The following is a 55,965-nucleotide window of genomic DNA, read 5'->3' as shown; positions in this document are numbered from 1 at the left end:
CCTGACGACGCGCCGGCTGACCGAGGCCGAGATCAAGGAGTTGGAGAAGGCCGGAGCGTCGCCCGCCGTGCCCTCGGGACGGGCCGGCGAGGCCGCGGCGCCGAGCGGCCATGTCAAGGTCTTCAGGGGCGCCTGGACGGAAGGGGAGAAAGCGAAGGATCTCCTCCCGCTTTCCGAGGGCGTGGCTCTCGTCAAGGACTTCAAGGTCATGGCCGCTCCCTCGGGGACCGCTGCGCCCGGGGCTCCGGAGGCCGGGGCGGTGACCGTGACCTCCGAGGCCGCTCCCGAGAGGGTCGAGGGGGCCAAGAGGACCGAGAAGGTCGAGGGGGCCAAGAAGACCGAGGGGCCCGGAGATGTCGAGGTCCTGGTCATGAGCACGCCGTCCGGGGACGCGCACACCGCCACCTGCGCCAAGGCCCAGGAGTAGTCCCGCGGGGGTGATCCCAAAGACCTGCGAGCCGGCCGGGGAAACCCGTGCGGGAGTGACCCCGGCCGGTTCGCAGCCGACCGGGACGATCGGGAGGCGTCCTGGCGGACCGTGCCGCGTCGGGGGCCGGCGCGGTTCAGCCCTCGGGGAAGGTCGGGTGCGGGCCCAGGGCCCAGTACTCGTACAGGCCGTGACCGACGTGGCCGTCGTACTCGAAGCGGCCGACCGCGTCGACCAGGCCCCACATCGCGGCGGCGTCCTCCGGAAGGGTGTGGGTGACGCCCTGGACCACCGGTTCCGGCCCCTGGTACATGCCGTGCCTCCAGTCCGGTTCCAGGCCATATCCGGTGCCCACCATCAGGTGCACCGGGAGGATCGGAGTGCAGTGCACGTCGAAGGGCCTGCCGCCCGGCGGAGAGAAGGAGATCGTCGCCTCTCGTACGTCCCGGGTGCCCTCCGCGTACGTCGGGCGGTACTCGGGACGGCCGAGATACTCCTCCTCGCCCTGTCTCGGGGTGCCGAACCCCCACACCCGCACCGCCTCCTCCAGTACCCGGCGGCCCTTCTCGTCCTCTTGGACGATGCACAGGATGGCGTGGTCGTCGAACTGGATCGGGGTGTAGAGCCAGTAGAAGGTACCGGCGTTGCGGGCCTGGATGCCGGGCGGTTCGGGCTCGCCGACCGGACGGATGCCCCACGAGCGGTCACGGGTGCCCTGCCAGCGGTCGGGGGTGACCTCGACGCGCTCGTCGCCGATCAGTATGTGCCCACTCCACCTGCCGGTCTGGGCCAGCCGGGAGGAGTCGAACACCACGCGCTCCTGCCGGCGCAGGAAGTGCCGGGGCTCCAGCGTGGCCGGGATGGTGCCCTCCCAGGTGAGGTCGAAGGAGAGGCCGTGCTCGGTGGGGTCGAGTACCACCCGCAGCCGCCGGAGCCCCTCGATCACCTCGACCCGGAACGGGCCGACCCGCGTGTCCATCCGGTCGTCGCCGAGTTCCCGGGAGGCCCGGACCACGCGGTGCAGGTTCCGGTGGCGCACGCAGGCGAACGCGTCGGTGACCCCGAGGTTGGGATACTGCCCGAGGCCGACGATGAGCATCAGCTCGTCGGATCCGGCATGACAGTTGAAGTAGTACCGGTCGTAGAAGTTGCGGTCCGAGGTCGTGACGTGCCGCATCACCTCGGGTGACTGGTGTACGGGATGGTCGTCGAGGGGCGACAGCGTCATCGGGTGCTCCTTCTGTCCCAGGAACACGTTCTAACAAGCGCTTGGTGGATCGGTCAATGGCGTGCGATCCGCACAGCGGTATGGCCCGCGCCTCCGAAGGCGCGGGCCATACCGCTGACAGGTGACGTACACCGTGGTCGGCCGACCCGGGCACGTCGTACCGCTAGGGCAGTTTCTTGGACGCGTGCTCCGCCCTGGCGTCGGCTCTGTCACCGACCTCCTCGGCCTTCGACGTGACGTCGTTCGTCACGTCGGAGGTCTTGCCCACCACCGCCTCCATCTTGTGCCCCACCCATTGGGACGCGTCGGAGGTGCTTTCCTTCAGGGTGTCCGCCCACTGGTCGGCGTTCCTGCGGTACAGCGCGTAGCCCGCTGCTCCGATCGCGACGCCGGTGACCAGCAGAACCATCGGCCATCCGCGGGACTTGGTGGGCTTGGGATCAATCCTCGCGGCAGCCTGGGACAGCGCGGCGCTGAGTTTCGGCGCGAGCTGTTCCTCGATCGAGTGCGCGGCGGCGTCAAGCCTCGGTGCCGCCCACCCGCGCACGACGATGATCTTCTCACCGGCCACGTTGCGAGCATGATCGGCCATGTCAAGGGCCTGGCCAGCTACGTCGCGGGCCTGGCTGGCCAGCGGGCTGACCCGATCCGCGACGAGGACAGCCTGAGCCTTCGCGTGGCGCAGCCGCCTTTCCGGAGCCACGATCTTCATGTGGCGCTTTCCAAACAGTGCTAGAGGCACAACAACCTCCCCATTCGTTGGGGCCCCGTCGCCACCCCTTCCCGCTCGAAGGCGGCTCAATCATGACGGCCCGTGGGAGGATGCATGAGGGATCGGCTCCGGCCGAAATCGTCAAAGCGCCACAAAAGCAATACGTTGCATAGGCATTGCCACAACCTGAAGGGGGCAGTCCGATCATGGCTGAGAAGTTGATCGCGAACCTCAACACCAATCGCGGAAGCGTGAAGGTCCAGCTCTTCCCGGACCACGCGCCCAAGACCGTGCGCAACTTCGTCGAGCTCGCCGAGGGCACCCGCGAGTGGGTGCACCCGGAGACCGGCCAGAAGTCCACCGCCAAGCTGTACGACGGCACCATCTTCCACCGGGTCATCTCAGGCTTCATGATCCAGGGTGGCGACCCACTGGGTCAGGGTGTCGGCGGTCCCGGCTACAAGTTCGACGACGAGATCCACCCGGACCTCTACTTCAACCGTCCGTACCTGCTCGCCATGGCGAACGCGGGCATCCAGATGGGCCGCGGCACCAACGGCTCCCAGTTCTTCATCACCGTGGTGCCCACGCCGCACCTGAACGGCAAGCACACCATCTTCGGTGAGGTGATCGAGGGTCAGGACGTCGTGGACGCCATCGCCAAGACCGACACCGACGCCCGCGACCGCCCCACCGAGCCCGTGGTCCTGGAGTCGGTGACCATCGAACGCGTGCAGAGCTGATCTCTCGCCCGGCGGCCTCCCACGGAGGCCGCCGTTCGCGTTTCCGGCCGGTGTCGTTCAGTCGCCGTTTATGTGTGTACGGGTACTCGGGATCGTGAATAGGCTGGCAGTCTGGGGATAACAGAACGCGCGAAGGGGCCAGCCACAGACCATGACCACCCAGCCGTCCAGCGACCCCAACACCGTTGTTCCCAACTGCTACCGGCATCCAGGGCGGGAGACCTACGTCCGCTGCCAGCGCTGTGAGCGCCCCATCTGCCCCGACTGCATGCGCGAGGCCTCGGTGGGCTTCCAGTGCCCCGAGTGCGTGGCGGAGGGCAACAGGGGCATGCGGCAGGCACAGTCCGTGTTCGGCGGCCGGGCGGTCGTCACGCCCCGGGTCACCTGGGCGCTGCTGGTTCTCAACGTCCTGGCCTACTTCGCCGAGACCGTGCGCACCGACTGGGTGCTGGCCAACTTCACGATGAACTCCTTCGCCGTCGCCTACGACGGCGAGTGGTGGCGCCTGATCACCGGAGCCTTCCTGCACATGCCGCTCGGCGGTGGCGGCTGGGCCCTGACCCACATCGTGTTCAACATGTGGGCCCTCTACGCCATCGGCCCGGAACTGGAGCGGCGCCTCGGCTCGGCCAGGTTCCTGGCGCTCTATCTCCTCGCGGCGCTCGGCGGGTCCGTCGCGGTCTACCTGTTCGGCATCGCCGCGGTCGGCGCCTCGGGTGCGATCTACGGCATGTTCGGCGCGCTGTTCGTGCTCGGCAGGAAGCTCGGCTACAACGTCCAGGGTGTGCTCTGGCTGATCGGCATCAACGCGGTGATCACCTTCGTGATCCCCGGCATCAGTTGGCAGGGACACCTCGGCGGCCTGATCGCCGGCTCCCTGGTCGCGGCGGTGTTCGCCTTCGCCCCGGCCAGGAGCCGCGACGCCGTCCAGTGGGGAGGCTGTGCGGCGATGCTGGTCGTTCTGGTCGCGTTGGTGCTGGCGTTGCCGCCGTTCGCCGTCCAGGCCGAACTCGGCATCTACGGTTGATCCACACCCTGATGCTTCCCCAGGGTGTGGATAATGCCTGTGGAAAAGGCTAGCGCCAGCGGGTGGACAGGATCACACCGAGGATGATGAAGGCGAACCCGACCAGCAGGTTCCAGTTCTGGAGGGCGCCGAGAACGGGCGCGGTGGGCGCCACGTAGTAGACGGCGATCCACAGGATGCCGACGATCCAGCAGGTCACCATGACCGGCGCCAGCCAGCGCGGGCTGATCTTGATCTGCTGTGAGGTCTGCGGCGGGGTGTAGACCGGCTTCTTGCGAGTCTTGGGCTTGGGCACTGGGGTTCTTCTCCTGCGTCAACCCTGCGCGATCCGGACCGTGCGCAGGCCATGTCGATTAGCGTAGTCGCTGGTGGGTGAAGTCCCGTGTAAGGATAGTCCGCGCAGGTGGGCCATGGCGATTCCGTGAGGCACCATACTGCGGCAAATGTTCTGCCGGACCCGTGATCCGGTCCTGCCGGGCGAAGTGTCCCGTCACTAGCCTTGACCTTCGTGAGAGCGGCGTTGAAGGTCATGGGCGATCTGAGCATCACCGCGGGCCTGGTCATCCTGCTCTTCTGCGCCTACCTGTTGTGGGGCACCGGCTCCTACACCGCGGAGCAGCAGGTGCTGTTGCAAAGGCAGTTCATCGAGGGCGGGAAGGCCGACCGGGCGCACGGGCCCGGCCCGGTCCGGCTGGGCGGGGCGGTCGCGCTGCTGTCGATTCCCAGGCTCGGCGACGACTACCGGTACGCCGTCGTGGAGGGCGTCGACCAGGACCGGCTGCGGATGGGGCCGGGTCACTACCCCGGAAGCGCCATGCCAGGAAAAATCGGTAATTTCGTTCTTTCAGGCCATAGGACCACCTATGCCGCCCCCTTTGGTCGCATTGACGAACTCCAGCGGGGCGATCGCATCGTGGTCGACGCCCACGAGGCCCGCTACACCTACCGGGTCACCGGCAGGCGCGTCGTCGACCCCACCGAGCTCGGCGTCATCGCCCCGGTCCCCGACCAGCCGGGAAAGACACCGACCAGAGCGACGATCACCCTGTCCACCTGCCACCCGAAGTACTCGGCCGCCCAGCGGCTCGTCGTCTTCGGCGCACTGGACCGGAGCCAGGACCGCCTCGGACGACCCGAATAGTCTCGAAAACCAACCCCGACAGCCCGGAGAAGGAGTCTCGTGTACGGCTGGATCTGGCGGCTGCTTCCCGGAAACCTCGCGGTCAGGGTGTTCACCGCCGCCGTACTGGTCGGGCTGGTCGCGGCCGTACTCTGGTATGTCGTGTTCCCCTGGATCGAACCCCGCATCTCCCTCGACCTGGCCGGCGTGGGCCCGTGAGCCGCGTCCTGGTCGTGGACAACCACGACAGCTTCGTCCACACCATCGTCCAGTACCTCCGTGAACTCGGCGCCACCTGCGACGTGCGGCCACGTGACCAGGTCAGGGTCGAGGACGCCGCCGGCTTCGACGGGGTTCTGATCAGCCCCGGCCCCGGCACCCCGGAGAACGCGGGCGTGAGCGTCCCGCTCGTCGGCTACTGCGAGGCCCACGGCATCCCGCTGCTCGGCGTCTGCCTGGGGCACCAGGCCATCGCCATCGCCCACGGCGCGACCGTCTCGCGGGCCCCCGAACTGGTGCACGGCCGCACCAGTGCGATCACGCATGACGGGCGCGGCGTCTTCGCCGGCCTGCCGTCGCCGACGACCATGACGCGCTACCACTCGCTGGCCGTCCTGCCCGACACGGTTCCCGAGATCCTTGAGGTGACCGCGACCACCGGCGACGGCGTGATCATGGGCCTGCGCCACCGTACGGCCCCCGTCGAGGGTGTGCAGTTCCACCCCGAGTCGGTGATCTCCCAGCACGGCCATCGGCTGCTCGGAAACTGGCTGGAAAGGTTGGTGTAACGCGGCGCCCCTCCTGGGCGATTGACCAGTGAGAGTCCTTCCGCCATCGCCCCCGAGTGGCGGAAGGGCTCTTCCCCGTTTCCGGGCCTCCCGCATGGGCGGTGCGGGAAACGAGGAAGGCCCCCGCGATCGCGAGGGCCTTCTCATGTGTTCCGGATCAGTTCCCGTCGGGTGGCGACTCGTCGAAGATGGTGCCGTCGTCGGGCTCCGTGGGCATGTCGTCCGTCGGCTCGTCGGGAATGGTCGGCTCATCGGACGGGTAGGTCGGCTGCTCGGTCGGCTCGGGCGCCTGCCCGCTCGACACGATCAGCGTGATCGTCGTCCCCGGCTGGTACTTGCCGCCCGCCTCGGGAGACTGGCTCAGCACGGTGTCCTTGGGCAGGTCGCTCGGCTGCTCGACGACCTTCCACTTGAAGCCCGCCTCCTTGAGCATGTTCTTGGCGTCCCCGACGGTGAGGTTGACCACGCTCGGGACCTCCACCGCCTCCTTGGGCACGTAGATTCGAACGGTGCTGCCCTTGTTGGCCTTCTTGCCGGCCTCGGGCAGGGTCTCGAAGACGATGCCCTGCTTCCGGCTGGAGGGTTTGCTCTGCAGGCTGACCTCGAAGCCGGCCTCCTTGAGGGTCGCCTTGGCGTCCTCCACGGTCATGTTGAGCACGGAGGGCACCTCGACCTTCTCGATGCCCTTGGAGACCTTGAGGGTCACCTCGGTGTTCTCGTCGACCTCGGTGTCGGCCGCCGGTTCGGTGTCGATCACCGAACCCTTCGGGATCTCCTCGTCGAACGCCTGGACCGTCTTCACCTTCAGGCCGAGGTCCGTCAGCGCCTTGGTCGCCGCCTCCATGGTCTGCGAGGCCAGCGGAGGGATCTTCACCTTGTCCGAGGCGGTGGGAGTGCCCGGGGAGCTGAGGAACATGTAGCCCACGCCGATGAAGGCGCCGATGACCAGCAGGGGGATGAGGATCCACGCCGCGGTCTTGACCGCGGTGTTGCTGCTCTGCTGCCGGCGCCGGCCACGCTCGCCGGTGCGCCCGCCCCCCTCCTCGCCGTACTCGTAGGCCGGGACGGCGGTGGTGCGCTGGGTGGCCGGGCCGCCGGGCCCGGGAGCCTGCATCGTCCGGGTGGCCGAGCCGTAGTTGTTGGAAATGGCCATGGTCTGGGCGTCCGTCGGGATGCCGGACATCGCCCGCTGGATGTCGGCCCGCATCTCCCCGGCACTCTGGTAGCGGTGCGCCGGATCCTTGGCCATCGCCTTGAGCACGATGGCGTCGGCCCACTGGGGGATGTCGGGGTCGATCTGCGACGGAGGGATCGGCTCCTCGCGCACATGCTGGTAGGCGATCGCGACGGGCGAGTCGCCGGTGAACGGAGGCTGTCCGGTCAGCAGCTCGTACAGCACGCAACCGGTGGAGTAGAGGTCGCTGCGGGCGTCGACCCGCTCGCCCCTGGCCTGCTCCGGCGAGAGGTACTGGGCGGTGCCGATCACCTGGGCGGTCTGTGTCATGGTCGCGGCCGAGTCGGCCATCGCGCGGGCGATGCCGAAGTCCATGACCTTGACGTCGCCGTTGCGGGTGATCATGATGTTCGCCGGTTTGATGTCCCGGTGGACGATGCCGCCACGGTGGCTGTAGTCCAGCGCCCGAAGGATCCCGTCGACCAGTTCGGCGGCACGTTCGGGCAGCAACCGCCGGTCGGCCCGGAGCAGGTCGCGCAGCGTGCGGCCGTCGACGTACTCCATCACGATGTAGGGAACGGGTGCACCCTCTGAGACGTCCTCGCCGGTGTCGTAGACCGCGACGATGGACGGATGGTTCAGTGACGCGGCGGACTGAGCCTCCCGGCGAAACCGCGCCTGGAAGATGTGATCCCTGGCCAGGTCCGCGCGGAGGGTCTTGATGGCGACGATCCGATCCAGCCGGATGTCTCGGGCGCGATAGACCTCGGCCATGCCGCCACGCCCGACGACGCCGTCAAGCTCGTAGCGATCGCCGAGGCGTCGGGGCTGAGTCATTTCCTGCACTGTCCCTTACCGTTCATCTTGGGTGCCGGTGGGCTCTTGGGCCACCGGTGTCCATCATCGACCCGTTGCCGCATCACGTCTCCTCATTCGGCTGGTCTGTATCGCCGGGTTCGGGAGTCGTACTCGGTGTGGGGCTCGGTGTCACCGTCGGGGTGGTGGGCGTCGGGGTGGGAATCGTCGGGCTGGGGCTGGGGCTGGGTGGTGGCGACGTACTCGGCCTTGCGGTGGGCGTGGCCGATGTGCTTACCGTAGCCGACGGCGTGACCGAGGGGCGGGCCGTCTTCGTCGGCGAGACAGGTGGTCTGCTCGCCGGAGACGCGCTCCGGCTCGGTGTGGCCGTCGGCGACTCGGTAGCCTGGCTCGGCCGCACGACCGGCTTCTCCGGCTCGCTGCCGCCTGGCCGGCCGGTCAGCTCGTAGGCCGCCAGAGAGCCCAGCCCGACCGCGACGGCGCATCCCGCGACCGCGGCGACGATCACTGTTCTCCTGCGCGGGCGCCGGCGCCCATCAGGTGCCGGCCCGGTGCCCGGAGGCGTCCCGCCCGCTCCGGCACCCCCGCCGGCGCCGGCGCCCTCCACGGAACCTCCGCCCGCACCGCCGTGAGCGCCGGAACCCGCATCCGCACCGGCGGCGGGGCCGACGGGCGCGGCCATGGCCGAGGTGATCTCCTGCGGCCACTCGGTCGCGGGCTCGGCGCGCCAGCCCGAGGGGTCGGTGAGCATGCCGAGAGCGGTGGCGTCGGTGGCGGCCAGCGCGTCGAGCAGCACGTCCGCCCGTTCCGACAGCTCCCTGGCGCCGGCCGGGCGCCGCAGCGGGTCCTTGGACAGGCATGCCATGACCAGCTCACGGACCGCGGGCGGGATGCTCTCCGGGAGCGGCGGCGGGGGCTCGCCGATGTGCATGAGAGCGATCGCCACCTGCGTCTCGGCGCGGAACGGCGCCCGGCCGGCCAGGCACTCGTAGGCGACCACCCCGAGAGAGTAGATGTCGGTGGCGGGCGTCAGCGGTTCGCCGGAGGCCTGCTCGGGACTGACGTACTGGGCGGTGCCGAGCAGGACCCCCGTCTGGGTGACCGGCGCGGCCTCCAGCACCCTGGCGATGCCGAAGTCTGTAATCTTTATCACGCCCGCCTCGGTCACCAGCAGGTTGCCGGGCTTGATGTCCCGGTGGATGACCCCCGCGCGGTGCGCGGCCTGCAGGGCCCTGGCGGTCTGATGGACCACGTCGAGGGTGACCTTGGGGCTCAGCGCGCCGTCCCGGGCCAGGATGCCGGCCAGGGACTCGCCGGGCACCAGCTCCATCACCAGGTAGGCGACGCCGTCGGTCTCGGCGTAGTCGAAGACCTGCGCGATGCCCGGATCGGACAGCCCGGCCGCGATGCGGGCCTCGGAGCGGAAGCGCCGCCGGAAGGCGGGATCCTCCGCCACGTGCGCGCGGAGCAGCTTCACCGCGACCTCGCGGCCGAGCAACTCGTCCCTGGCCCGCCACACCTCGCCCATGCCGCCCGACGCGATACGCCCCAGCGGGCGGTATCGGCCCCCGAGCAACGCGGTCATCTACCCAGCACCGCTTCCATCACACTCTTGGCGATCGGGGCGGCGGTCTGCCCACCTGAGGCGTCGCTGCCGGCGCTGCCGGACTCGACGATCAACGCGACGGCGACCTTGGGGTCCTCCGCGGGGGCGAAGGAGATGAACCACGCGTGCGGATCGCGGCCCCTGGCGGTCTCGGCGGTGCCGGTCTTGCCGCCGACCGTCACGCCCGGAATCTGCGCCGCGCTCGCCGTGCCCTTGTTGACGACGTTGATCATCATTTCCTGGAGCTTGCGCGCGTTGTCCTCGCTCATCGCGGTGTCCAGCTCTTCGGGGTCGGCGGTCTCGATCTCGCCCCCCTCGGCATCCGCGATCTTGTTCACCAGGTACGGCTTCATGACCACACCGTTGTTGGCGATGCCGGCGGCGACCATGGCCATCTGCAGCGGGGTCATCTGGTTGCTGCGCTGGCCGATCGACGCCTGGGCGAGGGCCGCCTGGTCCTCCTCGGGGCCGATCCCGCTACCCGCGACCGGCAGCGGGATCGACAACGGCTCGCCGCCGATGCCGAACCTGGCGGCCTGGTCGCGCAGCACGTCGTAGCCGAGCTCCATGGCGATCTTGCCGAACGGGGTGTTGCAGGACTTCTCCAGCGCGAACGAGAGCGTCACGCGTCCGGCGCCGCAGGCCGCGCCACCGTAGTTGGGCAGGTCGGCGGTGGTGTTGGGCAGGTCGAGCACCTGCGGGGCGTCGACCTGGGTCTCCGGGCCGAGGGTGTCGTCGCTCTCCAGGTACGCCGCCATGGTGACCACCTTGAAGGTCGAGCCCGGCGGATAGGTGCGCTCGATGGCCCGGTTGACCAGCGGTTTGTCCTCGTCCTTGTCCAGCTTGTTGTACGCCGCGTTGACGTCGCCCTTGTCGGGCTTGGAGAGCGGGTTGGGGTCGTAGGTGGGGATCGAGACCATGGCAAGGATCGCCCCGGTCTTCGGTTCGATCGCGACCAGCGCGCCCTTCTTGCCGCTGGCGCCCAGCGCCTTGTAGGCGGCCTCCTGCGCCTTGGGGTTGATCGTCAGGTCGACGTTGGCGCCCTTGCTCCGCTTGGCGGTGAACAGGTCGATGCTCCGCCGGATCAGCAGGTCGGCGCTGGTGCCGTTGAGCAGGCGGTTCTCCGCCCGCTCCATGTCGCGTTCGCTCTCGGGCGCGAAGAACCCGGTGATGGGCGCGTAGAGCTTGCCCTCGGGATAGCGGCGCTGGAAGCGGAACTTGACGTCGCCGGTGTCGACGGACTCGGCGAGGACCTTGTCGCCCGCGGTGATCCGGCCGCGCTCGATCTCGTAGCGGGCGTAGAAGTTGCGGGTGTTGCGCGCATCGGCGCGCAGGTCCTCCGCCCGCACGGCCTGCAGGTAGTTCACGTTGATCATGAGCAGGCCGAACATGAGCAGGCAGGCCAGGGCCGCGCGCTTGAGGGGACCGTTCATCGCTGGAACACCTGCGTCATTCCTTCGTCCTGGATGGCCTGGGGCGGAGGCTTCCTCGCCGTATCCGACATGCGTACCAGCAGCGCGATAAGGATCCAGTTAGCCAGCAGTGCCGAGCCGCCCTGGGACATGAACGGGGTGACCAGGCCGGTCAGCGGGATCAGGTTGGTCACGCCGCCGACGATGATGAAGACCTGCCAGGCCAGGATGAACGACAGGCCGCCCGCCAGCAGCTTGGAGAACGGCTCGCGGGCCGCGATCGAGGTGCGCAGGCCACGCTCCACCAGCAGGGCGTAGACCATCAGCAGGGCCATCAGTCCGGTCAGGCCCAACTCCTCACCGGTGGCGGAGAAGATGAAGTCAGAGATGGCCAGCGGGATCTCCTTGGGGTGGCCCTGGCCAAGTCCGGTGCCGAGGATCCCGCCGGCGGCCAGGCTGAACAGGCCCTGCATGAGCTGGTAGCTGCCGCCGAGCTCGCGCTCGTACAGCTCCGGGTTCTCCGGGTCGAGGAAGACCTCGAAGCGAGCCGCGACGTGGTCGAAGACGAGCCCCGCCAGCACCGCCCCGCCGACGAAGAGCAGGATGCCGATGAGCACCCACGAGGTGCGCTGGGTGGCGATGTAGAGCATCGCGATGAAGGTGCCGAAGATCAGCAGCGAGGAGCCGAGGTCCTTCTGCAGGATCAGCACGCCCAGGCTGAGGCCCCAGGTGATGAGCACCGGGCCGAGGTCGCGGGCCCGGGGCAGGTCGATGAAGAGCAGCCGCCGCCCGGCCAGGGCCAGCACGTCGCGCTTGGCGACCAGGTAGCCGGCGAAGAAGACGATCAGGGCGAGCTTGGCGAACTCGGCGGGCTGGAGTTGGCCCAGGCCGGGGATGCCGATCCAGATGCGGGCGCCGTTGACCTCCTGACCGAGGAACGGCAGCAGCGGCGAGACCAGCAGGGCCAGGCCGGCGGCGCCCGCGGTGTAGGTCAGACGCTGCAGCGCGCGGTGGTCGCGCAGCACGATCAGTGTCACGGAGAACATGACGACCCCGACGGCTGTCCACAACAGCTGGGTGGTGGCCGACGCACCGAACGCCCCGGCCTGTTCGAGACGGTAGATCATCACCAGCCCGAGGCCGTTGATCAGTGTCACCAGCGGCAGGATCAGCGGGTCGGCCCAGGGCGCGAACTTGGCCAGCACCAGGTAGGCGGCCAGCATCAGACCGCCCAGGCCGAGACCGTAGGTGAGCATGCCCGCGGGGATCTGGTTGTCGAGCGCCAGCCCCACATTGGCGTACGCCAGCATCACGATGGCGACCGCGAATGCGAGCATCGCCAGCTGGGCCAACCGCCGTTTGGCGGGAAGCGGGACAGGCTCGGCGCTAGGGGTGCTCATGTGTTCACTGTGACCTTGTGGGTTCGGGGGCCCTGGGGACGGGGGGCTTGGCGGACGCGGAGGCGCTCGGCGACGTGGTCGGCTCGGCCTTGTCGTCAGTCTTGTCGTCGGCCTTGGCCGCGGACGACTTCAGCTCTTCGATCTTTTTCAGGCCCGCCTCGACGGTGGGGACGGGGATGCCGTCGCGGACCTGGCCCTGCTGGAACGCGCCAAGGGTCGTGATCGATTCTGCGGTGCCCTGGGCGACCTCGAAAAGCTCAAAGGGGCCGAGGTTGGTCTTCACGCCCTGGAAAACCACGATTTCGTTACCTCTGGCCCCTACGAAGTATTGATCGTCCAGCCATTGCCCGCCGAAGTACCAGCCTAGGCCGCTTCCGATGACGACGACACCGCCCGCCACGGCCACCAGGGGCCACAGTCGGCGACGTTTGGCCGGCTTGGCGGCGGCGGCCCTGATGATCGGCTCGTCGGGCTCGTCGTCGGCGATGACCGGTTGCGGCATGGTGACCGCGCTGGCACGTCCCGCCGAGGTGTCCGGCGGCTGCGACCGCGGCATGCCGGAGCCGGCGGCACCGACCACGGCCGCCTCGGTGCGCGGCGCGAAGCTCTCGTCCACCTCCAGCACGTCCGCCAGGACGCAGGTGATGTTGTCCGGACCACCGCCCCGGTTGGCCAGGTCGATGAGGGTGCGGACCACCCCGTCGGGATCCTCGATCGTGGAGAGCGTGTGGTGCAGGGTCTCCGCGCTCACCACCCCGGACAGGCCGTCGGAGCAGAGCAGGTAGCGGTCGCCGACCTGGGCCTCGCGCAGGGACAGGTCGGGGTCGACCTCACCGCTGCCGTCGAGCGCCCGGAGCAGGATCGACCGCTGGGGATGGGTGGCGGCCTCCTCCGCGGTGATCCGGCCGTCGTCCACCAGTGACTGCACCAGCGTGTGGTCATGCGTGATCTGGTAGAGCTCTCCCGCGCGCAGCAGGTAGGCCCGGGAGTCGCCGACGTGGACCAGGGCGACCCTCGTCCCGGACCAGAGCATGGCGGTGAGGGTGGTGCCCATGCCCTTGAGGCTGGGATCGCGGCCCACCATCTCGTGCAGCTTGCGGTTGGCGTCGCGTACCGCTGCCTCGATGGTGCTGAGCAGGTCACCTCCCTGGGCGTCCGCGTCGAGTGAGGACATCGCGGCGATGGCGACCGAACTGGCCACCTCACCGTGTGCGTGGCCGCCCATGCCGTCCGCGACGGCGAGCAGGCGGCCGCTGGCGTAGGCGGAGTCCTCGTTGCCCTCGCGGAGGAGGCCGACGTCAGAGCGGGCGGCGTAACGGAGTGCGATGGTCATTTGCGCAATTCGATGACGGTCTTACCGATGCGGATCGGAACACCGAGCGGCACCGGAGTCGGACGGGTGACTTTTGAGCGTTCGAGATAAGTGCCGTTGGTCGAGCCGAGATCTTCCACGATCCACTGACCGTCCTGGGGGAAGAGCCGGGCATGCCGACTGGAGGCGTAGTCGTCGCTGACTACCAGCGTCGAGTCGTTCGCCCGGCCGATGGTGATGGGCGTCTCCGAGAGGGTAATGGTGGTGCCTTGCAGGGGGCCACCGGTGACGACCATCTGCCGTGGTTCCCCCTTCTTGGATTTGGCCGCGGGCTTCACCGGCTTGGGAACCTTGCGCGCGGGGACGACGGCGGCCGTGCGTGATCCGAACAAGTCCGTCCGGATCACGCCGACCGCGGCAATCACGAAGAACCACAGCACCGCGAGGAAAGCGAGCCGGATCAGCAGCAGCGTGAGCTCGGACATGGACCGTCTATTTACCTTTAATCGCGCCGGAAAACCAGAGTCGTTCGCCCCAGCGTCACGCGAGTGCCGTTCTGGAGCTCGACCCGGCGAACCGGCTGGCCGTTGACGAAGGTGCCATTCGTGGAGCCGAGGTCGACGAGCGCGACCTGGGGGCCCTCCACGCGTAGCTCGGCGTGGTGCCGGGACACACCCGGGTCGACCAGCCGTAGATCACAGTCGGTGCCCCTGCCGAGCAGGGTCACCGGGGTTGTCAGGTCGAAGGACCGCTGGCCCTGCGGGTCGTCCTGGGTGGACACCAGCAGGCGGGGGCGGCCTCCGAACGCGTGAGGTTTGGCGGTGGGCACGTCGCTCACCGGCTGGCGGATCTCGTCCTGTTCGACCGTCGCGCCACGGATCACGCCCGAGCGGATGCGGAACAGGCCGACCGCGAGGTCGTCTGCCGTCTCGAAGCGGACCCTGACCGGTCCCACGAAGGAGTAGCCCTGTTCCTTGGCGTACTCCCTGGCGAGGTTGGCCAGCTCGTGACCGATGCTGTCCGCGTAGACCTCCAGCCGCTCGCTGTCGGTCGTGGACAGCTCGACCACGAAGTCGTTGGGCACGAGAGTGCGTCCCTGGGCGACGATCGCCGCCCGCTCGTCCATCTCTCGTTGGACCGCACTGGCGACCTCTACCGGCTGAAGGTCAGATTTGAACGCCCGCGCAAAGGCCCCTTCAACCAAGCCTTCGAGCCTCCGCTCGAAACGCTGAAGGACTCCCACCGGGTACCTCCCCTCCTCCGTCTGTGTGGTCGCGGCCGCTTGGGGGCTCGTTGGCTCGGTCCTCGCTCTCTCGCACCCAGCTGCTCCGCTTTCGCATCTAGGAGGATCGTATCCGGGTTCGTGGGTACCGGCTGATACGTGCTAATGTTTCGACCGCACCCAACAAGGGCGGGTGGCGGAACGGCAGACGCGCACGGTTCAGGTCCGTGTGTCCGAAAGGACGTGAGGGTTCAAATCCCTCCTCGCCCACAAGATCATGACCCCGGTCACGCGGATACCGCGACCGGGGTCTTGCTGTATCCGGGGAAACCGCGCATTCATCTGAGTCATCCATGAGGTCTCGTGACGGACCGGGTCGATTATCGATCAAGGTAGCCGTTCGCTCCGTTGTAGAGAAGCCTCGGGGCTTACATGTGGGTCTTGTGGTTTCCGGGGTGCTGTGGCACACCTTCCCGTTCTATCCGGCCACACTTGCTGATCACTTTCGGATGACTTGCATGGGTTTGCCGGCTGGCTGATTACGCTGACAGAGAAAACGGGTCGAGAGGATCTCACTCGGCCCGCCGAGTCGCCGGATCGGCGGGTCGATCCGGGGCGTGGTGGTTCCGCGGGTGCCCACCGGCGTTCACCGATGGGCACCCGCGCTCACCGGACGCGACGGCGGGGCGCCTCGAAGACGACCTCGGCGTGGAGTGCCCAGGAGGCGGATGAGGATCCCCGGCCGCCGCACTAGCGGGTCGCGAGCACCCGGACGCCCAGGATCTCGCCGAGAAGGTCCGTGAGGCTCACCATGCCGACCACCTCGCCGCCGCCGTCCGTGACGAGGCCCAGGTGCGCGTGGGCGTCCTGGAGGGCGGAGACGGCGTCGGGGATCGTGGTGGCCTTGTCCAGGCGGGGCACCGGCCGGGCGAGTTCCGCGGGACTGGCGTCCGGCCGGACGAGGATGTCCCTGATGTGCACCACGCCCAGGACGTCGCGCGGCCGGCCGGAGGTGACCAGCAGGCGCAGGTGCCCGTCGCGCGCGGCCACCTCGCGGATGTGCGTGCTCGTCGCGTCGCCGGGCACCGAGGTGGCCTTCGCCAGCGGCAGCATCAGCCGCTCGACCGGCTGCTGGTGCACTCGCAGGGCCCGGGTGAGCAGATCGTGCTCGTCCCGGTCGAGCAGCCCCATCCGGCCCGACTCACCGACCAGCATCGCCAGCTGGACGGGGGTCCTGGTGGTGGCCAGCTCGTCCCTGGGATGTACGCCGAACAGCTTCAGGATCCCGTTGGTCAAGCCGTTGAGCGCGGCGAGCACCGGCCTGACGACCCAGGTGAAGCCGCGGAACGGCAGGGCCAGCCCCATCGCGGCGATCTCGGGATGGGTCAGCGCCCATGACTTGGGAGCCATCTCGCCGACCACCATGTGCAGGAAGGTGATGATCGCCAGCGCGATCATCAGCGAGATGGGGACCCGCAGCGACTCGGGCACGCCGACCGCGCCGAAGACCGGTTCCAGCAGGTGCTCGACGGCCGGTTCGGTCACCATGCCCAGGCCGAGCGAGCAGAGCGTGATGCCCAGCTGCGCACCGGCCAGCATCAGGGAGAGCTCCCTGCCGCCGCGCACGGCGGCGCGGGCGGCGATCCGGGTCAACCGGCCCGCCTTGCCCGCCAGCTCCTCCAGACGGTGCCTGCGGGCTGAGATCACCGCGAACTCGGCGGCGACGAAGAAGGCGTTGCCGATCAGCAGGGCCACACCGAGCAGCAGGGCGGCGGTGGTGCTCATCGTCGCTTCACCCCGCTCCGCACGATCATGGGAGTCTCCGGGACAGGCTCGGTCGTCTGCGGCGCGGCCATCGCCGGATCATCCTCTCTCTCCGCCGTTCCCGGCGTCGCGTCCCCCTCGGGATCGTCCTTTCGCGGTACGGCGAGTGACAGCCGCACCCACTCGGGGACCCGGCGATGCACCGACAGCACGGTGAGCACCGCGTCCTCCTCGTCGGCGCCGTCGTTCTCCAGGGGGTCGTTCTGCAGGGTCAGCGTGACGGTCACGCTGTCACCGGGCTCGGCCATCCGGCCGAGGGTGGCGAGCACGAGGCCCGCGACGGTGTCGTAGTCGTCGCTCTCCGGAAGCTGCAGCCCGATGGCCCGCTCGATCTCGTCCAGCCTGAGCGTGCCGGGCAGGTCCCAGGTGCCCTCCTCACCCGCGACGACCCCCGCGGGCTCCGGGTCGTTCTCGTCGACGAGCTCGCCGACGAGCTCCTCGGCGAGGTCCTCGACGGTGACCACGCCGGCCAGGCCCCCGTACTCGTCGATGACGCACGCCAGGTCGTCGCGGGCGGCGCGCATGCGCTCCAGCACGACGGGGAGCGGCAGGGAGGTGGGCACCAGGAGCGCGGGACGGGTGATCCTCTCCAGTGTTCCGGTGCTCAGCCCCGACTTGAGCAGCTCGCGCACGCCGGTGACGCCGACCACGTCGTCGCCGTTCTGGTCGCAGAGCACCGGGTAGCGGGAGTGACCGTGCCTGCGGACGGCGTCGATCAGGTCGGAGATCGGGCGCTCCTCCCTCAGCAGCACCACGCGGGGACGCGGCACCATGACGTCCTCGGCGGTACGGTCGCCGAACTCCAGCGCGCGCTCGAGCAGCTCCGACAGCCTCGGCGGCAGGTCGCCGGTGCTGGCGGAGTCGGAGATGATCCGGGACAGCTCCTCGGGGCTGGCGCCGTGCTCGATCTCCTCCACCGGCTCGACGCCGACCCGGCGCAACAGGCCGGTGGCGGCGGAGTCGAACAGCCGGATGATCGGTCCGGCGATCCGCAGGTAGATCAACGTCGAGCGGGCGAGGAACTTCGCCACCGGCTCGGGACGGGCGATGCCGAGGTTCTTGGGGGCGAGCTCGCCGAGGACCATCTGGATGACGGTGGCGACCGCGACGGCCAGTGCCACGGCGATGCCGGGTACGGCACCCGACGGGACTCCCGCGGCCTCCAGCCAGGGGCGGATGACCGTGGCGATGGCGGGTTCGGAGATGAAACCGACGAGCAGCGCGGTGACGGTGATGCCGAGTTGCGCGCCCGACAGCATGAACGACAGGCGTCCCGTCACCTCCAGCGCCCGTTCCGCGGCCACGTCGCCCGAGTCGGCCTGCTCACGCAGCACGCCGCGGTCCGCCGCGACGAAGGCGAACTCCTGGGCGACGAAATAGCCGGTGGCGAGGGTGAGCAGAAGTACGGCCAGCAGGCCCAGAGCCGTGCTCACCGGGTAGCTCTCCCGGTTGGTTCAGCGGTTCCCGTGCGTTTGCACGGGCAGGTACTCCACGAGTCCGGAGTGGACACGATCATCCTTTCGAGCAGAGGTAGTTCTCTACCGTAACGATCCGGGTGGGGGTTGATGTTTCCGGATCAGCAGACGATCGCATTGTCGGTGGCTGACAACCTGTCTGAGTACTTCTACATAGGGAAACCTTGGGGACTCCGCGGCATGCGCGTGAGCCGCGACGTAGCGTCGATAATGACGTTTTCATCATGAGATCGAGAAGTGGCGGGACACGACGTGGCTGACTGGCCCGAAGACGACGATCGCACTCGCGCGCTGCGGTCGCCCACCCCGGGGTCCGCGCCGCAGCGAGCGGCCGGGCAGCCCGCCCACCCCCTGCCGGGCGGGCAGGCGTCGGCCCGGCGGCAGACGTCGGGGGGCGAGGAGGTGCCGCCTCCCCGGGGAAGCTCGCGGGTGTACGGCAAGGCCAGGTCGGGCTCCAGCCCGGTCAGACCGCTGAACGCCTCTTCCGACGGCCCCCGCGCCGGTTTCGGCGGTTCGGGGGGCGGCGGCGGGCAGCGGACGTCGAGCTGGCGCCCGAAGCGCCCGGGCAGGCTGATCGTGCGGATCCTCGCCGGGCTGCTCGTCGTGCTGCTGGTCGTGGCCATCGGCGGATATTTCATGATTAACTCACGGCTGACCAGGATCGAGGCGCTCACCGACTACGAGGGCCGGCCCGCCGACACCCCCGGCACCAACTGGCTGCTGGTCGGTTCCGACAGTCGGGAGGGCCTGACCGCGGCACAGCGTAAGAAGCTCGCCACGGGCAAGGCCGTGGGCCGCAGGACCGACACGATGATGCTGCTGCACATCCCCGACGGTGACGGCCGCCCGACCCTGGTCAGCCTGCCGCGTGACTCCTACGTGCCGATCGACGGCCACGGCAGCGACAAGCTCAACGCCGCCTACGCCTTCCAGGACGGCGGCCCCAAGCTGCTCGCCAAGACCGTGGAGAAGGTGACCGGGCTGCGGCTCGACCACTACATGGAGATCGGCTTCGGCGGCTTCGTGGGCATCGTCGACGCCATCGGCGGGGTCGAGATCGACGTCAAGCAGGCCATCAAGGACCCCAAGGCCGGGATCAACCTGAAGAAGGGGCTCCAGCTCATGGACGGCGGGACGGCCCTCGGTTACGTCCGTACCCGTGCCACCGGCAAGATCCCCGACCTCGACCGGACCCAGCGTCAGCGCCAGTTCTTCTCCGCGGTGGTGAAGAAGGCGGCCAGCCCCGGGGTCCTGATCAACCCCTTCACCTCCGTGCCGCTCGCGCTGAGCGCCGCCGACTCGGTGTCCGTGGGCGAGGAGACCGGTGCCTTCGACCTGCTCTCCCTCGGCCTGGCCATGGGCGACAACCCGGTCACCACCGTCGTCCCGGTCGGCTCCCTGCCCACCATCAACGGTCAGGCGGTCGTCAAGTGGGATCGGGAGAAGGCGCTGCGCCTGTTCGACGCGCTGGCCGAGGACAAGCCCGTCCCCAAGGACGTCCTCGCCAAGTAGGCGTCATCGTCCCACGTGGTGAGCGCCGTGGTCGTAAGCACTCCGTAAGCGGTGCGCGGCCACGGCGCCGTTAGCCTCGATGTCGAGGACAGAGCCGGGGCCCCCACGCCGGAGGTATTCGATGAGAATCAAAAGACTGCTCCGACACCCCGCCACGTGGGGCGTCCTGGCGGTCGGTGCCGTCGTGCTCGGCGTCGCCCTCTACCTGTTCCAGCCCTGGCGCCTGTTCACCACGGTCGAGGTGAACGAGGCGTTGCCGACCGTGGCCGTGACCTCCGAGCCGGAGGCGACCCCGGTGGTGCAAGACGGGGCGAGCGAGCCCGCCAAGGCACCCGAGGAGCCAAGAATCCTGGCCAAGGGCACGTTCGTCTCCCACGAGCACGAGACCGCGGGCAAGGCGAGGGTGCTGGAGCTCCCGGATGGGAGCCGGGTCCTGCGGATCGAGGACCTGGACACCTCCGACGGCCCGGATCTGCGGGTCTGGCTGAGTGACCAGCCCGTCAAGGAGGGCAGGGCCGGATGGTTCAACCTGGACGACGGCAAGCACCTCGAACTCGGCGAGCTGAAGGGCAACCGGGGTAACGCCAACTACGCCATCCCCGCGGGGGCCGACCTCGACAGCCTGAAGAGCGTCACCATCTGGTGCAGGCGCTTCAGCGTCTCCTTCGGCGCCGCCGCCCTCACCTGACACAATGCCCGGACTATGAGTGTTTCCGGGAGACTGCATGCCATTGGCCGCCCGCTCGTCGAGGCGCAGCTCGCGCACCCGACGGTGGTCGGCATCGCGCGAGGAGACCTGCCCGAGCCGGTTTTCCGGTCCTGGCTGGAGCAGGACTACCTGTTCCTGCTCGACTACGTGCGGGTTTTCTCGCGACTCGCCTGGCAGGCCCCTGACGGGCACCTGGGGGACCTGGTGGATCTGGCCCACGCCACATTCCACGAGGAGCTGAACCTGCACCGTTCGCTGTCCGCGGAGTTCGGCGCCGATCTCGGCGGGGTGCGAAAGGGGCCTGCCTGCGCGGCCTACACCTCTTTCCTGCTCGACTCCGCGGCGGTCTACGCCGACGGCCTGGCCGCGCTCTACCCCTGTATGTGGGGCTACTCCACGCTCGGCCGGGCCCTGGCCGAGAACCCGCCCGACGAGCCGCGATACCGTGCCTGGGTCGACACCTACGCCCATCCGGCCTTCGCCGAGCTGACCGAGCGCATCGCCGTGATGATCGACGAGGCGGCACCCGACCCCGGTAGGGCGGAAAAGCTGTTCACCGAGGGAATGGCCCATGAACTCGCCTTCTGGGACGTGCCCTGAGGCCGTCCCCTCGCGGCGGCCTTTCGTCTTTCCCGGCCCGCCCGCCTCCCGCGCCTTCGGCTCCCTCCTCGGCGCCGGTGTCGCCGATCCTTCGGCCACGGGGCACCGAAGGCCGGCTGATTCAGTCGGTCAGTTGTGGTGAATTAGCTCGCTATCAGGGGAAATTGAGAGTCCGGATGAGGGCGTCCGAGAGGCTTTGCGCACCCATCAGGTGTGGGAGTTGGAACAATAGGCGCATGAGTGTTCCTGAGGTCGAGGTACGGGCCGTGCCGGATGACGCCTTCCTGCTCGACGTACGCGAGGACGACGAGTGGCGTGCCGGGCACGCGCCGGGGGCCGTCCACATCCCGCTGGGTGAGCTGCAGTCCCGGGTCGACGAGGTGCCCAAGGGCGCGCCCGTCTACGTGATCTGCCGGGTCGGCGGCCGTTCCGCCAACGCCACCGCCTGGCTCAACCACATGGGCTGGGACGCGATCAACGTCGGCGGCGGTATGCGGTCCTGGGAGGTGGCGGGGCGTTCGATGGTCGCCGAGAGCGGTCAGGACCCGTTCGTGGCCTGAGCGGTCCCGGTGACCTGAGTCGACGTCCACCGAGATGGCGGTCCTTGCCAAGAAAGGAATAAATGGCATAATCGGGGCGAATTATCTACCGCGGGAGCTCGGGCGTGACCGGGCTGAGAGGGCGGAGCCACGCAGAGGGTCGCACGGACCCTCCGACGCGCCGCCGACCGCATGAATCTGTCCGGATGGTGCTGCGCTTGCGTGCGCCGCCGCTGCAGCGCAGGTCAGAGGCTACTCATGTATTGGTAGAGGACCGCTTGTCTCCTCGTACAGCTACGAAGTACAGCAGTAGCCATGAGATGCGCACGCTGTCCTTGATCCTTCGCTCCTGAGAATTTCGGTGATCTTCGTCGCGGGATTCCGTCCCCTTAGCTGCGGGATCCCGCTCCCTCCTGGCTCAAGATTTAGAGTGCTCCGCAGAGTGGACCGGCCAAACATGCAACACGGGCACCGTTTCGCACGATAGACAGCTGTGGACACCAAAGTACTCGATACTGTGAAATCAAGAAAAATTGCAATAGCAATTATTTTTGGCACCTCTGCCACGTTTTCGCTAATGGCAGTTATGGCAGACTTTTTTCCAGGCAACATGTATCAAGCGATTATATTATTCATGCTCGCGCTGATATTGATAGGACCGCTGTCGCGAAAAGGTGAAGTCGAGGTATCCGGCTCCCCTGTGCTCACTATTGCTAATCGTATTACAAGTAGGGCTGGCGGTAGAGTGATAGGATTAGTGAATCTATCTTTCGGTCTTCTTGTGCTTGTAAGCGACATTATAGAAGATGGTATCATTAATGCTTTAATGGTATCCAGTGCGGCAGCGGTAGCTGTACGAGTACTTCGTATTGAAGGTTACGCTCAGGAACTCAAGCAAATCAGTGTGCCGACCGAAGATGACCTAGATGAAAGATTTTCTGTTGCTACGGAACATCTAATAAAGGCGGCGGCCGATGTTGCTCTCCTGCAAAACGAGATTCAAGCGAGAGCAGAGATAGCCAAAGATTTGACCCGACAAGCCAAGGAGAGTCGCCAACGAGCTGAGAGAGATCGAGAATATGCCAAGACGCAGCGTGATGCTGTCGAGGCGGTTGAGCGTCTTGTTGCAGCTCGCGCCGACCCCCTCATTAAAGCAATCGACGATAGATCGAAGAGATCCCAGTGGCTATTTGTGGCGATCGGCGCTTTGCTGGGAACCGCCCTTCAGTTATTGGTGGAACAGTTTATCAAATAGCCATGGTCTTTGGCTGTCGTTTGGATCTCCTGCTAAGATCCCCTTTGGTCGAGGGCGCTACTAAGTTTCTTTAGCGCCTCGCAGGTGGCTTCGTCGGTGGCATCGGTGTATACCTCCATCGTCATCTTGATGTTGCTGTGACGGAGAACCCGCATGGCTACGCGAGGATGAACGTTGAGTGCGGCCAGCAGGGTTGCGCATGTCCCCCGGGTGCCGTGTACGGTGATTCGGCGTACGCCCGCCTTCGCCACGCGGGCATCGAACCGGCCGTTGAATTTCGTCGGGTCCAACGCTTTCCCGAGAGGGGAGGTGAAGACCAGCCCCGTTTCCTGCCACTGCACTGCGGCTTCCTGCCTGTCGCTGTCCTGCTGCTGCTTGCGCAGCTTCAGGGCTGCAAGGCAGATCCCAGGCAAGGGAATCGGTGCTTCGAAATCGTCAGTCTTCACCGCCCTCCGAAGCAGGCAATTACGGACCCTTTGTAGCTGTTCGCCAACGTACAACTCCCCGGCGTCCAGGTCCACATACTTCCAATCGAGCCCCAGCACCTCACCCTTGCGTAGGCCCAGAACGAGGATGAGGACGTACACCGCATAAAGCGGGTCAGCCTCGTTGCGCGCGTTCTCCAGGAACAGCCGCGCCTCCTCCACAGACCACGCCTTGCTTTTACGCCTTCGCAAGACGGGAAGGCGGAGCGCGGTCGCGACGTTCTTGGCGATGACCTCCTCCGTGATCGCGTTGGACAACAGGCTTCGGAGGATCTTCACGGCCTTTTGTACTGTGGTCTCGGAAAGCCTCTGATCGCAGCATGGCGCTTCGCGCGCCTCCTACGCGCTTCGCGCGGGCAAAGGCAACTGCGCGAGCGTCTGCCGTCAGACGGTGTCTGACGGCACCGGCCTATTTCCCCAGGTAACGCGCGCACGCGAGGGGTGTCAGACGGTGTCTGACGCTCCGCCTGACACCCTGCCCGATGGCCGTTCTGACGCCCCTGGTTGGTCCAGCAAGGTTGTGGCACCGGCCGCGACGGTCCCGCGCGGTTTCGGTGAAGCTCAGCCCTCGATCCCCCCTGTTGTTCCAGCAAGGTTGTGGGGCTTAGCCGATCGATCGAGTCGAGCGTCGGATTGGGGCGATCGGTTGTGGTGCCAGGCGCCACAACCCGGCTGGAACAACACAGGCGGGCGACCACTCCCCCCGACTCGATGGCTTCGGCGGGGGTGGGGTGTGACCCCGTGCCCCCCAGCGCAGGGAGGGGGGGCAGGAGACCTCTACGGGCTCCGGAAGGCGGGGAGGGGTGTGACCCGCACGGGGGGTCACAGCCCGGCGTTGTGGCCGCTCAGGCCATACACAGGGGGTCACAGACAGGGCGTGACCCGCACACCCCCTGTGACCTGGGGTGTGACCCCCTCGGGGACGTGGCGCGGGTCTAGCTTTTGGCCGCGCGAAGCGCCATGTAGCCCTTGGGCCTTCGATCCTGAGTTGGCCAGCTGGCGTGGGGTGCGAAAGCGAGCAACTGCGCCCTTTCAGGAAGAGGCGCGAAGGGGCCTCTAGGACGCTAGGTCCCTGGTAGAGCATCGGATCAGCCTCTAGGAGCCCCTCTAGGTCTAGAGGGGCTCCCCTCTAGACCTAGAGGTCGGACGGCTTGCCGTACAGCCCTGAAGTACAGCTATCGCTACGTACGTAGCTGTACTTCTGCGGACGTGGACGGACTCGTCTCGTGAGACGGTCGCGCGAACCCCGCGCTGGCCGAATCCAGACAGATGGTGCATCATGATGGGCGCGAGCTGGGGTGATCTCGGCTTTGCGTATCAACCAGCGCGGGAGCTTGGGGCAACCAGGCTGAGAGGGCAGCTACAGCTGCTGCCGACCGCATGAACCTGTCCGGGTAATGCCGGCGTAGGGAGCGTGTGATGTCGCCTGCCGTCGTTGACTCCAAGTCAGCCGAGGCCCCCCTCACCCTCGACGAGGCTCCTCCCAGGGAACTCGGCGTGCTCGACCAGGGCGCGCTCTGGGCCAATCTAGGGGTCAGCCTGCTCGGGTTCTCCGGCGCGATCGCGCTGATCGATCCGCTCGGCGACCGGCCACTGAGCTTCGTGGCCGCGATCCTGGCCGCCGTCGTGGGCAGCGTCATCGGCACCGCGATGGTCGGCCTGGCCGCCATTCCCGGGCAGCGGACCGGCGCTCCGGCGATGGTCCTGCTCCGTGGGCTGTTCGGTGCCAGGCTCTCGTACCTGCCGACCGTGCTGAACATCGTCCAGATGCTCGGCTGGGGCGCGTTCGAGCTCTGGGTCATCGCCCAGGGCGCCCAGGCCATCGCCGGATCCTTCGGGTTCGAGGTGCCGTACGCGGTCTGGGTGGTCCTCGGAGGGGTGATCACCACCGCGCTGAGCATCCGGCCGTTGGGAGCGGTCCGGTTGCTCCGCCGGTACGTCACCGCCGGCGTGGTCGTCTCGATGATCTGGTTCGCGGTCGCCCTGTTCAGCCGGGGGCCGTCCATCGGCGGTGGATCGTGGGAGGCCTTCGCGCCCTCGGTCGACTACGTGATCGCGCTGTCGGTCTCCTGGGTGCCGGTCGCGGCGGACTTCGCCCGGTTCTCCAGGTCCGGCAGGGCCACGTTCACCGGTGTCGTCGGTGGCTACACGATCACCCAGGTGGCCTGTCTGGTCCTGGGAATCGCGGCGCTCGCCCTGGTCGGCAACGACACCGGACGGGTCTGGGACCCCTTCGTGGCCGCGGCCCTCGGCCCGCTGTTCTTCGGCATCCTGGTGCTCAGGGAGACCGACCAGTCGTTCGTGAACGTCTACTCCACCACCATGTCACTGCAGAACCTGATGCCCAGGCTGGACCGCAGGGTCATCTCCGTGGTTATCGGAGTGCTGGTCACCCTGCTCGCGATCTTCGTCAAGGTCGACACCTACACCGCGTTCCTGAGCCTGATCGGGGCGGTCTTCGTGCCGATGTTCGCGGTGCTCGCCGTGGACTACTTCCTGCTCGGCGGCGCCAGGAGCTGGGACACCTCCGACGGCGCGCCCTCGCGCTGGCTCATGGTGGCCCCGTGGCTGCTGGGCTTCGCGGCGTGGTGGATGCTCGCCGCGTTGCCGGTCGCCCCGGAGCTGGCCTGGTGGACCTCGTTCTGGACCGATGCCCGTGACCTGCTCGGCTTCGTCCCGCAGCCGTGGATGAGCGCGGCCGTCGGCGCGTTCCTCGCCGCGGGTCTCGTCACCCTGGGCACCGGTGCGCTCCGGCGCCGTTCCTGACCGGGCGGAGGCGCGCTAAGCGCGGGACTCGATGCGCAGCAGGCGTTCCTTGGCGGCCGAGCCCCCGGCGTACCCGCCGAGGACCGACTCGCTCTCGACGACCCGGTGGCACGGCACGATGACGCACACCGGGTTGCTGCCCAGCGCGTTGCCGACCGCGCGCAGCGCCCGCGGCCTGCCGATCCGCTCGGCGATCTCGCGGTAGGTCGTCACCGTCCCGTACGGCACCGAGAGCATCATCTGCAGCACCGTCCTGGAGAACTGGGTGGCCAGGCGCAGGTCCACCGTTGTGGTGAAGGCCCGGAGGCGGGCGGAGAAGTAGGCGTCCAGCTCCCGGCGGACCGGGTCGAGCCGCCGGGGGTCCGGCCCGATGAAGGTGCCGACCTCCCTGCTGATCCGCTCGAAGACGACGTTCTCGTCCTCGTAGCTGCAGGCCACCACACCCCGGCCCGTCACGGCGAGGGTGAGACGCCCCAGCGGTCCGTCGAGCGTGCCGAACGCGATGTCGGGATGGCTCGTGCCGACGTAGTCGGGCGAGGTCACCCGTAGCAATGCATCGATGTCGCCGGATGACATGGCCCCACCCTTTCGTATCCAGGTGTGTGGTGACCGCAGAGTATCGGACGGATCGCCCGGCCAGTGGCAACACGTGCGGGACGAAAGTGCCAAGATCAGGCCGGTTGAGACGGCACTATGGGTGTGTGGTGGACTACACGGCCGACAATGACGAGGGCATCGGCCGGGCGGTCGTGGCCGACGCGCCCAACGCGATCGTCGCCATTGATCGCGAACAGACGGTCATCGCCTGGAATCCCGCCGCCGAGCGCCTTTTCGGCTGGTCGGCCGAGGAGACGGTCGGCCGGCGGGTTCCGGTGGTTCCCGAGGAGCTGATGGCCGAGCACAACGCGGTCCTGGAGAAGGTCCGCACCGGCGGCCAGGTGTCGCTGCGGACCAAGCGTTTCCGACGGGACGGCAGCCTGCTCGATCTGCGGGTGGACACCGGCGCGCTCTCCTCGCGGGACGGCACCCCCATCGGTTATGTCAGCGTCTACCACCTGGCCCAGGACGACGAGAGCGCCAACGACCGCAACGCCCGCCGGGCACAGCTCGTCCGCCGGCTCACCGACGTGGTCGCCGACATCAACGCCGAGCTGGAGCTGCCCGCGGTGCTGGACCGGATCGCGGCCAGCCTCGCCGACCTGACCGGGGCCGACGCGGGCGGGTTCGTGCTCATCGAGGGCGACCGGCTCCGCCTCGTGGCCCGTCACAACCTTCCCGGCTCGATGCGGAACTCCACGGCGGACCTCCGCACCAGCCTGGTCGGCAAGCTGCTGCGCGAGGGCAGGACCGTCCTGCTGGAGACCGGTGACCAGGACCGGCTGGACGAGCTGATCTGGTCGCAGTTGCCCGGCCTGCACACCATCGCGCTCGGTCTCGCGGCCATGGGCGGGCGACCGTACGGCGCGCTGTACGCGCTCTTCGCCAAGCGCAAGGTGGGCCACCTGGAGCTGGAGCTGCTGGAGCTCCTCGCGGGTCACGCGGGCATCGCCGTGGGCAACGCGATGGCCTACCAGGAGGCCGTACGGCAGCGGGCCCACGAGCGGGCGGTGTTCGACGCCAGCGCCGACGGCATAGCGGTCCTCGACGAGCTGGGCAGGGTCGTCCAGTGGAACCCGGCCGCCGGCGAGCTGACCGGCTTCCACTCCGCCGAGGTGATCGGCGGCCCGCCCCCGTTCCAGCTCCCGGCGCCGGGAGAGAAGCTCACCATCCAGTTGCCCTCGGGCACCTGGCTGGACGTGCTCTGCGCGGAGATCGTGGAGACGGGCGAGATCGTGGTCGACTTCCGCGACATCACCCGCGCGAAGGAACTGGAGGAGGCCAAGGATCTCTTCCTGGCCACCACCAGCCATGAACTGCGCACCCCGATCACCGTGGTCCGCGGCTTCGCCGGCACCCTCGACGACCGCTGGGACAGCATGACCGACACCGAGCGCCGTGCCGCGGTGCGCATCATCGCCGAGCGGGCCCGTTCCCTCGGCCAGCTCATGGACCACCTGCTGCTGGGCTCGCGCGCGGGGGCCGGTGAGCTCACGCTCAGAATCGAGGGCTTCGACCTGGCCGAGCTGGTGCGGGGAGCCACCCTGGGCCTGCCGATCCTGTCGGATCTGCACCGGGTCGAGGTCGACGTGCCCGATGACCTGCCCCTGGTCTCCGGCGACGCGCTGGCCACCGATATCCTGCTGGCCCAGCTGCTGGAGAACGCTTTCAAATATTCGCCGGACGGTGGCCTGATCAGGGTAGAGGCATGGGTGGATGGTGACCGGGTGGTGTTGGTCGTGGACGACGAGGGCGTGGGCATCGCCCAGGCCAGCAGGGAGCGCGTCTTCGACCGCTTCGTCCAGGCGGACAGCGGCGACCGCCGCAGGTTCGGCGGAGTCGGGCTTGGTCTCTACATCGTGCGCAGCCTGGCACGGGCACAGGGAGGAGAGGTGTCGGCGCATCCACGCCCCGCGGGCGGCACCCGGATGAGGTTGGCCCTCCGTATCGCCGACACGCCGGACGCTCTTACCTGATCGACACGCCAAGGCGGTAACGAGTCGGTAACGGATCCGCTGATCTATTGTCGAATGTGCACAAGCTGTAATTGCTGCTCGGTTTCCGAGACTATCTAACGGGGCATTTCGGTCGTACTGGGGTGAGTTCCTCAGGGGGGAAAGGCATACGGGGAGGTGAGTGCGTCGAGCGTCGTGTTGTTGCCGTATGCACCGTCCAGCGTCGCTGTCGCACGCCAACGCCTCTGCTCTGACCTGCAGGAACGGGGTGTTTACGAGACCGCCATAGACGACGCGGTACTCGTGGTCAGCGAGCTGCTGAGCAATGCGCTGCGTCACGCGCATCCGTTGCCGTCGGGGCAGATCAGGGTGTCATGGCACTGGACCGAGGAGCAGGTCGAGGTTGCGGTGAGTGACGGTGGCGCGGCCACCGAACCAAGAGCAGGGCGCCCGACGCTCTCCTCCCTGGGAGGGCGAGGCCTCGGAATCGTCGAATATCTGGCCTCGACATGGGGAGTCAGACACGAGGGGGACATCACCACGGTCTGGGCGGTGGTCACGGCGGTCAACACGGTAGGTAACGGCCATGTCTCCACCCCGGAACCCGCCCTCAGGGAATGCGGATAGTCCTTCCTTCGGGTGCCGTCCCGCTTGGCCTGTCATGAAGCGGGACGGCACCTCCCCCGCCGTCCGGAGTGCCGTCAGCCTCCGGCGAGCGCGGGCCGGTGCAGTATCGCCCGCTCCCCGGTGGTCCAGGCCGTCGTGACGAGCAGGTAGATTCCGGCCGCGAGCGGCAGCACCGCCGCGACCAGAACGGTTCCGTACGGCAGCAGGGGCAGCACCCGGCGCAGCGCCGCGGGCTGGACGTCCTCGCTCATCGTGCTCCGCGTCTGGCGGGAGGCGACCCACGCCATGGCGACGAGCAGCAGGAAAAGCCCGGCGAAGACCAGGGTCGGACCACTGAGCAGCCCGAACCCGGCCACCGTGCCCGCGAACTGCTGGCCGAGCGGCACCCCGAGGAGCCCGTGGGTCAGCAGCGCGTTGGCCTGCCCGGCGATCGTCGAGGAGACGAACGCCTGGTAGGTCACCATGAGGAACGGCAACTGCGCCGCCGACGGCAGGCAGCCTGCCAGCGGTGAGGTCCTCTCCCTGGCGTAGAGGGCGGCCAGTTCCCGCTGGAGCCGCTCGGGATGGCGGCCGTGGCGTTTCTGGAGTTCCCGGATCTCCGGGGCGAGGCGGATCCTGGCCCGCTCACCCCTGGCCCGCATGACGCTGAGCGGGAGCAGCAGGAGCCGGACGAGGAGCGTGAAAACGACGATCGCGAGCGCGGTGGAGCCCAGCGGCCCGGCGAGCGCGGTGATGAGGTCGGCGGTGAACCCGATGACGGGGTCGAACATGGTCGGGGCCCTTCTGACCGGAGTGGGGACGGTACAGAGGACGCCCGCGCACCGCGGGGGTCTTCAGAGCGTGTGCGCGCGGCACACGGTGGTCGCGGGGGTTACGCGGGCGCCGGGCCCGCGGAGGGTGCTCTGGGCCGGGACCTCCCGGCCGCGTCGGGGTCGCGTTGCCGGACGAACATCGTCCGCCTGGCCCGATCGCGCCGCGAAAGCGGCGACCGTGCCCGCGCGCCGGAGGTGACGGGCGCCGGTCGCAGTGCCCAGGCGAGCAGGAGCACGCCCAGCCCGACCACGGCGGTCGCCGTCAGGACGCCGCCGCCGTCGAACATCCAGACCGCCAGTGTCTGGACGGCGAGGAGCAGGTTCAACTCTTGGACTTGGAGACCACGGTGACCAGGGCGACGACCACGAAGGCCACGACCGCCAACACGATCACGAACTTCAGCAGCCCGAAAAGGGCGGGCAGCACGAGCCCGAACACCACATAGAGCGCGAGCAGGACGCCCAGGACCGCCAGCACGATACGACTCATGTGCTCCACCGTACGCCGACGGGAGGAACGGCGGGCGCCTTGATCGTAACGATCGAGTGCTTACGGACCGGTGACACGGCTTAGGAATCTCCTCTGGCGGGCCTACCGTTGAGGTCATGAGCGCGCGGATTCTGGTGGTCGACGACGATCCGATGGTGGCCGAGGTGGTGGCCCGCTACCTGGAACGTGACGGTCACGTGGTCGAGTGCGTCGGAGACGGCGCCGAGGCGCTCAGGCGCGCGCTGTCCAACCCGCCGGACCTGATGGTGCTCGACCTGATGCTCCCCAGGATGGACGGGCTCCAGGTGTGCAGGAAGCTCAGGGAGCGGTGGCCGGTTCCAGTGATCATGCTGACCGCGCTGGGTGAGGAGATGGACAGGGTCGTCGGGCTGGAGACCGGTGCCGACGACTACGTCACCAAGCCCTTCAGTCCCAGAGAGCTGGCCCTGCGCGTGCAGTCGGTGCTGCGGCGGGCGCGCGGCGCCTCGCTGCCGACCGGCACCGGGGTGCTCAGGGACGGCGATCTGACCGTCGACGTCGGGGCGCACGAGGTGCGGTTCCGAGGTGGCGAGATCATGTTGACCGCCCGCGAGTTCGATCTTCTGGCCCACCTGATGCGCAACCCCCGCCAGGCCTTCAGCCGGTCCGCGCTGCTCAACCAGGTCTGGGGCTGGTCCTTCGGCGACTCCTCCACGGTGACCGTCCACGTCCGCCGTCTCCGCGAGAAGATCGAGCCGGATCCGACCGTTCCCCGGCGCATCGTCACGGTGTGGGGCGTCGGCTACCGCTACGAGCCGCTGGTTGAGCCGTGATCCCCGAGATTCTGCTGATCGTCGCGGTCACCGCCGGCCTCGGCCTGCTGGTCGCGCTCGCCGGGCTGGGGGCGATGTGGCTGCTGCGCGAGCGGTCGATCGGCGCGATGCTCGCGGTGGTCGTCGTGGTGACCGTGCTGGCGACGGTGGGCGGCGTGGTCGCCATCACCCTGAAAATGATCATTGAGGGTACGCCGAGGGACATCGTGCTCAGTGTGGTCGTGGTGGGTGGCCTGGTCGGGCTGGGCGTCGCGACGGTGCTCGCCCGCCGGGTGGTGGCGGCCAGCCGCAGGCTCGTCGACGCCGTGCACGCGGTGCCCGCCTCGGGGGAGTTCACCCCACCCGGAGGTCTCCCCGCCGAGCTCGGCACGATCGCCGGGAGCCTGGATCAGGCCTACCGGCGACTGCGCCTGGGCCACGAGCGCGAGCGTGCCCTGGAGAGCGCGCGCCGTGAGCTCGTCGCCTGGGTCAGCCACGACCTGCGTACCCCGCTGGCGGGCATGCGGGCCATGGCGGAGGCCCTGGAGGACGGGGTGGTCGCCGACCCCGAGACCGTAGGCCGCTACCACCGGCAGATCCGTCTGGAGGTGGACCGGCTGTCGGGAATGGTCGACGACCTCTTCGAGCTGTCCAAGATCCACGCGGGGGCGCTGCGCCTGTCGCGCAACCGGATCGGCCTCAGCGACCTGGTCGCCGACGCGCTGGCCGGGGTGGAGCAACTGGCCAGAGCCAAGGGGGTGCGGCTGGCCGGCGAGGTCGGCCCGGTGATCCCCGTCCAGGCCGACGCGGCCGAACTCTCCCGGGCGTTGCGCAACCTGGTGGTCAACGCGATCAGGCACACCCCCGGCGACGGCTCCGTCCTGGTCCGCGCCTCGGTCGAGGGCGGGATCGCCTGCCTGTCCGTCGCCGACTGCTGCGGTGGCATCCCGGTGGACGACCTGCCCCGCGTCTTCGACGTCGCCTTCCGCGGCGAGGCCGCCCGCACGCCCAGTGCCGACGGCGCCGGAGCGGGCCTCGGCCTGGCGATCGCGCGCGGCATCGTCGAGGCCCACGAGGGAGTGATCGGCGTCGTCAACTCCGGTCCGGGCTGCCGCTTCGAGATCCGCCTGCCGATCTCCGTCTGAACGGCACCGCCCGGCCGTCGTCGTGGGGCGGTGTCACCGGCCCTGATCCGATCGGCCCGGGTGCGGCGAGCCACCGGTTCGGGCCGTCAGCCGGGACCGTTGCCGTTGGAGGTCGGTGCGGCCGTGGCGTCGCTCCCGGGTCTCACCGAGACCAGGAGGGGCATCCGCACGCGCTCGTCGTCCTCGGCGGCGTCGGTTTCGACGTGCCGGCAGGAGGCGAGCCTCCTGGTGGTGCCCAGGGACTCCACCATCGCCCGGAACGTCGGGCACGGCCAGCGCCACATGCAACTGCGGCAGCGCAGGATCGGATGTGCCGTGTCGCTGGTGATGCCGCCCGCGTCACGCGGCTGGTGCAGGTCGAGCAGCCTGACGCCGAGCGTGGCGAGGTCGAGCAGCTCTTCGCGTGCCCCTTCGAGGAAGTCGAGGTCCTCGGTCGACAGGCTGGTTCTGATCGGGACGTGTCCCTCGTGGTTCACCAGGTTCCGCAGTGAACTCGCCGCGTCGCGCCACGAGGTGGCCCTGTCGGTACGAGTGATCATGGACTCCAGGTGTTCCCGGAGCCGCTGCCGCTGGAGATCCTCGGGTAGGTCGGTGTTCATCGATACGTTCGAGCCCGTTTCCTGTAACTCAGCGGCTGTCACCGCCGTGGCGCAGCGATGATCGGGAGATGTCGGGTCTTCTCCCTTTTCCGGCCAAGCCGGTGTTGCGCAGTGTCAAGCTTCGCGCACTCCGGGTTTCCGTGAGGCCGAAACGGGGGACAAAGGGCGGACGACTCGGGTTGTTCAAGAGAGCGTGACCGGTGGCTCTCGCGCCGCTAGTGTGCCCGCTGTGGAGCTAAAAGTCGCAACTCGATCTCATGCCGGTCACACCGTCGTGACCATCGTTGGCGAAATCGACCTATACACCGCACCTCGCCTGCAGGCCGAGTTCACCCGGCTGCTCGGGCAGAGCCAGACCACGCTCGTGGTCCTCGACATGTCCGCCGTGGAGTTCTGTGACTCCACCGGCATGAACGTGCTGCTCTCCGCGCTCAAGCGGCTGCGCGAGCGCGGCGGCACGCTGGAGGTGGCGGCGCCCAGGCCCGCCGTACGCAAGATCCTTCAGGTCACGGGCCTAGACTCGGTCTTCGTCGTGCACGAGACCCTGCCGGAGAAGCTGATGACCTCCGAATCCCAGGGGTGACCCTCTCCCCGCGGCCGATGCCCGGGGTTTCCATGTTGGAGGTGTTAGATGACCGGTACGGCGGCGATCATTCCCGCCAAGAACGAGGACGATCGGATCGGGGCGACCGTGGCCGCGGCCCTGACGCTCCCCGGCGTCGATCTCGTCATGGTCGTCGACGACGGCTCGACCGACCAGACGGGACGGGTGGCCAAGGCGGCCGGAGCCCACGTCGTGCGGCACAGCCACAACCGGGGCAAGGCCGCCGCGATGGAGAGCGGTGCCGAGGCCGTCCGCCTGCTCGACGACGAGGAGCCCCGGCACCTGCTGTTCCTCGACGCCGACCTGGGGGAGACCGCCCGTACCGCCGCGCCGCTGATCGAGCCGGTCGCGGCGGGCGAGGTCGACATGACGATCGCCGTCTTCGCCACCCGGGTGAAGCTCGGCGGCCACGGGTTCGTCGTGAAGCTCGCCCGTGAGGGCGTCGAGCGTGCCACCGGCTGGACGCCCGTCCAGCCGCTCAACGGCCAGCGCTGCCTGACCCGGGCGGCCTTCGAAGCCGCCCGGCCACTGGCCCACGGCTTCGGTGTGGAGACCGGTCTCACGATCGATCTGCTCAGAAAGGGCTTTCGGGTGCGCGAGGTCCAGGTGGAGATGGCCCACCGGGCCACCGGCACCGACTGGCGGGCCCAGCTCCATCGGGCCAAGCAGTTCCGCGACGTCGCCCGCGCCCTGCTGGTCCGCCGCTAGGCCCGGGAACGTTCACTCGGCCGAACGGCTCGTCACGGGTTCCGCGGCCTCCGCATGTTCGATGTCTTCGCGGTTCGGAGCCGCGTGAGAGTCGGCGGTGCGGCTGGTCGTCGAGGGCCGGCCGAGGTCGAGTCCGGGATGCGAGGACGGCCGGGGCCGCCGGGAGAACAGGTCGCCCGCCGCGCCGCTGCCGTACCGGGCACCTGCGGGATGTGCTGGAATCTGCGGGTGAGCTTGGAGGCGTCGGTCGGCGACAAGAGACGGAGCCCCGTCGGCGGCATGCCGCGGCGGCTCGACATCGCCGCGTTCGGGGCCATGGGGCTCTCGGTGGCGGTCACGGTCCTGATCGGGCTGTTGGGGCCCTCCGCCATGGTCCCGAGGCTGCCCGGGCCGTCCTGGCAGCCGCCGTACTCGCTGGACGTTCCGGTGAGCGCCCATCTGGTCATCGCCATGGGCGCCGCCGCGATCGTCCTGGGCGGGCTCGGGCTCGCCGCCGCGCTCAGGTCCCGGTGGAGGCCGGAGGCGCGATGGCTGCTCATGGCGGGCTGCGCCACCGCGGGGCTGCTCGCCTTCCTGCCGCCCTCGGGCTCGGCCGACCACCTCAACTACGCCGCGTACGGCCGGCTGGTCACGCTCGGCCAGGACCCTTACGCGATCACCCCCGCTCTGCTGCCCCATGATCCGGTCACTGGCGCGGTGGAGGAGTGGGCCGAGGTGACCAGCGTCTACGGCCCGGTCGCCACCGCCGTACAGGCACTGGCGAGCCTGGTGGGCGGTGACTCGGTCCGGCTGACGGTCTTCGTGATGGCCGTGGTCAACGCCGCGGCGTTCATCGGTACGGCGCTGCTGCTGCACCGTTTCGCCAGGGGGGACGAGGAACTGCGCGGGCGGGCGGCGCTGCTCTGGGCGGCCAACCCGCTGATGATCTACCACCTGGGCGCGGGGATGCACATCGACACCCTCGCCATCGCCTGCATGGTCGCCGCGCTCACGGTTCGCGGGGCCGCCTCCGGGCTGCTGCTCGGGGTGGGCATCGGGGTCAAGCTCAACGCCGGGCTCGTCGCCCTCGGCCCGGCGTGGGAGTTGCGCCGCTCGCCGGGCAGGCTCGCCGTGGTGGCGGGGACCGCGACGGCCACCGTGGTGGCGATCTACGCCCTCGCCGGGCCGCACGTGCTCGACCAGGTGAGCGCCGCCAGCAAGAAGGTCTCCCTCGCCACGCCCTGGCAGCTCGTCAAGGTGGGGTTCCAGTCGCTCTTTGGGCCGGGCGCCTACTCGGCCTGGATCCAGATCGGCTCCCTGCTGCTGATGGTCTGCCTGGCCTGGCTGCTGCTGCGGGCCCTGCCCGCGGGAACCGCGTCCGGTGACACCGCGCCCGCGGTCGCCGCGGCGATGGTGGTCGCCTGGCTGTTCGCCGCGCCGTACGCGCTGCCCTGGTACGACGGGCTGGCCTTCGCGCTGCTGGCCATGGCGTCCTGGCCCGCGCTGGAGGGCTTCATGGTCGCCAGGGTCGCCGTGCTGTCGCTGGGCTATCTGCCGGCCAGGGAGGCGCTGCGCCCCGAGGACCTGCTCTGGATGAAGACCCTGCTCAGGGAGCAGGTGGTGCCGTGGACGCTGCTGGCGTTGACGATCGTCCTGGTGTGCTGGGCGGCGAGAGCGCCAGGGCGCGCACGGAGGCGGCGAGCGTCAGCGGCACCGCGACCGTGAGCGCCATCGCCGGGATCGCGATGCCCGAGTCGTTCATCAGGAAGCCGATCAGCGCGCAGGCCAGCGCGCCGATCAGCCCGGCGCGCAGCGCGGGCGAGAGCGCGTAGGCCCTGCCCAGGGCCGAGGCCCCCCATCGTGAGGGGCGGTCGAGCACCAGGAACAGGAACGCCAGCGCGACCAGCGTGAGCAGGGACAGCGACCAGTTGCCGACCGTGACCCCGATCATCGCGCCGAACTTGCGGCCCACCACGGTCCATGCCTCCCCGTCCAGCACCTGCTGGACGAAGGCGCCCAGGTGGGTGCGCTGGTCGGCGGGTCTGCGCCAGTCGGCGACCGCGATGCTGCCGATCAGCAGGACACCCGCCAGGCCGGCCAGCCCCAGCTTGACCGGTGAGACCCGCCCGCCGGCCAGCAGGATCACGAAGACGGCGACCCCCACCAGGAACGCCGGGACCCCGCCGAAGTCGGCGCCCCACGCGGGCCAGCCGTCGGCGAACACCGCCAGCCCCCCGTACGCCACGCACACCGCGAGCGCGAGCCCGCGCCGGCCGCGTGAGATCAGCCACTGGGCCGTCCCGGCCAGGGCCAGGATCGTACCGGCGGAGTAGACGGCGAAGGCGATGTTGCTGAAACCGTAGAAGCGCCCGCCGGTCACCGGCTCGTAGCCGGTGACCGCGTTCACCTGGAGCACCGAGCCGGTCATCACGTCGGCCAGCAACGCCGTCGAGGTGATGGCGGCGACCACGGTCAACGGGCCCAGCGGGTGCGTCCGCCACGGCCCGGCGAACGCCACTCCCGCGATCACACAGGCGAATCCGAGGATCGTCACGATCACCGCGGCCATCGGGGCGGGCAGGCTCCACCAGGGGACGAGTTGTGCCAGGAAGGTGGAGACCGCGATCGCCCCGCTGACCACGGCGACGACCTGGACGGCGGTCAGGGCCCGGGAGCCGCCCCAGCCCCGCCGGATCGCGACGGCGGCCAGCAGGTAGAACAGGATCTGCACCGCCACGAACACCGCGAAGAACGGCCCTCGCACCTCGCGCAGTACCTGGCTCGCCAGGTCGTCGTCCGCCAGCCTCCGCACGGTCGCCGCGACCGGCTCCCCGCTCGGCTCCTGACTCTGCCAGGCGCGTCCGACGACCCCGTTCGGGGCCCGCAGGCCCAGCAGGTCGATCGCGGTGGCGGTCAGGTCGGTGTTGGCGACCAGGCCGTCCTGGCGGGTGGAGGTGGCGGTGAGGTAACCGCGCGGGTACGGCCCGCCGCCGGGGGACGGGCCCCGGGCGATCGCCACGTGCAGGTGCGGTGCGGCCGAGGTGTCGGCCAGGCCGCCGAGCAGGACCGTGGTCCCGCTCCCGGCCTCCTGGGGTCGCGTGCTTTCGGAGGTCGGAGTGGCGGCCGCGTGTGGCGGGGGCAGACGGTCGAGGACCGCGCCCACCACGCGGTCGGCTCTGGCCACGGCCTCCCGCCTGGTCTGAGCGGTCATCGCGACCGGGACGCCGTCCGGGGTGAGGCCGCCGCCGATCCAGGCCCTGGCCAGGTCGTCGGCCTCCACCACGATCAGCCCGTACGGGGACAGCTCGCCGAGTTCCTCGATGTTCGCCGCGTATTTCGCGATTTTTCCTGATGTGTCGGCGGCGGCGAGCGCGGCCCCCGGTCCGACGGCGGCCACCTTCAGGCCCGCTCCGGCCGCGAGCCGGCCCAGCTGCCCGAGGACCGGCCGGTAGGCGGTGGTGGCGTTGAAAGCGGACAGCTCGTCCCAGCCGGGCACGCTCGCCCCGCCGTCGGAGGTCGCCTCCGGCGTGCGCGGCAGCGCGCAGCCCGCGCCCGGGGCCCCCGCCCGCTGGCCCGCGGAGACCGTCAGCCAGCCCGCCACCGGGCAGGTGATCCCCCGATCCGGCGGCGGAACCGCCCGGGTGGACATGGAGGCGGACCCGCCCTCGCCCACGAGCCTCCACAGGTTCGGGGTCCGCTCCGGGTCCAGGTCACCCCACTCCAGCCCCGGTACCCCGATGACCACGACCCGCTCGGGAAGCACCCTCGCCACCGAGGCGCTCGCCGTACCGGCACCAAAGGCTCCCAGGAGCCCGCAGACCGCGGCCAGCAGCAGCGACACGGTGACCAGCGCGGTCCTGGAGAACCCCGTCGGCCGGTTCCTCTTCGAGCCGTGTGACCCGCGTACGGCTACGGCGGACGCTGTCGTGGTGGGCCGGGGTCGCCTCGGCCGTGTCGCGGTGCCGGGCGTCCCGGTGGCGGCCGGGCGCGCGAGCCCGCGACCGCGCGGTGTCGAAGCCATCCGTTCCCCTGTCCGTGTCCGTCGGGCGGCCGTTTCCCCGGCCCCACGGTAGCCTGCCTGGTCGTGAGGACTGGCGAGGCGACCACGGCCGGACGACGCACGTGGACGTGGCTGACGTTGTTGGGGTGGCTGTCCGCGCTGCTGCTGGTCGCCGCGGCGGTGGCCCCGCTGGTGCTCTACTGGCTGGGCAATGTGGACGACCAGCGCCTGGTCGACCTGGATGTGTACCGTACCGGCGGGGAGGCGGTCCTGGAGGGCCGGTCCGTCTACGGGTTCGTCACCCCGGCGCCGCAGTTGCTGCCGTTCACCTACCCGCCGGTGGCCGCCCTGCTGGCCACCCCGCTGGCGGCGGTGTCATGGCCGACGGCGCAGTGGGCGTGGACGGCACTGATCTTCCTGACCCTGGCGGTCACCGTCGGGCTCTCCTTCCGCGCCCTGCTCGCCGGGGCGGGCACCCGGGACACGGCGTCGGCCTCGCCGGCGGTCGTTCCCGGTACGCCTGCCCGGGCGGGGGCTCTGGAGAGACCGCGCGGGGTGGACCGGCTGTGGGCGCCGCTGCTGTTCGCCGTTCTGATGGTCGCATGCACCTATCTGATGCCGATCAGGGACCAGGTCCGCTTCGGCCAGGTGGACATCCTGCTCGTCGCGCTCTGCCTGGCCGACTGCGTGACCAGACGCCCGGTGTGGCCGCGCGGCATGCTGATCGGCCTGGCCACCGCGGTCAAGCTCACCCCCGGCGTCTTCCTGGTCTACCTCCTCATCACCGGTTTCGGCCCCGGGGCGAGGCGGGAACAGCGCGACACCTTCTTCATCGCCGCGCTCACCGCCGCGCTGCTGACCCTGCTGCCGTTCCTGGTGATCCCGGCGGACGCCGCCGACTTCTGGTTCCGCGCGCTGCTCGACCCCGAGCGGCTCGGCGCCAACGCCGCGACCACCAACCAGTCGATGCGCGGCATGCTCATCCGGCTCTACCTGCCCGACGTGCTGACCAGCCTGCTCTGGGCGGCGCTGGTCGCGGCGGTCGCCTGGTACGGCTTCCGCCACGCCCGCAGGGCGCTGCTCGACGGCCACCCGGTGGCCGGGGTCGCCCTGGTCGGGCTGATGGCGGTGCTGCTCTCCCCGGTCGCCTGGATCCATCACCTGGCCTGGGTGGTCGTGGTGCTCGGGGCGCTGGCCGGCGAGGGGCGCGACCCGGTCAGGGTCCGGGTGGCCGCCGGGGTCTGGCTCTACTACGTGCTGCCGATCCCCTGGTGGGGGGTGACGATCAAGGCGGCGGAGATCCCGGTGCTCAGTCCCGTGCTTGGCAAGATCGTGCAGAACGGGTTCGGGCTGGGCGCGCTTTTCCTGGTCTGGCTGCTGGGGGTGTGGCTGCCCAGGCGGAGAGCGGCATTCCAGGCACTCCGCTGATACGGGGTGATCCGTGGTGTGAAATGACCAAATCTGATGTGACTTGTGAGGTGAAGCGGCTTAATGCGGAGCGACCTCGGGCGGTCGTGGGGAGGAGCGGGCGGCCCGAAGATGCGATCTTGGGCACATTTTTCGACAGTCGCCGGATAGCCTGAGGTCATGCCGAAATTCGCTTACCTGGGACCGGAGGGAACCTTCACCGAAGAGGCCCTGCGCATCCTGGCGCCGGAGGCCGAGCGTCTGCCGAGCCCGAACATCACCGCGGCCCTTGAGACGGTCCGGCGCGGCGAGGCGGACGGAGCCGTCGTCCCGCTGGAGAACTCGCTCGAAGGCGCCATCACCACGACCCTTGACGAGCTCGCCCAGGGTGAGCCGCTGCTCATCACCGCGGAGCTGCTGCTCCCCGTCGAGTTCTCGCTCCTGGTGCGCCCCGGCACCGAGATGGCGCACATCAAGAGGGTCTTCACCCACCCGGCGGCCATCACCCAGTGCCGCAGCTTCACGGCCCGCGAGCTGCCCGACGCCGTGGTGGTCGCCGCCCCGTCGACGGCGGCGGCGGCGCAGGAGGTCGCGATCCCCGGCTCGCCGTACGACGCGGCCATCGCCGCGCGCATCGCCGGTGAGCACTACGGCCTTATCCAGCTCGCGAGCGGGATCGGCGACCGCACCGACACCGTGACCCGGTTCGTCCGGGTGACGCGCCCCGGCCCGCTGCCCGAGCCGACCGGTGCCGACCGCACCTCCCTGGTGGTCTTCCTGGCCGACGACCACCCGGGCGCGCTGCTGGAGATGCTGACCGAGTTCTCCGTCCGCGGCGTCAACCTGTCCCGCATCGAGTCGCGGCCGACCGGCGACGGCATCGGCCGCTATTTCTTCCACTTCGACTTCGAGGGCCACGTCGCCGACGCCCGGGTCGGCGAGGCGATCTCCGGTCTGCACCGGATCTCCGCCAAGGTGCGCTTCCTGGGCAGCTACCCGCGCGCCGACGCCTTCGCGCCGCAGATCAAGCGCGGTACGAACAACGACGACTTCGCCGAGGCCGCCGCCTGGCTGGACAGGATCCGCGCCGGCCAGAGCTGATCGTCGGCCGGTGCGGAGCAAACCGGGCGCGGGCGAGAGCCGTACCTCGGTAGCCTGTGACTGTGATTGACCTGCGTACCCTTCGTGAGGATCCGGACCGGCTACGGGCGTCGCAGCGTGCCCGCGGTGAGGACGACTCTGTCGTCGACACGCTGCTCGACCTTGATGAGCGCCGACGTGGTGCGCTGAGCCGTTTCGAGACGCTCCGCGCCGAGCAGAAGACCGTCGGCAAGTCGGTCTCCCGTGCCTCGGGGGAGGAGAAGGCGACCCTGCTGGAGCGGGCGAAGGATCTCTCCTCGCAGGTCAAGTCGGCCGAGGCCGAGGCGGAGAAGCTCGCCGCCGAGCTCGATGAGCTGATCTACACGGTGCCCAACCTGGTGGAGGACGGTGCTCCGGAGGGCGGCGAGGACGACTACGTCGTCCTGGAGGAGATCGGCGAGAAGCCGTCCTTCGACTTCGAGCCCAGAGACCACCTGGAGCTCGGCGAGCTGCTCGGCGCCATCGACATGGAGCGCGGCGCGAAGGTGTCGGGCTCGCGGTTCTTCTTCCTGCGGGGCGTCGGCGCGCGGCTCCAGCTCGGGCTGCTCAACATGGCCATGCAGCAGGCGATCGAGGCGGGTTTCGTGCCGATGATCACGCCCGTGCTGGTCAAGCCGGAGTCGATGAAGGGCACCGGTTTCCTCGGCGCCCACGCCGGCGAGGTCTACCACCTGCCCGACGACGACCTGTTCCTGGTCGGCACGAGCGAGGTGCCGATGGCGGCCTACCACGGCGACGAGATCCTGGACGGCTCCGCGCTGCCGTACCGCTACGCGGGATGGTCCTCGTGCTTCCGCCGCGAGGCCGGCTCGTACGGCAAGGACACCCGGGGCATCATCCGGGTCCACCAGTTCGACAAGGTGGAGATGTTCTCCTATGTCCGGCCGGAGGAGGCGCACGCCGAGCACCTGCGCCTGCTCGACTGGGAGAAGGAGATGCTGGCCAAGGTCGAGCTGCCCTACCGGGTGATCGACACGGCGGCCGGAGACCTGGGCACCTCGGCCGCCCGGAAGTTCGACTGCGAGGCGTGGGTGCCGAGCCAGGGGCGCTACCGCGAGCTCACCTCGACCTCCAACTGCACCGACTTCCAGGCCCGCCGCCTCGGAGTGCGTTTCCGCGAGTCCGGTGGCAAGCCCCGGCACGTGGCCACCCTGAACGGCACGCTGGCCACCACCCGCTGGATCGTCGCGATCCTGGAGAACCACCAGCAGGCCGACGGCTCCGTCGTGCTGCCCAAGGCCCTGCGCCCGTACGTCGGCCTCGACGTGCTCGAACCCGTCAGGTAGCCGTCCGCGAAGGCCCCGCCCGGCGCCGTCCCGCAGTTCGCCGCACCCGCCGAGCCGGACGGTGCGGCGGCCACCGGAACCTGTGCCGCGGCCGGGGCCTTCGTGCGTTCACGCCACCCGAGACCGGGCCGGGCCACAGAGCCTTGAGGAGATGGTCGTTGACCGGCAGCACCAGGACGGCGACCACCGTCACCGGGTGACCGAACCAGGCGAGGACGGGACCATGAGGACGTTCCATGGACGGGTGGACCCGCCGCGATGAGGCCGGGTTCGCCCGCGACGGCATCTGTGACCTTTCTGGAAGGTCAGTCGGTGAGATAGCGCTGCACGGTGGGGCCGAGCCAGCCGACGATCTCCTCGCGGGACATGGCGACCACCGGCGGCAGGCGCAGGACGTAGCGGCACAGGGCCATGCCGAGCACCTGCGTGGCGGTGAGCCCGGCCCGTACGGGGGCCTGGACGGGGTCGGTGCCGAGGCGGGCGGCGAGGGGGCCGAGCTGGGCGGTGAAGATGCCGCGCATGCGCTCGGCGGCACCCTCGTTGGTGACGCCGGTGCGGAGCAGGATCATCATCCCCTCGTCGCTCTCCCAGCGGTCGAGGAAGTGGGCGACGAGCGTGCGGCCGACCGCCTCCCTGGGGACCGCCTCCAGGTCGGGAAGCCTCAGGTCGAAGTCGGCCGCGGCGGCGAAGAGCCCGTCCTTGTTGCCGTAGTAGCGCATGACCATGGAGGGGTCGATGCCCGCGTCCGAGGCGATGGCCCGGATCGTCGCCCGCTCATAGCCGTCCGAGGCGAAGCGCTCGCGCGCCGCGGCCAGGATCGCGGCCTTGGTGTCCTCCGAGGTTCTCCTCATGCCAACAACTGTAGGCCAACACCTGTTGACATAACCAGGGCGGACGCGCACAGTTATGCCAACGATTGTTGACCAACAAGCGTTGGCATACTTCAGGGAGGACGAAATGCTTCCGGAGACCACTGACGTTCTCGTCGTCGGCGCGGGGCCGACCGGCCTCACCGTCGCCGTCTCCCTCGCCGGGCGGGGATTCGACGTGACGGTCGTCGACGACCAGGCGGCTGGTGACAACACCTCAAGAGCGGCCGTCGTGCACGCCAGGACGCTGGAGGTGCTTGAGGATCTCGGGATCTCCGGGCGGCTGACCGCCCTGGGCATCCACGCCCGGCGATTCACCATCAGGGACCGCGACAGGACGCTGGTGCCGGTCGACTTCGACAGGCTCCCGACCCGCTACCCCTACACGCTCATGATCTCCCAGGCCGTGACCGAGCGGGTCCTGCTGGAGCGTCTGGCCGAACTGGGCGGTCGCGTCGCCAGGCCGTACAGGCTGGAGAGCCTCACCCAGGACGCCGAGGGCGTGACCGCGGTCCTCTCCGGGGGCTCGACCGTCACCGCGAGGTACCTGGTCGGCGCCGACGGCATGCACAGCACGGTCCGTGAGCAGGCGGGCATCGAGTTCGAGGGCGGGCAGTACGCGGAGTCGTTCAGCCTGGCCGACGTACGGCTCACCGGCGGGGTGCCGGACGACGAGGTGGTCCTCTACTTCTCGCCCGCCGGGCTGGTCGTGGTCGCGCCGCTGCCCGACGGCACCCACCGGATCGTCTCCACGGTGGACGAGGCACCCCGCGACCCCGACGTGGCCTTCGTGCAGGGGCTGCTGGACAGCCGGGGCCCGCGGCGGGAGCGGGCGGTGGTCGGCGAGGTCGTCTGGGGAACGCGCTTCCGCGTCCACCACCGGGTGGCCGGCACCTTCCGTGCCGGGCGGGTGCTGCTCGCCGGTGACGCCGCGCACGTCCACAGCCCCGCAGGAGGACAGGGCATGAACATCGGGATCAGGACGCCACCGCCCTGGCCGAAGCCCTCACAGCCGCTCTCAGCGGCGGGCAGGCGGATCTGGACCGCTACACCGCCGACCGTCGCCCCGTCGCCCTGCAGGTCGTCACCTTCGCCGGCCGGCTCTCCGGGCTGGCCAACGTGAACAGGAGCCTGCGGCCGATCAGGAACCTGGTCCTGCGAATCCTGGCGATCAGCCCGGTCTTCCGCCGGCGTCTCGCCTGGCGGCTCTCAGGGCTTGTCTACCGGTGAGGCCCCGTCTGCAGGCCGCCGACGAGGACCGTGGCCGCCCGCCGGCGGGGGCCGGCCGATCGGGTGTCGTGGAATGTCGTGAAAATGCGGAAGGCGGGGTTCGCCAGGAGCGAACCCCGCCTTCCGGTCAAACAGGTTCAACCAAGAGGTCTATGCGTCAGACGGCGCGGACCTGCGAGGCCTGCGGGCCCTTCTGGCCCTGGGTGATCTCGAACTCGACCCGCTGGCCGTCTTCGAGGCTACGGTAGCCGTTGCCCTGGATCTCGGAGAAGTGCACGAACACGTCCGGTGCACCGCCATCCGGTGCGATGAAGCCGAAGCCCTTTTCAGCGTTGAACCACTTGACGGTTCCCTGAGCCATTAAAGCTCTCCCTCAGGATTTGAAACTTTGGGATTCACACCTCATGAACCCCATGTGTCGTACAGCGGGCCCCGGGGTGGCTCAGTCAAACTGGTTTTCACAACGGGATTCAGCTAATACAACGCCATCACATCTAACACTATCCGGCGCATGCGTGTTCCCGCCATCAGGAAGATTCCTGGGACGGGATGCTGGGGCCGACACCCCGGCCATCACAGTGCAGACTGGGACTTGTTATGCGAAGCCCCAGGCTGGTCGCCACCGACCTCGACGGCACCGCTCTGCGTTCGGACGGCACCGTCTCCCCCCGTACAGCCGCCGCTTTTGCGCTTGTGGAGAACGCCGGAGCGGCGCTGGTCTTCGTGACCGGCAGACCGCCCCGCTGGATGCACACGGTCGCGGGAGCCGTGCGCCACCGAGGGCTGGCCATATGCGCCAACGGAGCCCTCGTCTACGACCTGCACACCGAGCAGATCGTCAAATCCCACCTCATCCACCCGGACGTGCTTGAAGAGGTGGTGAGACGGCTCAGGGAAAAGGTCCCCGGCCTCGCCTTCTCGGTGGAATACGAGGGGGGATTCGCCCACGAATCGGACTTTCGTCTCGGCGGGTGGGACAGCAGGGCGGTCGCCGGACTCCGGGTGGGGACGACCACGCTCATCTCGCGGCCCTGCGCCAAACTGCTGGCACTTCACCCCACGATGGATCCCGACATTCTCCAGGCGGCGGTCTGCGGGCTGGTCGGCGATCTGGTCACCCCCACTCACTCCAGCGGCCGGGCACTGATCGAGATGAGCGCGCACGGCGTCACGAAGGCCTCCGCGCTGGCCCATCTCGCGATGACCCGCGACATCGAGCCGCACGAAGTGATCGCCTTCGGCGACATGCCCAACGATCTTCCGATGCTCCGCTGGGCCGGCACCTCGTACGCCGTCGCCAACGCCCACCCGGAGGTGCTGGCCGCGGTCGATCACGTGACCGCGGCCAACAACGACGACGGGGTCGCCGGAGTCCTCGAACGGCTCTACAGCTCCTGACGGCCCTACAGGTAGGGGCCGGGGTTGGCGCCGTGCCCCTCCTGCTGTTGCTGCTGGAGGGAGATGCCGCCGGGCAGGGCCCTGCGCATGTTCTCCAGCTGGGCGCGGGCCGCCATCTGCTGGGCGAAGAGCGTGGTCTGTATGCCGTGGAACAACCCCTCAAGCCAGCCGACCAACTGGGCGTGGGCGACCCGGAGCTCCGCGTCGCTCGGCGGGGCGCCGTTGACGTCCTCGGTGAACGGCAGCGACAGCCGTTCCAGCTCTTCCACCAGCTCCGGCGCCAGACCGTCCTCCAGCTCCTTGATGGAGCTCTGGTGGATCTCCTTGAGTCGTTTGCGGCTCGCCTCGTCCAGCGGAGCCGCCCGAACCTCCTCCAGGAGCTGACGGATCATGCTGCCGATACGCATCACCTTGGCGGGTTGCTCGACCAGGTCGGCGACCGATCGTCCCTCGGAAGTCTCGTCTTCCTGAGAGCCATGGGGACCCACGACCACGATGTGCGGAGTGCTCTCCTCAGCGTTCATAGTCTTCAACCTACTAGCAGGATTTTCCCGGTGTGTTCTCCGGACTCCAGGATCCGGTGAGCTTCGGCCGCGTCGCTCAGCGGCACCCGGGCGTGCACCACGGGCCGGATCGCCCCCGCGTCGATCAGGGGCCAGACGTTCTCCACGACCCCGCGTACGACGACCCCCTTCTCGTCGACCGACCGGGCGCGCAGGGTGGTGCCGTGCACCGAGGCCCGCTTGGCCATCAGGGCTCCCAGGTCCAACTCGCCCTTCGTGCCGCCCTGCAGGCCGATCACGACCAGCCGGCCACCGGTCCGCAGAGTCCTGACGTTCCCCGGCAGGTACCTGCCCCCCATGATGTCGAGGATCACATCGGCCCTGACCTTCTCCGAGAAGTCCTCCCGCCGGTAGTCGATCCCCTCGTCGGCGCCCAGCTCCAGACAGCGGGCGATCTTCTCGGGCGACCCGGCGGTGACGACCACCCGCGAGCCGAACGCCTTCGCCAGCTGGATGGCCATCGTGCCGATCCCGCTGGCGCCGCCGTGCACGAGAAGGGTCTCGCCCTTCCGCAGGCGCGCGGTCATGAAGACGTTGGACCAGACGGTGCAGGCCACCTCGGGCAGCCCGGCCGCCTCGACGAGGTCGACGCCGTCGGGCACCCGCATGACCTGCTGCCAGGGCACGGCGACCTTCTCCGCGTACCCGCCGCCACTGAGCAGCGCGCACACCCGGTCACCCGGCGCGAATCCCACGACGTCCGGCCCCACCTCGGCGACCACGCCGGAACACTCGAGTCCCGGGTACGGAGAGGCGCCGGCGGGCGGATCGTAGAAACCCTGCCGCTGCAGCGCGTCGGCCCTGTTGACCGCGGAGGCCGCCACGTCGATGATGATTTCGCCGCGCTCGGGTAACGGGTCGGGAACCTCCCGCCACGTCAGAACTTCCGGTCCACCTGGTTTATCGATCACGATGGCGCGCATGTGAGCAAAGGTATCCGCCAAGCCAACTTGGTGGTTGCTCGCGTTGACAAGAACACAGGGCGTTAACCTGCTATGTGTTTGCTGCCCTTTTATGCCCATCCCGAGGGGGAACACGGTGGCAAGACACGATCGTGAGGAATCTCTCGAGGAACAGCTCGCGTGGCTTGACGCCATCAAGGAGCAGGAGGAGGCGCCGGCCCTGGCGGTGAAGGCCACCACGGTGGACGACACCGTCGTCTCGCCGTACCCGAAGGACCCCTGGAGCCTGGTCCCGGCCGAGCCGGACACGGCGTCCTCGCCGCTGTTCCGCGCGGCCGTCGACTCGGCACACCCGGCCACGGGCTCGCCGGCGGCCGAACCGCCGGTCGAGGACGCCGACGCGGCCGACTGGATGGAGGCCTCCGACACGGTGAGCTCCTTCACCGTGCCCGCCCCGGCATCCGGCAAGCAGGACAACGACGGCTTTCTCGCGCCGCTCAAGCCCCTGCCGCGCCAGGAGCCCGGCGACAGCGCCCCGGGGGACTTCACCGAGCCGCACATCCGCACCCCGTTCGCGGCGCCCGCGCACGAGCCGGCCCGCGGCCTGTTCGAGCAACCCCAGCGCCAGGCGGAGTCCTCCGAGCCCACCCCTTCGTCCACCTCGTCCGCCGGGACCGCCGACCCTGAGCCGGCCGCGCCGGCCTCCTCGGACACCCAGCGGTTCACCTTCGGCAGCGACGAGCTCGGCGGCGCCGACACCGGCCGGTTCTCGTTCGGCGGTGGTTTCGGCAGCGGTCAGGACCGCGCGCAGTCCACCCCGGGGGGTACGGCCTTCTCCTTCGGCAGCGGGGACTTCTCCGTGGAGAGCACCGGGACCGACCGGTCCGAGGCCGGTGGCGATCCGACCGCTCCCGCCGCCGACCGTTTCACCTTCGGCTCCGTGGAAACCGACAGATTCCCCACCGGCGGTGAATCCGCGGCGGCATCGGCGGCGAAGGAGTCGGCCGAGCGCTTCGAACCCGCCCCGGCCCCCGTTCCTCCGCCCTCCCACGAGCCCGAGCAGGCCGAGCCGTTCCGGACACCCGGCTCCTTCGGCGCCGACCGGCCGGAGCCGGCCGCGTCGCCGTCGCCGGAACGTTCCTCGTTCTCCGCCTTCTCGGATTCCTCTTCCGGTCAGGAACGGGAGAGTTTCTTCACACCGGGCCGGGAGAGCGGATCACCCCAGGAACGTGGTGCCGCCTCCGGATGGGAGGCCGCCTCGGCCCAGGAGCGGATGGAACGGGAGAACCCCTTCGCCCCCGGCAGGGACACGGCCGAACCGGTGCGGGAGCCGTACCAGGCACGCCGCCGTCAGACGGCTCCGGCGGCCGCCTTCGGTACGCCGGCCAGGCAGCACCCCCCGGGCACGGCCCCCCGGCCGTCGGCCGACAGCCTGGATCCGGAGTCGCTGCTCCGTGGACGTCGCAACGCGCCCGCCGGGGGCTGGCGGAAGCTGGTCTACAAGGCGTCCGCGGGGCTGATCAAGCCGGGCGAGTCCCCCGAGGTCCGCCGCCGTCGCGAGCTGGTCGGCCGTGCACGCACCCCGGTGGCCACCGGCCACCACCGCGTCGCCGTGCTCAGCCTCAAGGGCGGCGTCGGCAAGACCACCACCACGGTCGGCCTCGGCGCCACCCTCGCCCAGGTACGTGGAGACCGGGTCATCGCGGTCGACGCCAACCCCGACCGGGGCACCCTGTCGGACAAGGTCGAGCTCGAAACCTCCGCGACGGTTCGCGACCTGCTCAACGAGCGCCAGCAGATCAAGAGGTACGTCGACATCCGGGCCTTCACCTCGCAGGCCCCCTCGCGCCTGGAGATCCTCGCCTCCGACCGTGACCCGTCGGTGTCCGAGGCCTTCAGCGCGTCCGACTACCAGTCGGTCGCCCAGGTCCTGGAGAACTTCTACTCGATCTGCATCACCGACTGCGGCACCGGCCTGCTCCACTCGGCGATGTCCGGCGTGCTCGGCCTCGCCGACCAGCTCGTCCTGGTCAGCTCCCCCTCCGTGGACGGCGCCCGCGCCGCCTCGGCGACCCTGGACTGGCTGGAGGCCCACCACTACGAGGAGCTGGTCCGCTCCGCCACCGTGGTGCTGTGCAGTGTCCGCCCGAGGTCGAAGTCGACCGTCGACCTCGACCGCCTGGAAGCCCATTTCGCGGCCCGCTGCCGCGCGGTCATCCGGGTCCCCTATGACACGCATCTGGAGGAGGGTGCGGAGATCGACCTGGAGAGGCTCCAGCCCGCCACCCGCGAGTCCTACCTCCGCCTGGCCGCCTCGGTCGGCGACGGTTTCGCCGGCCCCCAACCCTGATCCGCCGGCCCGGCAGGCTTTGTTGTTCGGCGCCTGCCGGGTCTCGGGCACGTCCGGGCCAATGAGAGACTAGTGTGCAATCTGACACGTTCTTGGGACGTGTCACCAGGAGAGCTCGCCTAGTGGACGATGGCGGCGGTCTTGAAAACCGCTAGGCCGGGTGACCGGTCTCGTGGGTTCGAATCCCACGCTCTCCGCTCAGCTTGAGAAACGGCGTCTGACCAGGGACTTCCCTCGGCCCAGGCGCCGTTGATCGTTTCCGGGGTGTGCAGCCGTGTGCCGCGCTGAGCGGCCATGAGTCGGTGTTCGCGGAATATACGCGGAATGATGTTGGTCACGTTCTCCCAGGCTGTGCCCGCAAAATCGGGTGGGACGCGCCGGGTCCGCTTACCGGATGTCAACCGGTGCCGCGACGATGACGTCTGTCGACCTCGGCTGTGCCCTCGCGCCGAGGGTCCGCTGACTTTTCGCCGGCTTCGCCCAGCCCTCGCCAGCCGGTACGGCCATGATCGCTGGAAGGCGCCGTTCTCTCGTGGACCGACTGCGGCCGCGGCCCGAATCTGTCGGCCTCGTACGCCATGATCGGCGTTCATATATCCCGCGCATCCCCTCAAGGAGAGTCATGGCCGTCAACGATGGATCCGGGTGGTCCGGCATCGGTTGGAACGACTGGACTAACCTCAGCCTGATCCGCGCCCGACTCGACGCGGGCGCCGACCCGAATTCAGGGGCTTTCTTTCCCGAATGGCCGCTCTGTGCGGCGGCCGAGTACGGCTCGCCCGAGGTGGTCGCGGAGCTGGCCCGGCGTGTCGATGATGTCGACGCGGAGCACGAAGGTCGTACCGCGCTCTGGGAAGCCGTCTTCGCCAACCGCCCCGGCAACGCCCGCGCCCTGGTCGCCGCCGGGACGGACCCGTGGCGACCGATGATGAACGGCTGGTCCCCCGGACGGCTCAGCTTGGCCACTCCCACTCCTGATCTGTTCACCTTCCCCGACGGTGAGGCCGACCTGTCCACCACGGAGACCGCCGCCGTGGCGGAGGCTGGGCGTCTGATCGCCGCGTTGGGGCGCCTCGACGACGACGGCCACAGCATCGCCTGTACGGCCGGTATCACTGCGGCCGAGGCGGTACGGCGCTTGGAGGCCGTACTGTTCGATGAAGCCGACGTTGAAGAGATCATGGAGGATCTCGACGACAGCCTGACCATCGTCGGCGTCACGGACGTGCCCGGCGGATGCGTCATTGTTCAGCCGTGGGGATATGTCGCGTCCAACTCCGGTGTCATGGAGCGCCTGTCGGTGGGCACCGTTTGCTACGGGCTGTTCGCCAATCCCAAGAGCGGCAACCAAGGGGCCGTCGCCCGCGACGGCGTCATCGAGGAATGGGACACCCACCCCGGCGGCAGCAGCGTCGACGCCGAAGAATCCGCAGAGGAGATTCTCGCCACCTACCTCTACCAGGAGGAGGCCGAGGCCTACTGCTATGCCAGAGCGGGCCTGCGGCCGATCGACAACCGATCGATCACCGGCCAAGCCGACATGTGGCTGAGACTGCCCGAACACCTGCGCTAAGGAGGACCGATCTTCCACATGCAGAGGCCGTACGGCTTTCCTCCGGAGAGAGACCGGCTACACAGCCCCCGAACAACGAGAAGGCTCGGATCCATGACCTGGAACCGGGCCTCTCGTCCTGGCGGAGATGAGGGCAGTCGAATCCCTGACTTCCCCGGTGCGATTGAAGGGCTCAGTGGTGAACAGCCCAGACCCAGGCCCGGCGGTCCTGCTTGTGCTCGCGCAGGGTCTTGTTGGACCACTTGCGCGAGACCAGGACGCGGCGTCCGGCGTAGCCGAGGTGTTCGGTCTTGTGTGCCTTGCCCTTGCAGCGGCCCGGCAGCATCCCGGCTTTGGCTCCCTTGGGCTGGATGCCGTAGCGCAGCCAGTTCGGGCACGTCGGTGAGCAGGGTTCGTAGCGCAGTGCTTCGACCATCCGTACGGCGTGGTCACGACGGGCCTGGTTGTCCTGGTCGTCAGGGTCGAGGGGGTCGCTGAGGTTCTTGGTCAGGTAGCCGATGCGCTTGTGCGCGTCCGGTGATCCGGCGACGATGCCCTGAACATCGACCTGGGGGCCGAAGCGGACCACGTACAGGGGTTCGGCCGCCTCGTCTGCGTCGAGCTGATCGAGGGCCTCGTCCCAGGTGGGCAGGATTTCTCTGGTTTCGAGGTCGAGGTAGTCGCCGCTCTGGCCGTCCGGGTAGGTGGTGCCGTCGCCCAGGTCGGTCCGTTGCACCCAGATGGGCAGATGGTCACCGTTGAAGCGGACTTCATCGACCGAGGGCCACCACACCTGGTGATAGGTCGCGGCGGCAATGGCTTTGATCTCCGCGCGGGGCAGCGTCCCGCGGATTGCCATGTGCAGGTGCGGGGCGAGCCGCTTCTGTGGTTCGACGGTGGCGAAGTACTGGACGTCGTAGCCGGCCACCCGGCGCAGGTTCTGCACGAACCGGTCCACCAGCTTGGAGAAGTGCCGCGTAGTCGTAGGTGCTGGGATCGACCGGCACGCCCAGATCGGAGCGGATCTTGCCGTAGGAGGGCAGGGTGAGGGTGACGAACAGCGACGGCCGGTAGACCCTGCCGTCGGGGGCGAGGGTGGTGTCCTGCTTGGCCCGCTTGGGCAGGTCCGGCGTATCCTGGCGCCGCCTTGTCGAGCGCGAGCGTTTGGGAGTTGCCCGGCCGCCCGGGACGTTGCCGCGCATCCCAGCGGCGTTGATCTCGGCTATCGCCTCGTCCCGGTCGAGGGTGTCTTCCCCGTCCCGCTCGGCCTCGTCGCGCTTGGCCTGCACGTCGGCCCGGAACTCGATCAGCCATCGCTGGTCGTCGGTGGAGGGATGGGGTTCGGCGATGGGTTCGGCCTCCAGGTGCCAGCCCTCGCGGCACTGGGTTTTGCGCAGCTGCTTGTTGCGGGTGGCGCACGGCGGGCACTTGGCTTCCTGGGTAGTGCCGCAGGGGATGTTGAACGGCTCGGTCATGCCGGTGTGGGTGTCCAGGCGCCGCAGTTCGAGGGGGCGGATGCAGACCCCGTTGAGTTCGGCGACCTCGATTGCCACGTTCAGGGCGAGGTGCAGGCTGTCACGGACGAGGCGGGGCAAGGTGCGGTCGAAGCCACCGCAGGGATGACTCAGAGCGAGAGCGACCGCGCCCCGTACTGCATCCCCGCCTACATCGCCATGGAGACCGGTGCGACCCGCGTACTGCTGGGCGAGGCACCGCGGCCATCCCGATCTTCGAGGCCAGCAGATCCCAATGGCCCGAGTCCAGTCAGGCACGCGACCACGTCCTGTTCCTGACCCGCATGGCCACCGCCTACGCCATAGCGGGCGAACGCGAACAAGCCTGCACAGTGATCGAGGACGCTCTGTCCCGCATGCAGGCCCTTCGCTCCAGCCGGGTCGCCGGCCAGCTCACAGCGCTACGCGCTCACCTGACCCGATGGTCGGCAGACCCCTACATGGCAGACTTGCTCACCAGGGTCGACATCCTCTCGGAGTCCTTCTCCCTGCCAGCACCCCAGCCATCAGGAGACCGGTGATCCCTCTGCTGCCCACCGCGACCACCACCGAGGAGCGACAGCGCAACGCCCAGGTCGCGATCCTTCCCGTCGGCAGCTTCGAACAGCATGGCGACCACCTCCCCCTCAGCACCGACACCATCGTCGCGACCCTGATAGCCCGCCAGATCGCCGACGCATACCCCGTCATGCTGCTTCCACCGGTGACGATCTCCTGCTCGCACGAGCACAGCGCCTGGCCGGGAACCGTCAGCATCTCCGCACGAACCCTGCACGCGATCGTCACCGACGTCTACGACTCCGTCACCCGCTCCGGTCCCGCGGCCCTGGTCGTCATCAACGGCCACGGCGGCAACTACGTCCTGAGCAACGTCGTCCAGGAGGCCAACGCCGAAGGCCGCCACATGGCGCTGTTCCCCTCTCGCGAAGCCTGGCACGAAGCCCGAGCCGCCGCCCGGCTCACCAGCTCCATGCACGAGGACATGCACGCCGGAGAACTGGAGACCTCCCTCCTGCTCCACGCCTGCCCCGAGGTGATCCGCCCCGGCTACCAGTCCGCCGACTGGATCGCAGATGACCGCCGCCATCTCCTGACGAAGGGCATGCAGGCCTACACGGACAGCGGAGTCATCGGCCGCCCGTCCCTGGCCACTGCCGAAAAAGGCAAAGCCGTGCTCGACAGCCTTGCCAGCAGCTTCGGTGACGTGCTGGATCTCTTCACGAAGTCCTGAGCAACGGCGCACCAGCTGATCACGATCTGAGTCACTGCCGAATTGTTCTTGTGGGGTATCAAGCGCGGCGGCGCACCGCGCCGTATCCGGCCCTCTGCCGCCCGCCGGCCGGGCGTGCGGCCTGGGGGCCGGTCAGGACCGGCCCCCAGGCCGTAGCCGCACCACGCATCCGCCGCGGTCGATGCACTCGCCGACCCCAGCGATGCGCCGCCGCCCAGAGGCAGCCCTCACGATCGTCTCATCGGGGTCGGCCGCCATACGTGGCTGGGGGCGATCGACGATCCGGGACCTCGTTCCCCGGCCCCGGCTCACCGAAAGCCTGCCCTGGCCTTCGCACCAGGTTCAGCGGAGTTCGTCTTCCAGCAGACCCATGATGACCTTGTCGTGCCACTTTCCGTTGCGCCGGAAGGCCTCACGCATACGCCCCTCCTCAACGAAGCCCACCTTCTCGTAGACCCGGCGGGCTGCCTCGTTCTCGGCGACGGCGGTCAGCGAGATCCGGTGTAGCCGCATCTTGTCGAAGCCGTAGCGGCAGATTGTCCGCATCGCGTCGGTGGCGTACCCCTGGCCCCAGGTGTCCTTCTCACCGAGATAGATATCGAGCCTGGCCTCGCCGATCTCGGGTTCAGCCTCCCGTAGCGCGACGATACCGATCGTCCGGCCGTCGAGTGTCTCGATCATCAGGTTCACGTTGCCGTAGGAGTCGGGGCCGCGCTCCTCAAGCCGCTTCCTGGTGAGAGCCAGCGACGGCGGATAAGGAGCATCCATCCACCGCATGACCTCAGGGTCGCTATGCCAGCGCCACAGAGTCTCAGCGTCCGACGGCTCGATGGCGCGCAGCTGTACGTGATCTCCAGTAACCATGCCGGTTTCCTACCAGAGAGCAGAATAAGCATGCGAGTCGATTGACAGGCAGCGGCTCGGAAGCCTTGGCTGTACAGCCACGAGTACAGCCAAGAGAGCGAACGACAGCGGAACTCGACGGACGTCCACGGACACCATTCCCACAGGTCAGGGCCTCTGGCCTTGACCGAATCGACTTCTTTTAATCCGCAGGTTCCCGGCGTGAGTCGCGGGCTCCTCGACCAAGCGGCGGCTGTGCAATATGCGTGCAATGATCATGGCAGCAGGAGGTCCGTAAACGTGTTGCACACCAGGTCAGCGGCCATGTCACCCGAAGAACGGTCACGAGCTGTAAAACCGTCGAGGTTCAGGAGCCCGATAAGCAGGCGTCCGGGGCCTCCTCCTAACATGATCGAATGAGTGGCCGTCGAAGCGACCGGAAAGCAGCCGAGGGAAACTGGAGTTTCCTTCGGGAGACTGTGCACCACCTCGCTCTGCCCGCACACGAACAGCTCCAATGGATCGGCTCCATGTGCATCGATGAACTGGCCCTCGATTTTGACGCCGTCTGTCCCGCCTCGTGGCAGTCACGCGAAGCCGGATGGATCTCCGAAAAACTCGCTGCCATTCTCAGCGCCATTGACCAGAAGCTGATCGACCTCACCGAGCAAGGTCCTTCGGCATGGACCGAGGAAGCCTTGCATTCCCATCCCGGATGGGAGGAGCTCAGGGGACTCGCTCACCATGCTCTCGCCCTCATGCCGGCCGAGCCCTGGTCCACCCCGGCCTGATCAAGTCGTGCCGCTCATCAGCACGACCGGTGAAGGACAGCGCTCACGAGAACGCGCACGCAGATGACCTGGAACGGCCTCTCCTAGTTGCAGTTCTAGTTGCAATCCAGCCCCGTTCAACCCCGTTCCGGATGGACCGGTCGCGCTTGTTGGTCCAGGTAGAACTGATCTGAACAGGCAAGATCAGAGCTGCTGATGCGGTTTGGGTAGGTGCCCTATCGCCTGGCGCCGCGGTTAAGGTCGAGGCGTGGACGAGGCCGTACTGAGGATGAAAGCTGGACGTTACGGTGGTTGGAGGGCCAGTCTGGTCTCGGTGACAAAGCCGTCCAGTAGCGCGGGTTGGTATTGCATCTGTTTGAGCTGGCTGCGGATGATGAGCGTGAGCTGGTCGATGCCGCCGACGGCGAGGTTGAGCAACTTGTCTCGCAGG

At 68.9% G+C, this 55,965-nt stretch carries 52 protein-coding genes, 2 tRNA genes, 1 pseudogene and 1 riboswitch (1 of these 56 only partly in view); of the genes and pseudogenes, 30 read left to right on the top strand and 25 right to left on the bottom strand.

The features are described from left to right. A protein-coding gene (locus AB0J58_RS11540) for a hypothetical protein (protein WP_364213561.1) crosses the window boundary here: on the top strand, positions 1-427 show its 3' portion. It extends 149 nt beyond the left edge of the window; only the last 427 of its 576 coding nucleotides appear in the window; the start codon falls outside the window, past its left edge; it ends in the stop codon at positions 425-427. Between the two features lie 136 nt (positions 428-563). On the opposite strand, the gene AB0J58_RS11535 is transcribed toward AB0J58_RS11540, so the two are convergent. Then, positions 564-1,655, bottom strand: a complete 1,092-nt coding sequence (locus AB0J58_RS11535) for a hypothetical protein (RefSeq protein ID WP_364213558.1) — start codon at positions 1,653-1,655, stop codon at positions 564-566. 163 nt (positions 1,656-1,818) lie between these two features. After that, positions 1,819-2,367 (bottom strand): hypothetical protein, encoded by a 549-nt coding sequence (locus AB0J58_RS11530; protein ID WP_364213555.1) that lies wholly within the window; start codon positions 2,365-2,367, stop codon positions 1,819-1,821. 206 nt (positions 2,368-2,573) lie between these two features. Between AB0J58_RS11530 and AB0J58_RS11525 the strand changes: the two genes are divergently transcribed. Then, positions 2,574-3,110, top strand: a complete 537-nt coding sequence (locus tag AB0J58_RS11525; RefSeq protein ID WP_343970656.1) for a peptidylprolyl isomerase — start codon at positions 2,574-2,576, stop codon at positions 3,108-3,110. A gap of 151 nt (positions 3,111-3,261) precedes the next feature. Further along, positions 3,262-4,137, top strand: a complete 876-nt coding sequence (locus AB0J58_RS11520; protein ID WP_343970659.1) for a rhomboid family intramembrane serine protease — start codon at positions 3,262-3,264, stop codon at positions 4,135-4,137. A 49-nt stretch (positions 4,138-4,186) separates the two neighbouring features. Here the strand turns inward: AB0J58_RS11520 and AB0J58_RS11515 are convergent, their stop codons facing one another. After that, on the bottom strand, positions 4,187-4,432 hold the full coding sequence (locus AB0J58_RS11515) for a cell division protein CrgA (protein WP_343970662.1): 246 nt from the start codon (positions 4,430-4,432) through the stop codon (positions 4,187-4,189). A 213-nt stretch (positions 4,433-4,645) separates the two neighbouring features. On the opposite strand from AB0J58_RS11515, the gene AB0J58_RS11510 reads away from it, so the two are divergent. The 3 genes from AB0J58_RS11510 to AB0J58_RS11500 are packed head-to-tail and all read left to right on the top strand — an operon-like array spanning position 4,646 to position 6,045. Further along, positions 4,646-5,278, top strand: coding sequence for a class E sortase (locus AB0J58_RS11510; RefSeq protein WP_364213552.1), 633 nt, complete (start codon positions 4,646-4,648; stop codon positions 5,276-5,278). A gap of 39 nt (positions 5,279-5,317) precedes the next feature. Continuing rightward, entirely contained in the window at positions 5,318-5,476 is a 159-nt protein-coding gene (locus tag AB0J58_RS11505) for a hypothetical protein (protein WP_364213549.1), read from the top strand. Beyond that, positions 5,473-6,045: a gamma-glutamyl-gamma-aminobutyrate hydrolase family protein gene (locus tag AB0J58_RS11500; RefSeq protein WP_343970671.1), complete on the top strand. Its 573-nt coding sequence runs from the start codon at positions 5,473-5,475 to the stop codon at positions 6,043-6,045. Before AB0J58_RS11505 ends, AB0J58_RS11500 begins: the two co-directional genes overlap by 4 nt. 157 nt (positions 6,046-6,202) lie before the next feature. On the opposite strand, the gene pknB is transcribed toward AB0J58_RS11500, so the two are convergent. From pknB to AB0J58_RS11465, 7 genes are all read right to left on the bottom strand, one after another. After that, positions 6,203-8,056 (bottom strand): Stk1 family PASTA domain-containing Ser/Thr kinase, encoded by a 1,854-nt coding sequence (pknB, locus tag AB0J58_RS11495; protein WP_364213546.1) that lies wholly within the window; start codon positions 8,054-8,056, stop codon positions 6,203-6,205. Positions 8,057-8,138: 82 nt separating this feature from the next. Continuing rightward, the gene (locus AB0J58_RS11490) at positions 8,139-9,620 is read right to left on the bottom strand and encodes a protein kinase (protein ID WP_364213543.1); all 1,482 of its coding nucleotides are present in this window, start codon (positions 9,618-9,620) and stop codon (positions 8,139-8,141) included. Continuing rightward, positions 9,617-11,074, bottom strand: a complete 1,458-nt coding sequence (locus AB0J58_RS11485; protein ID WP_364213540.1) for a penicillin-binding protein 2 — start codon at positions 11,072-11,074, stop codon at positions 9,617-9,619. Before AB0J58_RS11485 ends, AB0J58_RS11490 begins: the two co-directional genes overlap by 4 nt. Next, the gene (locus AB0J58_RS11480) at positions 11,071-12,453 is read right to left on the bottom strand and encodes an FtsW/RodA/SpoVE family cell cycle protein (RefSeq protein ID WP_364213537.1); all 1,383 of its coding nucleotides are present in this window, start codon (positions 12,451-12,453) and stop codon (positions 11,071-11,073) included. Before AB0J58_RS11480 ends, AB0J58_RS11485 begins: the two co-directional genes overlap by 4 nt. A 4-nt stretch (positions 12,454-12,457) precedes the next feature. After that, positions 12,458-13,786, bottom strand: a complete 1,329-nt coding sequence (locus AB0J58_RS11475; RefSeq protein WP_364213534.1) for a Stp1/IreP family PP2C-type Ser/Thr phosphatase — start codon at positions 13,784-13,786, stop codon at positions 12,458-12,460. Beyond that, entirely contained in the window at positions 13,783-14,250 is a 468-nt protein-coding gene (locus tag AB0J58_RS11470) for an FHA domain-containing protein (RefSeq protein ID WP_343970689.1), read from the bottom strand. The genes AB0J58_RS11475 and AB0J58_RS11470 overlap by 4 nt, the downstream gene beginning before the upstream one ends. Positions 14,251-14,267: 17 nt before the next feature. Then, positions 14,268-15,008 (bottom strand): DUF3662 and FHA domain-containing protein, encoded by a 741-nt coding sequence (locus AB0J58_RS11465; RefSeq protein WP_326646286.1) that lies wholly within the window; start codon positions 15,006-15,008, stop codon positions 14,268-14,270. A gap of 166 nt (positions 15,009-15,174) precedes the next feature. Here AB0J58_RS11465 and AB0J58_RS11460 point away from each other — a divergent pair. After that, positions 15,175-15,257: transfer RNA gene (locus tag AB0J58_RS11460), tRNA-Leu, on the top strand. Positions 15,258-15,737: 480 nt separating this feature from the next. Here AB0J58_RS11460 and AB0J58_RS11455 read toward each other — a convergent pair. Both AB0J58_RS11455 and AB0J58_RS11450 read right to left on the bottom strand, forming a co-directional pair. Next, positions 15,738-16,772 carry a hemolysin family protein gene (locus AB0J58_RS11455; RefSeq protein WP_364213532.1) on the bottom strand — a complete coding sequence of 345 codons (1,035 nt, stop codon included), beginning with the start codon at positions 16,770-16,772 and terminating at the stop codon, positions 15,738-15,740. Then, the gene (locus AB0J58_RS11450; RefSeq protein WP_364213529.1) at positions 16,769-18,244 is read right to left on the bottom strand and encodes a hemolysin family protein; all 1,476 of its coding nucleotides are present in this window, start codon (positions 18,242-18,244) and stop codon (positions 16,769-16,771) included. The genes AB0J58_RS11455 and AB0J58_RS11450 overlap by 4 nt, the downstream gene beginning before the upstream one ends. A 294-nt stretch (positions 18,245-18,538) precedes the next feature. Here AB0J58_RS11450 and AB0J58_RS11445 point away from each other — a divergent pair, with 294 nt between their 5' ends. The 5 genes from AB0J58_RS11445 to AB0J58_RS11425 all read left to right on the top strand — a co-directional run bounded on the left by AB0J58_RS11445 (position 18,539) and on the right by AB0J58_RS11425 (position 22,901). Then, complete coding sequence (locus tag AB0J58_RS11445) at positions 18,539-19,798, top strand: LCP family protein (RefSeq protein WP_364213526.1); 1,260 nt, start codon at positions 18,539-18,541, stop codon at positions 19,796-19,798. A 121-nt stretch (positions 19,799-19,919) separates the two neighbouring features. Beyond that, positions 19,920-20,486 (top strand): DM13 domain-containing protein, encoded by a 567-nt coding sequence (locus tag AB0J58_RS11440; protein ID WP_343970703.1) that lies wholly within the window; start codon positions 19,920-19,922, stop codon positions 20,484-20,486. Positions 20,487-20,501: 15 nt separating this feature from the next. Then, entirely contained in the window at positions 20,502-21,107 is a 606-nt protein-coding gene (locus AB0J58_RS11435) for a transcriptional regulator (protein WP_364213523.1), read from the top strand. 236 nt (positions 21,108-21,343) lie between these two features. After that, the gene (locus AB0J58_RS11430; protein ID WP_364213520.1) at positions 21,344-21,667 is read left to right on the top strand and encodes a rhodanese-like domain-containing protein; all 324 of its coding nucleotides are present in this window, start codon (positions 21,344-21,346) and stop codon (positions 21,665-21,667) included. A gap of 472 nt (positions 21,668-22,139) precedes the next feature. After that, complete coding sequence (locus AB0J58_RS11425; RefSeq protein WP_364213517.1) at positions 22,140-22,901, top strand: hypothetical protein; 762 nt, start codon at positions 22,140-22,142, stop codon at positions 22,899-22,901. Positions 22,902-22,933: 32 nt separating this feature from the next. Here the strand turns inward: AB0J58_RS11425 and AB0J58_RS11420 are convergent, their stop codons facing one another. Continuing rightward, positions 22,934-23,665, bottom strand: coding sequence for a site-specific integrase (locus tag AB0J58_RS11420; protein ID WP_364213514.1), 732 nt, complete (start codon positions 23,663-23,665; stop codon positions 22,934-22,936). Positions 23,666-24,702: 1,037 nt separating this feature from the next. Continuing rightward, positions 24,703-24,815, top strand: a riboswitch (TPP riboswitch). On the opposite strand from AB0J58_RS11420, the gene AB0J58_RS11415 reads away from it, so the two are divergent. Continuing rightward, positions 24,806-26,152, top strand: a complete 1,347-nt coding sequence (locus AB0J58_RS11415; protein ID WP_364213511.1) for a cytosine permease — start codon at positions 24,806-24,808, stop codon at positions 26,150-26,152. It overlaps the preceding riboswitch by 10 nt. 15 nt (positions 26,153-26,167) lie before the next feature. Here AB0J58_RS11415 and AB0J58_RS11410 read toward each other — a convergent pair whose 3' ends face one another. Beyond that, the gene (locus tag AB0J58_RS11410) at positions 26,168-26,728 is read right to left on the bottom strand and encodes a methylated-DNA--[protein]-cysteine S-methyltransferase (RefSeq protein WP_343970715.1); all 561 of its coding nucleotides are present in this window, start codon (positions 26,726-26,728) and stop codon (positions 26,168-26,170) included. A 125-nt stretch (positions 26,729-26,853) separates the two neighbouring features. Here AB0J58_RS11410 and AB0J58_RS11405 point away from each other — a divergent pair, with 125 nt between their 5' ends. Both AB0J58_RS11405 and AB0J58_RS11400 read left to right on the top strand, forming a co-directional pair. Beyond that, the gene (locus AB0J58_RS11405; RefSeq protein WP_364154625.1) at positions 26,854-28,725 is read left to right on the top strand and encodes a PAS domain S-box protein; all 1,872 of its coding nucleotides are present in this window, start codon (positions 26,854-26,856) and stop codon (positions 28,723-28,725) included. A 156-nt stretch (positions 28,726-28,881) separates the two neighbouring features. After that, the gene (locus tag AB0J58_RS11400; protein WP_051753245.1) at positions 28,882-29,331 is read left to right on the top strand and encodes an ATP-binding protein; all 450 of its coding nucleotides are present in this window, start codon (positions 28,882-28,884) and stop codon (positions 29,329-29,331) included. A 74-nt stretch (positions 29,332-29,405) separates the two neighbouring features. Here the strand turns inward: AB0J58_RS11400 and yidC are convergent, their stop codons facing one another. The 3 genes from yidC to AB0J58_RS11385 form a co-directional block, all read right to left on the bottom strand. Continuing rightward, positions 29,406-30,101, bottom strand: a complete 696-nt coding sequence (gene yidC, locus AB0J58_RS11395; RefSeq protein ID WP_364213507.1) for a membrane protein insertase YidC — start codon at positions 30,099-30,101, stop codon at positions 29,406-29,408. Between the two features lie 101 nt (positions 30,102-30,202). Further along, a complete protein-coding gene (locus AB0J58_RS11390) occupies positions 30,203-30,469 on the bottom strand; it encodes a DUF6412 domain-containing protein (protein WP_364213504.1) in 267 nt (88 codons plus the stop codon). Further along, entirely contained in the window at positions 30,466-30,633 is a 168-nt protein-coding gene (locus AB0J58_RS11385; RefSeq protein ID WP_343970727.1) for a hypothetical protein, read from the bottom strand. Before AB0J58_RS11385 ends, AB0J58_RS11390 begins: the two co-directional genes overlap by 4 nt. Positions 30,634-30,749: 116 nt before the next feature. Between AB0J58_RS11385 and AB0J58_RS11380 the strand changes: the two genes are divergently transcribed. Beyond that, on the top strand, positions 30,750-31,445 hold the full coding sequence (locus AB0J58_RS11380; protein ID WP_030920919.1) for a response regulator transcription factor: 696 nt from the start codon (positions 30,750-30,752) through the stop codon (positions 31,443-31,445). After that, positions 31,442-32,569, top strand: coding sequence for a HAMP domain-containing sensor histidine kinase (locus AB0J58_RS11375; RefSeq protein WP_364213500.1), 1,128 nt, complete (start codon positions 31,442-31,444; stop codon positions 32,567-32,569). Before AB0J58_RS11380 ends, AB0J58_RS11375 begins: the two co-directional genes overlap by 4 nt. An 86-nt stretch (positions 32,570-32,655) precedes the next feature. Here AB0J58_RS11375 and AB0J58_RS11370 read toward each other — a convergent pair whose 3' ends face one another. Then, positions 32,656-33,168 (bottom strand): hypothetical protein, encoded by a 513-nt coding sequence (locus AB0J58_RS11370; protein WP_364213497.1) that lies wholly within the window; start codon positions 33,166-33,168, stop codon positions 32,656-32,658. A 229-nt stretch (positions 33,169-33,397) separates the two neighbouring features. On the opposite strand from AB0J58_RS11370, the gene AB0J58_RS11365 reads away from it, so the two are divergent. The 3 genes from AB0J58_RS11365 (at position 33,398) to mptB (ending at position 36,184) form a co-directional block, all read left to right on the top strand. After that, the gene (locus AB0J58_RS11365) at positions 33,398-33,751 is read left to right on the top strand and encodes an STAS domain-containing protein (protein WP_364213494.1); all 354 of its coding nucleotides are present in this window, start codon (positions 33,398-33,400) and stop codon (positions 33,749-33,751) included. Between the two features lie 48 nt (positions 33,752-33,799). After that, positions 33,800-34,480: a glycosyltransferase family 2 protein gene (locus AB0J58_RS11360; RefSeq protein ID WP_343970742.1), complete on the top strand. Its 681-nt coding sequence runs from the start codon at positions 33,800-33,802 to the stop codon at positions 34,478-34,480. A 228-nt stretch (positions 34,481-34,708) separates the two neighbouring features. Further along, on the top strand, positions 34,709-36,184 hold the full coding sequence (mptB, locus tag AB0J58_RS11355) for a polyprenol phosphomannose-dependent alpha 1,6 mannosyltransferase MptB (RefSeq protein WP_364213491.1): 1,476 nt from the start codon (positions 34,709-34,711) through the stop codon (positions 36,182-36,184). Here the strand turns inward: mptB and AB0J58_RS11350 are convergent. Beyond that, on the bottom strand, positions 36,066-38,480 hold the full coding sequence (locus AB0J58_RS11350; protein WP_364213488.1) for a hypothetical protein: 2,415 nt from the start codon (positions 38,478-38,480) through the stop codon (positions 36,066-36,068). The genes mptB and AB0J58_RS11350 overlap by 119 nt on opposite strands. Positions 38,481-38,543: 63 nt before the next feature. On the opposite strand from AB0J58_RS11350, the gene AB0J58_RS11345 reads away from it, so the two are divergent. From AB0J58_RS11345 to serS, 3 genes are all read left to right on the top strand, one after another. Then, positions 38,544-39,887: a glycosyltransferase 87 family protein gene (locus tag AB0J58_RS11345; protein ID WP_364213485.1), complete on the top strand. Its 1,344-nt coding sequence runs from the start codon at positions 38,544-38,546 to the stop codon at positions 39,885-39,887. Between the two features lie 159 nt (positions 39,888-40,046). Further along, positions 40,047-40,967: a prephenate dehydratase gene (gene pheA / locus AB0J58_RS11340; protein WP_364213482.1), complete on the top strand. Its 921-nt coding sequence runs from the start codon at positions 40,047-40,049 to the stop codon at positions 40,965-40,967. 62 nt (positions 40,968-41,029) lie between these two features. After that, the gene (serS, locus tag AB0J58_RS11335; RefSeq protein ID WP_364213479.1) at positions 41,030-42,292 is read left to right on the top strand and encodes a serine--tRNA ligase; all 1,263 of its coding nucleotides are present in this window, start codon (positions 41,030-41,032) and stop codon (positions 42,290-42,292) included. A gap of 305 nt (positions 42,293-42,597) precedes the next feature. On the opposite strand, the gene AB0J58_RS11330 is transcribed toward serS, so the two are convergent. Further along, on the bottom strand, positions 42,598-43,143 hold the full coding sequence (locus AB0J58_RS11330; RefSeq protein WP_364213476.1) for a TetR family transcriptional regulator: 546 nt from the start codon (positions 43,141-43,143) through the stop codon (positions 42,598-42,600). Positions 43,144-43,249: 106 nt separating this feature from the next. Between AB0J58_RS11330 and AB0J58_RS11325 the strand changes: the two genes are divergently transcribed. Then, entirely contained in the window at positions 43,250-44,284 is a 1,035-nt protein-coding gene (locus AB0J58_RS11325; RefSeq protein WP_364213473.1) for an FAD-dependent oxidoreductase, read from the top strand. Between the two features lie 264 nt (positions 44,285-44,548). Here the strand turns inward: AB0J58_RS11325 and AB0J58_RS11320 are convergent, their stop codons facing one another. After that, on the bottom strand, positions 44,549-44,752 hold the full coding sequence (locus AB0J58_RS11320) for a cold-shock protein (protein WP_012886943.1): 204 nt from the start codon (positions 44,750-44,752) through the stop codon (positions 44,549-44,551). A gap of 236 nt (positions 44,753-44,988) precedes the next feature. Here AB0J58_RS11320 and AB0J58_RS11315 point away from each other — a divergent pair, with 236 nt between their 5' ends. Then, positions 44,989-45,789 carry an HAD family hydrolase gene (locus tag AB0J58_RS11315; protein ID WP_343970790.1) on the top strand — a complete coding sequence of 267 codons (801 nt, stop codon included), beginning with the start codon at positions 44,989-44,991 and terminating at the stop codon, positions 45,787-45,789. Positions 45,790-45,794: 5 nt separating this feature from the next. Here the strand turns inward: AB0J58_RS11315 and AB0J58_RS11310 are convergent, their stop codons facing one another. Then, on the bottom strand, positions 45,795-46,313 hold the full coding sequence (locus tag AB0J58_RS11310; protein WP_350914018.1) for a bacterial proteasome activator family protein: 519 nt from the start codon (positions 46,311-46,313) through the stop codon (positions 45,795-45,797). A gap of 5 nt (positions 46,314-46,318) precedes the next feature. Further along, entirely contained in the window at positions 46,319-47,275 is a 957-nt protein-coding gene (locus AB0J58_RS11305) for an NAD(P)H-quinone oxidoreductase (RefSeq protein ID WP_364213469.1), read from the bottom strand. 115 nt (positions 47,276-47,390) lie between these two features. On the opposite strand from AB0J58_RS11305, the gene AB0J58_RS11300 reads away from it, so the two are divergent. The 3 genes from AB0J58_RS11300 to AB0J58_RS11290 all read left to right on the top strand — a co-directional run bounded on the left by AB0J58_RS11300 (position 47,391) and on the right by AB0J58_RS11290 (position 51,177). Then, positions 47,391-49,604, top strand: a complete 2,214-nt coding sequence (locus tag AB0J58_RS11300; RefSeq protein WP_364213466.1) for an AAA family ATPase — start codon at positions 47,391-47,393, stop codon at positions 49,602-49,604. Positions 49,605-49,712: 108 nt separating this feature from the next. Beyond that, a tRNA-Ser gene (locus tag AB0J58_RS11295) sits at positions 49,713-49,801 on the top strand. A gap of 425 nt (positions 49,802-50,226) precedes the next feature. Next, entirely contained in the window at positions 50,227-51,177 is a 951-nt protein-coding gene (locus AB0J58_RS11290; RefSeq protein WP_364213463.1) for an ankyrin repeat domain-containing protein, read from the top strand. A gap of 172 nt (positions 51,178-51,349) precedes the next feature. Here the strand turns inward: AB0J58_RS11290 and AB0J58_RS11285 are convergent. Beyond that, a pseudogene (locus AB0J58_RS11285) lies at positions 51,350-52,709 on the bottom strand (replication initiator). A 478-nt stretch (positions 52,710-53,187) separates the two neighbouring features. On the opposite strand from AB0J58_RS11285, the gene AB0J58_RS11280 reads away from it, so the two are divergent. Next, positions 53,188-53,901 carry a creatininase family protein gene (locus tag AB0J58_RS11280; RefSeq protein ID WP_364213460.1) on the top strand — a complete coding sequence of 238 codons (714 nt, stop codon included), beginning with the start codon at positions 53,188-53,190 and terminating at the stop codon, positions 53,899-53,901. Positions 53,902-54,243: 342 nt separating this feature from the next. Here the strand turns inward: AB0J58_RS11280 and AB0J58_RS11275 are convergent, their stop codons facing one another. Continuing rightward, a complete protein-coding gene (locus AB0J58_RS11275) occupies positions 54,244-54,765 on the bottom strand; it encodes a GNAT family N-acetyltransferase (protein ID WP_364213457.1) in 522 nt (173 codons plus the stop codon). Between the two features lie 509 nt (positions 54,766-55,274). Between AB0J58_RS11275 and AB0J58_RS11270 the strand changes: the two genes are divergently transcribed. After that, positions 55,275-55,535 (top strand): hypothetical protein, encoded by a 261-nt coding sequence (locus tag AB0J58_RS11270; RefSeq protein ID WP_364213455.1) that lies wholly within the window; start codon positions 55,275-55,277, stop codon positions 55,533-55,535. The last annotated feature ends 430 nt before the right edge of the window (positions 55,536-55,965 follow it).

This window comes from Streptosporangium sp. NPDC049644 (assembly GCF_040675205.1).
Classification (GTDB): domain Bacteria; phylum Actinomycetota; class Actinomycetes; order Streptosporangiales; family Streptosporangiaceae; genus Streptosporangium; species Streptosporangium fukuiense.
Note: the sequence above shows the minus strand (reverse complement) of the source record. Positions and strands in the feature narration are given on the sequence as shown.

Bases quoted from the DNA above. Each gene is read 5' to 3' on its own strand.
- yidC (WP_364213507.1), bottom strand. From the start codon at position 30,101: ATGTTCGACCCCGTCATCGGGTTCACCGCCGACCTCATCACCGCGCTC.
- AB0J58_RS11290 (WP_364213463.1), top strand. From the start codon at position 50,227: ATGGCCGTCAACGATGGATCCGGGTGGTCCGGCATCGGTTGGAACGAC.
- AB0J58_RS11470 (WP_343970689.1), bottom strand. From the start codon at position 14,250: ATGTCCGAGCTCACGCTGCTGCTGATCCGGCTCGCTTTCCTCGCGGTG.
- AB0J58_RS11410 (WP_343970715.1), bottom strand. From the start codon at position 26,728: ATGTCATCCGGCGACATCGATGCATTGCTACGGGTGACCTCGCCCGAC.
- AB0J58_RS11310 (WP_350914018.1), bottom strand. From the start codon at position 46,313: ATGAACGCTGAGGAGAGCACTCCGCACATCGTGGTCGTGGGTCCCCAT.
- pknB (WP_364213546.1), bottom strand. From the start codon at position 8,056: ATGACTCAGCCCCGACGCCTCGGCGATCGCTACGAGCTTGACGGCGTC.
- AB0J58_RS11430 (WP_364213520.1), top strand. From the start codon at position 21,344: ATGAGTGTTCCTGAGGTCGAGGTACGGGCCGTGCCGGATGACGCCTTC.
- AB0J58_RS11415 (WP_364213511.1), top strand. From the start codon at position 24,806: ATGTCGCCTGCCGTCGTTGACTCCAAGTCAGCCGAGGCCCCCCTCACC.
- AB0J58_RS11330 (WP_364213476.1), bottom strand. From the start codon at position 43,143: ATGAGGAGAACCTCGGAGGACACCAAGGCCGCGATCCTGGCCGCGGCG.
- AB0J58_RS11525 (WP_343970656.1), top strand. From the start codon at position 2,574: ATGGCTGAGAAGTTGATCGCGAACCTCAACACCAATCGCGGAAGCGTG.
- AB0J58_RS11530 (WP_364213555.1), bottom strand. From the start codon at position 2,367: ATGAAGATCGTGGCTCCGGAAAGGCGGCTGCGCCACGCGAAGGCTCAG.
- AB0J58_RS11370 (WP_364213497.1), bottom strand. From the start codon at position 33,168: ATGAACACCGACCTACCCGAGGATCTCCAGCGGCAGCGGCTCCGGGAA.
- AB0J58_RS11535 (WP_364213558.1), bottom strand. From the start codon at position 1,655: ATGACGCTGTCGCCCCTCGACGACCATCCCGTACACCAGTCACCCGAG.
- AB0J58_RS11320 (WP_012886943.1), bottom strand. From the start codon at position 44,752: ATGGCTCAGGGAACCGTCAAGTGGTTCAACGCTGAAAAGGGCTTCGGC.
- AB0J58_RS11350 (WP_364213488.1), bottom strand. From the start codon at position 38,480: ATGGCTTCGACACCGCGCGGTCGCGGGCTCGCGCGCCCGGCCGCCACC.
- AB0J58_RS11275 (WP_364213457.1), bottom strand. From the start codon at position 54,765: ATGGTTACTGGAGATCACGTACAGCTGCGCGCCATCGAGCCGTCGGAC.
- AB0J58_RS11485 (WP_364213540.1), bottom strand. From the start codon at position 11,074: ATGAACGGTCCCCTCAAGCGCGCGGCCCTGGCCTGCCTGCTCATGTTC.
- AB0J58_RS11455 (WP_364213532.1), bottom strand. From the start codon at position 16,772: ATGAGCACCACCGCCGCCCTGCTGCTCGGTGTGGCCCTGCTGATCGGC.
- AB0J58_RS11380 (WP_030920919.1), top strand. From the start codon at position 30,750: ATGAGCGCGCGGATTCTGGTGGTCGACGACGATCCGATGGTGGCCGAG.
- AB0J58_RS11315 (WP_343970790.1), top strand. From the start codon at position 44,989: ATGCGAAGCCCCAGGCTGGTCGCCACCGACCTCGACGGCACCGCTCTG.
- AB0J58_RS11325 (WP_364213473.1), top strand. From the start codon at position 43,250: ATGCTTCCGGAGACCACTGACGTTCTCGTCGTCGGCGCGGGGCCGACC.
- AB0J58_RS11440 (WP_343970703.1), top strand. From the start codon at position 19,920: ATGAGAATCAAAAGACTGCTCCGACACCCCGCCACGTGGGGCGTCCTG.
- pheA (WP_364213482.1), top strand. From the start codon at position 40,047: ATGCCGAAATTCGCTTACCTGGGACCGGAGGGAACCTTCACCGAAGAG.
- AB0J58_RS11270 (WP_364213455.1), top strand. From the start codon at position 55,275: ATGTGCATCGATGAACTGGCCCTCGATTTTGACGCCGTCTGTCCCGCC.
- AB0J58_RS11480 (WP_364213537.1), bottom strand. From the start codon at position 12,453: ATGAGCACCCCTAGCGCCGAGCCTGTCCCGCTTCCCGCCAAACGGCGG.
- AB0J58_RS11305 (WP_364213469.1), bottom strand. From the start codon at position 47,275: ATGCGCGCCATCGTGATCGATAAACCAGGTGGACCGGAAGTTCTGACG.
- AB0J58_RS11520 (WP_343970659.1), top strand. From the start codon at position 3,262: ATGACCACCCAGCCGTCCAGCGACCCCAACACCGTTGTTCCCAACTGC.
- AB0J58_RS11435 (WP_364213523.1), top strand. From the start codon at position 20,502: ATGAGTGTTTCCGGGAGACTGCATGCCATTGGCCGCCCGCTCGTCGAG.
- AB0J58_RS11490 (WP_364213543.1), bottom strand. From the start codon at position 9,620: ATGACCGCGTTGCTCGGGGGCCGATACCGCCCGCTGGGGCGTATCGCG.
- AB0J58_RS11360 (WP_343970742.1), top strand. From the start codon at position 33,800: ATGACCGGTACGGCGGCGATCATTCCCGCCAAGAACGAGGACGATCGG.
- AB0J58_RS11385 (WP_343970727.1), bottom strand. From the start codon at position 30,633: ATGAGTCGTATCGTGCTGGCGGTCCTGGGCGTCCTGCTCGCGCTCTAT.
- AB0J58_RS11475 (WP_364213534.1), bottom strand. From the start codon at position 13,786: ATGACCATCGCACTCCGTTACGCCGCCCGCTCTGACGTCGGCCTCCTC.